The sequence below is a fragment of the Campylobacter ureolyticus genome (assembly GCF_013372225.1).
In the GTDB taxonomy this organism is placed as follows: Bacteria; Campylobacterota; Campylobacteria; order Campylobacterales; family Campylobacteraceae; genus Campylobacter_B; species Campylobacter_B ureolyticus.
Genome location: NZ_CP053832.1, coordinates 1 through 57,671 on the forward strand (window position 1 = coordinate 1; position 57,671 = coordinate 57,671).

At 28.6% G+C, this 57,671-nt stretch carries 47 protein-coding genes, 1 other RNA gene and 3 pseudogenes (1 of these 51 running past the window's edge); 33 read left to right on the top strand and 18 right to left on the bottom strand.

What is annotated here, in order from left to right; genetic code table 11:
• From dnaA to CURT_RS00030, 6 genes and pseudogenes are all read left to right on the top strand, one after another.
• Complete coding sequence (gene dnaA / locus CURT_RS00005; protein WP_018713447.1) at positions 1 to 1,332, top strand: chromosomal replication initiator protein DnaA; 1,332 nt, start codon at positions 1 to 3, stop codon at positions 1,330 to 1,332.
• 125 nt (positions 1,333 to 1,457) lie between these two features.
• Positions 1,458 to 2,528, top strand: a complete 1,071-nt coding sequence (gene dnaN, locus CURT_RS00010) for a DNA polymerase III subunit beta (protein ID WP_018713449.1) — start codon at positions 1,458 to 1,460, stop codon at positions 2,526 to 2,528.
• A gap of 18 nt (positions 2,529 to 2,546) precedes the next feature.
• Positions 2,547 to 4,856 (top strand): DNA topoisomerase (ATP-hydrolyzing) subunit B, encoded by a 2,310-nt coding sequence (gene gyrB, locus CURT_RS00015; RefSeq protein WP_018713450.1) that lies wholly within the window; start codon positions 2,547 to 2,549, stop codon positions 4,854 to 4,856.
• Positions 4,856 to 6,253, top strand: a complete 1,398-nt coding sequence (locus CURT_RS00020; RefSeq protein ID WP_018713451.1) for a bifunctional diguanylate cyclase/phosphodiesterase — start codon at positions 4,856 to 4,858, stop codon at positions 6,251 to 6,253. Before gyrB ends, CURT_RS00020 begins: the two co-directional genes overlap by 1 nt.
• Before the next feature lie 12 nt (positions 6,254 to 6,265).
• Positions 6,266 to 6,652 carry a preQ(1) synthase gene (gene queF / locus CURT_RS00025; protein WP_018713452.1) on the top strand — a complete coding sequence of 129 codons (387 nt, stop codon included), beginning with the start codon at positions 6,266 to 6,268 and terminating at the stop codon, positions 6,650 to 6,652.
• Positions 6,649 to 7,866, top strand: a pseudogene (locus tag CURT_RS00030) (HD domain-containing protein); the annotation flags it as partial. The gene queF and the pseudogene CURT_RS00030, both read left to right, overlap by 4 nt.
• A 6-nt stretch (positions 7,867 to 7,872) precedes the next feature.
• Here CURT_RS00030 and ffs read toward each other — a convergent pair.
• An RNA gene (ffs, locus tag CURT_RS00035) (signal recognition particle sRNA small type) lies at positions 7,873 to 7,970 on the bottom strand.
• A 45-nt stretch (positions 7,971 to 8,015) separates the two neighbouring features.
• Between ffs and CURT_RS00040 the strand changes: the two genes are divergently transcribed.
• From CURT_RS00040 to CURT_RS00110, 14 genes and pseudogenes are all read left to right on the top strand, one after another.
• Positions 8,016 to 8,441 (top strand): hypothetical protein, encoded by a 426-nt coding sequence (locus CURT_RS00040; protein WP_018713454.1) that lies wholly within the window; start codon positions 8,016 to 8,018, stop codon positions 8,439 to 8,441.
• 71 nt (positions 8,442 to 8,512) lie between these two features.
• The gene (gene typA / locus CURT_RS00045) at positions 8,513 to 10,324 is read left to right on the top strand and encodes a translational GTPase TypA (protein ID WP_039750100.1); all 1,812 of its coding nucleotides are present in this window, start codon (positions 8,513 to 8,515) and stop codon (positions 10,322 to 10,324) included.
• Positions 10,325 to 10,433: 109 nt separating this feature from the next.
• The gene (locus tag CURT_RS00050) at positions 10,434 to 10,997 is read left to right on the top strand and encodes a LemA family protein (protein ID WP_018713456.1); all 564 of its coding nucleotides are present in this window, start codon (positions 10,434 to 10,436) and stop codon (positions 10,995 to 10,997) included.
• 6 nt (positions 10,998 to 11,003) lie between these two features.
• A complete protein-coding gene (locus CURT_RS00055; protein WP_018713457.1) occupies positions 11,004 to 11,903 on the top strand; it encodes a DUF3137 domain-containing protein in 900 nt (299 codons plus the stop codon).
• Between the two features lie 97 nt (positions 11,904 to 12,000).
• Positions 12,001 to 12,849, top strand: coding sequence for a DUF3137 domain-containing protein (locus tag CURT_RS00060; protein WP_169478834.1), 849 nt, complete (start codon positions 12,001 to 12,003; stop codon positions 12,847 to 12,849).
• Complete coding sequence (locus CURT_RS00065; protein ID WP_018713459.1) at positions 12,827 to 13,819, top strand: DUF3137 domain-containing protein; 993 nt, start codon at positions 12,827 to 12,829, stop codon at positions 13,817 to 13,819. The genes CURT_RS00060 and CURT_RS00065 overlap by 23 nt, the downstream gene beginning before the upstream one ends.
• Positions 13,816 to 14,811, top strand: coding sequence for a DUF3137 domain-containing protein (locus tag CURT_RS00070; protein ID WP_018713460.1), 996 nt, complete (start codon positions 13,816 to 13,818; stop codon positions 14,809 to 14,811). Before CURT_RS00065 ends, CURT_RS00070 begins: the two co-directional genes overlap by 4 nt.
• A 98-nt stretch (positions 14,812 to 14,909) precedes the next feature.
• Positions 14,910 to 15,538: pseudogene (ureB, locus tag CURT_RS09640) on the top strand (urease subunit beta).
• 7 nt (positions 15,539 to 15,545) lie between these two features.
• Positions 15,546 to 17,261: an urease subunit alpha gene (gene ureC / locus CURT_RS00085; RefSeq protein WP_018713463.1), complete on the top strand. Its 1,716-nt coding sequence runs from the start codon at positions 15,546 to 15,548 to the stop codon at positions 17,259 to 17,261.
• Between the two features lie 9 nt (positions 17,262 to 17,270).
• Positions 17,271 to 17,708 (top strand): urease accessory protein UreE, encoded by a 438-nt coding sequence (locus tag CURT_RS00090; RefSeq protein WP_018713464.1) that lies wholly within the window; start codon positions 17,271 to 17,273, stop codon positions 17,706 to 17,708.
• A gap of 12 nt (positions 17,709 to 17,720) precedes the next feature.
• Positions 17,721 to 18,389: an urease accessory protein UreF gene (locus CURT_RS00095; protein ID WP_018713465.1), complete on the top strand. Its 669-nt coding sequence runs from the start codon at positions 17,721 to 17,723 to the stop codon at positions 18,387 to 18,389.
• 19 nt (positions 18,390 to 18,408) lie between these two features.
• A complete protein-coding gene (gene ureG / locus CURT_RS00100) occupies positions 18,409 to 19,023 on the top strand; it encodes an urease accessory protein UreG (protein ID WP_018713466.1) in 615 nt (204 codons plus the stop codon).
• Positions 19,020 to 19,757 (top strand): urease accessory protein UreD, encoded by a 738-nt coding sequence (locus CURT_RS00105; RefSeq protein ID WP_018713467.1) that lies wholly within the window; start codon positions 19,020 to 19,022, stop codon positions 19,755 to 19,757. The genes ureG and CURT_RS00105 overlap by 4 nt, the downstream gene beginning before the upstream one ends.
• Before the next feature lie 69 nt (positions 19,758 to 19,826).
• Entirely contained in the window at positions 19,827 to 20,630 is an 804-nt protein-coding gene (locus CURT_RS00110; protein WP_018713468.1) for a DUF3137 domain-containing protein, read from the top strand.
• Here the strand turns inward: CURT_RS00110 and CURT_RS09645 are convergent.
• The 4 genes from CURT_RS09645 to CURT_RS00125 all read right to left on the bottom strand — a co-directional run bounded on the left by CURT_RS09645 (position 20,623) and on the right by CURT_RS00125 (position 23,955).
• Positions 20,623 to 20,895 carry a DUF459 domain-containing protein gene (locus CURT_RS09645; protein ID WP_456298358.1) on the bottom strand — a complete coding sequence of 91 codons (273 nt, stop codon included), beginning with the start codon at positions 20,893 to 20,895 and terminating at the stop codon, positions 20,623 to 20,625. The two genes, CURT_RS00110 and CURT_RS09645, sit on opposite strands and share 8 nt — an antisense overlap.
• Positions 20,896 to 21,127: 232 nt before the next feature.
• A complete protein-coding gene (locus tag CURT_RS00115; RefSeq protein ID WP_018713470.1) occupies positions 21,128 to 22,222 on the bottom strand; it encodes a cytochrome d ubiquinol oxidase subunit II in 1,095 nt (364 codons plus the stop codon).
• A 1-nt stretch (position 22,223) separates the two neighbouring features.
• Positions 22,224 to 23,744 (bottom strand): cytochrome ubiquinol oxidase subunit I, encoded by a 1,521-nt coding sequence (locus tag CURT_RS00120; protein ID WP_018713471.1) that lies wholly within the window; start codon positions 23,742 to 23,744, stop codon positions 22,224 to 22,226.
• A gap of 1 nt (position 23,745) precedes the next feature.
• Complete coding sequence (locus CURT_RS00125; RefSeq protein ID WP_018713472.1) at positions 23,746 to 23,955, bottom strand: DUF4492 domain-containing protein; 210 nt, start codon at positions 23,953 to 23,955, stop codon at positions 23,746 to 23,748.
• A 187-nt stretch (positions 23,956 to 24,142) separates the two neighbouring features.
• On the opposite strand from CURT_RS00125, the gene CURT_RS00130 reads away from it, so the two are divergent.
• Together CURT_RS00130 and recJ are read left to right on the top strand one after the other, a co-directional pair.
• The gene (locus tag CURT_RS00130) at positions 24,143 to 25,780 is read left to right on the top strand and encodes a CTP synthase (RefSeq protein WP_018713473.1); all 1,638 of its coding nucleotides are present in this window, start codon (positions 24,143 to 24,145) and stop codon (positions 25,778 to 25,780) included.
• 29 nt (positions 25,781 to 25,809) lie between these two features.
• The gene (gene recJ / locus CURT_RS00135; protein WP_018713474.1) at positions 25,810 to 27,393 is read left to right on the top strand and encodes a single-stranded-DNA-specific exonuclease RecJ; all 1,584 of its coding nucleotides are present in this window, start codon (positions 25,810 to 25,812) and stop codon (positions 27,391 to 27,393) included.
• 16 nt (positions 27,394 to 27,409) lie between these two features.
• On the opposite strand, the gene CURT_RS00140 is transcribed toward recJ, so the two are convergent.
• From CURT_RS00140 to CURT_RS00165, 5 genes and pseudogenes are all read right to left on the bottom strand, one after another.
• Positions 27,410 to 29,194 carry a 5-methylcytosine-specific restriction endonuclease subunit McrB gene (locus tag CURT_RS00140; RefSeq protein WP_018713475.1) on the bottom strand — a complete coding sequence of 595 codons (1,785 nt, stop codon included), beginning with the start codon at positions 29,192 to 29,194 and terminating at the stop codon, positions 27,410 to 27,412.
• On the bottom strand, positions 29,185 to 29,826 hold the full coding sequence (locus CURT_RS00145; protein WP_018713476.1) for a protein-L-isoaspartate(D-aspartate) O-methyltransferase: 642 nt from the start codon (positions 29,824 to 29,826) through the stop codon (positions 29,185 to 29,187). Before CURT_RS00145 ends, CURT_RS00140 begins: the two co-directional genes overlap by 10 nt.
• Before the next feature lie 9 nt (positions 29,827 to 29,835).
• Positions 29,836 to 30,858 carry a ribonucleotide-diphosphate reductase subunit beta gene (locus CURT_RS00150; protein ID WP_026320341.1) on the bottom strand — a complete coding sequence of 341 codons (1,023 nt, stop codon included), beginning with the start codon at positions 30,856 to 30,858 and terminating at the stop codon, positions 29,836 to 29,838.
• Between the two features lie 86 nt (positions 30,859 to 30,944).
• On the bottom strand, positions 30,945 to 31,619 hold the full coding sequence (locus tag CURT_RS00155) for an anaerobic ribonucleoside-triphosphate reductase activating protein (RefSeq protein ID WP_018713478.1): 675 nt from the start codon (positions 31,617 to 31,619) through the stop codon (positions 30,945 to 30,947).
• Between the two features lie 2 nt (positions 31,620 to 31,621).
• Positions 31,622 to 33,904 (bottom strand): annotated as a pseudogene (locus tag CURT_RS00165) (ribonucleoside triphosphate reductase).
• A gap of 206 nt (positions 33,905 to 34,110) precedes the next feature.
• Here CURT_RS00165 and CURT_RS00170 point away from each other — a divergent pair.
• Positions 34,111 to 34,629 carry a pyridoxamine 5'-phosphate oxidase family protein gene (locus CURT_RS00170; protein ID WP_018713481.1) on the top strand — a complete coding sequence of 173 codons (519 nt, stop codon included), beginning with the start codon at positions 34,111 to 34,113 and terminating at the stop codon, positions 34,627 to 34,629.
• A gap of 17 nt (positions 34,630 to 34,646) precedes the next feature.
• Here CURT_RS00170 and CURT_RS00175 read toward each other — a convergent pair whose 3' ends face one another.
• From CURT_RS00175 to purB, 3 genes are read right to left on the bottom strand one after another with little or no spacing between them, the layout of a single operon-like run.
• Positions 34,647 to 36,020 (bottom strand): SEL1-like repeat protein, encoded by a 1,374-nt coding sequence (locus CURT_RS00175; protein ID WP_018713482.1) that lies wholly within the window; start codon positions 36,018 to 36,020, stop codon positions 34,647 to 34,649.
• A 40-nt stretch (positions 36,021 to 36,060) separates the two neighbouring features.
• Positions 36,061 to 38,436, bottom strand: coding sequence for a ribonucleoside-diphosphate reductase subunit alpha (locus CURT_RS00180; RefSeq protein WP_018713483.1), 2,376 nt, complete (start codon positions 38,434 to 38,436; stop codon positions 36,061 to 36,063).
• A gap of 60 nt (positions 38,437 to 38,496) precedes the next feature.
• Positions 38,497 to 39,828 (bottom strand): adenylosuccinate lyase, encoded by a 1,332-nt coding sequence (gene purB, locus CURT_RS00185; protein WP_018713484.1) that lies wholly within the window; start codon positions 39,826 to 39,828, stop codon positions 38,497 to 38,499.
• A gap of 82 nt (positions 39,829 to 39,910) precedes the next feature.
• Between purB and CURT_RS00190 the strand changes: the two genes are divergently transcribed.
• On the top strand, positions 39,911 to 40,819 hold the full coding sequence (locus CURT_RS00190; RefSeq protein WP_237721137.1) for an RluA family pseudouridine synthase: 909 nt from the start codon (positions 39,911 to 39,913) through the stop codon (positions 40,817 to 40,819).
• 1,234 nt (positions 40,820 to 42,053) lie between these two features.
• Here CURT_RS00190 and rlmN read toward each other — a convergent pair.
• Genes rlmN through hisF form a run of 3 tightly spaced genes read right to left on the bottom strand, consistent with a single transcriptional unit; the run spans position 42,054 to position 44,436 of the window.
• Positions 42,054 to 43,127, bottom strand: coding sequence for a 23S rRNA (adenine(2503)-C(2))-methyltransferase RlmN (gene rlmN, locus CURT_RS00195; RefSeq protein WP_018713579.1), 1,074 nt, complete (start codon positions 43,125 to 43,127; stop codon positions 42,054 to 42,056).
• Positions 43,124 to 43,687, bottom strand: coding sequence for a nucleoside phosphorylase-I family protein (locus CURT_RS00200; protein WP_026320347.1), 564 nt, complete (start codon positions 43,685 to 43,687; stop codon positions 43,124 to 43,126). The genes rlmN and CURT_RS00200 overlap by 4 nt, the downstream gene beginning before the upstream one ends.
• Positions 43,688 to 43,695: 8 nt before the next feature.
• The gene (gene hisF, locus CURT_RS00205; protein WP_018713577.1) at positions 43,696 to 44,436 is read right to left on the bottom strand and encodes an imidazole glycerol phosphate synthase subunit HisF; all 741 of its coding nucleotides are present in this window, start codon (positions 44,434 to 44,436) and stop codon (positions 43,696 to 43,698) included.
• An 89-nt stretch (positions 44,437 to 44,525) separates the two neighbouring features.
• Here hisF and rsmA point away from each other — a divergent pair, with 89 nt between their 5' ends.
• The 9 genes from rsmA (at position 44,526) to CURT_RS00250 (ending at position 52,133) form a co-directional block, all read left to right on the top strand.
• Positions 44,526 to 45,335, top strand: coding sequence for a 16S rRNA (adenine(1518)-N(6)/adenine(1519)-N(6))-dimethyltransferase RsmA (gene rsmA / locus CURT_RS00210; protein WP_026320346.1), 810 nt, complete (start codon positions 44,526 to 44,528; stop codon positions 45,333 to 45,335).
• Positions 45,316 to 47,310 carry a ribonuclease J gene (locus CURT_RS00215; protein WP_018713575.1) on the top strand — a complete coding sequence of 665 codons (1,995 nt, stop codon included), beginning with the start codon at positions 45,316 to 45,318 and terminating at the stop codon, positions 47,308 to 47,310. The genes rsmA and CURT_RS00215 overlap by 20 nt, the downstream gene beginning before the upstream one ends.
• 8 nt (positions 47,311 to 47,318) lie before the next feature.
• Positions 47,319 to 48,281: a KpsF/GutQ family sugar-phosphate isomerase gene (locus tag CURT_RS00220; protein ID WP_018713574.1), complete on the top strand. Its 963-nt coding sequence runs from the start codon at positions 47,319 to 47,321 to the stop codon at positions 48,279 to 48,281.
• Positions 48,282 to 48,290: 9 nt separating this feature from the next.
• A complete protein-coding gene (locus CURT_RS00225; RefSeq protein WP_026320345.1) occupies positions 48,291 to 49,052 on the top strand; it encodes a pseudouridine synthase in 762 nt (253 codons plus the stop codon).
• A 78-nt stretch (positions 49,053 to 49,130) separates the two neighbouring features.
• Positions 49,131 to 49,433, top strand: coding sequence for a DUF883 family protein (locus tag CURT_RS00230; RefSeq protein WP_018713572.1), 303 nt, complete (start codon positions 49,131 to 49,133; stop codon positions 49,431 to 49,433).
• Entirely contained in the window at positions 49,433 to 49,717 is a 285-nt protein-coding gene (locus tag CURT_RS00235; RefSeq protein ID WP_018713571.1) for a hypothetical protein, read from the top strand. The genes CURT_RS00230 and CURT_RS00235 overlap by 1 nt, the downstream gene beginning before the upstream one ends.
• Positions 49,699 to 50,016, top strand: coding sequence for a hypothetical protein (locus CURT_RS00240; RefSeq protein WP_018713570.1), 318 nt, complete (start codon positions 49,699 to 49,701; stop codon positions 50,014 to 50,016). Before CURT_RS00235 ends, CURT_RS00240 begins: the two co-directional genes overlap by 19 nt.
• Positions 50,017 to 50,237: 221 nt before the next feature.
• Positions 50,238 to 51,053: a transporter substrate-binding domain-containing protein gene (locus tag CURT_RS00245; RefSeq protein ID WP_018713569.1), complete on the top strand. Its 816-nt coding sequence runs from the start codon at positions 50,238 to 50,240 to the stop codon at positions 51,051 to 51,053.
• A gap of 33 nt (positions 51,054 to 51,086) precedes the next feature.
• Positions 51,087 to 52,133: a type II asparaginase gene (locus CURT_RS00250; protein ID WP_018713568.1), complete on the top strand. Its 1,047-nt coding sequence runs from the start codon at positions 51,087 to 51,089 to the stop codon at positions 52,131 to 52,133.
• Between the two features lie 477 nt (positions 52,134 to 52,610).
• Here CURT_RS00250 and CURT_RS00255 read toward each other — a convergent pair whose 3' ends face one another.
• Together CURT_RS00255 and CURT_RS00260 are read right to left on the bottom strand one after the other, a co-directional pair.
• Positions 52,611 to 57,320 (bottom strand): RecQ family ATP-dependent DNA helicase, encoded by a 4,710-nt coding sequence (locus CURT_RS00255; RefSeq protein ID WP_018713567.1) that lies wholly within the window; start codon positions 57,318 to 57,320, stop codon positions 52,611 to 52,613.
• Positions 57,321 to 57,671 carry the final stretch of a class I SAM-dependent methyltransferase gene (locus CURT_RS00260; RefSeq protein ID WP_018713566.1) on the bottom strand. It continues 405 nt past the right edge of the window, so 351 of the gene's 756 nt are visible here — the last part of the coding sequence; its start codon lies beyond the right edge, outside the window; its stop codon occupies positions 57,321 to 57,323. It lies immediately after the preceding gene.

Genomic DNA, 57,671 nt, shown 5'->3' on the forward strand with positions numbered 1-57,671 from the left:
TTGTTTTTTTTACAAAATGAAGTTTTTAATGAACTCCAAAAATATATTTTACCCAATGAGTTTAATAAATACATAAAAAATTTAACTATTAATGAAAAAAATTCAAAACCTGATTTTGTTGTTTTTAACACAACAAATGAATTTATTGCTAAATTTATTCAAACAAAATATGCCTCAAAAATAGAAGAAATTATTCTAGAAAAAACAGGAATAAAACCAAAAATTTTAATAACTTCAAAAAAGGATAATATCCAAAAAGAAAAAAATATAAAAAATAGTGTAAAAAATGATAAAAAATTATCAAGCACAATTTTAATAGAATCATATAAATTTGATAATTTTATAGTTGGTGAATCAAACCGTTTTGCTTATACTTGTTCAAAATTTGTAGCTCAAAATCCAGGAGCTGATTATAATCCGTTATTTATTTATGGACCAAGTGGACTTGGAAAAACACACCTTTTACAATCAATTGGAAATTATTGTATTGAAAATGGTAAAGTTGTTATTTGTATAACAAGCGAACAATTTAAAAATGATTTTACTTTTCATATAAGAAACTCTTCTATGGATAAATTTAGACAAAAATATAGAAAACCTGATGTTTTATTAGTAGATGATATTCAGTTTTTAGGAAATACTGATAAAATTCAAGAAGAATTTTTTAATACTTTTAATGAACTTAAACAAGCTGGTGGGCAAATAGTTATGATAAGCGATAAACCACCAAAATTTTTAAAAGGTTTTGAAGAAAGATTAATAAGTAGATTTATAAGTGGAATTATTGCTGATGTTGCACCACCTGAATTAGAAACCAAAATAGAAATTATTAGAAAAAAAAGTCAAGATAATAAAATAATTTTAGATAACAAAATAATAGAATATATCGCAACAAATATGGGTGATAATATCCGTGAAATAGAAAGTGCTATTAATAAATTAAATGCTTTTTCTACTTTGATGAGAACTGAAATAACACTTGATTTTACTAAAAATGTTTTACAAGATCAAATAAGAGAAAATAAAGAAAATATAAACTTAGAAGATGTTATAAAAACTCTATCAAAAGAGCTAAATATAAAACCAAGTGATATAAAAAGCAAAAGTAGAAAAAAAAATATTGTTGAAGCAAGAAGAATAGGAATATTTTTATCAAAAAAATTAACACTAAACTCAATGCCTGCAATTGCCGGATTTTTTGGATTAAAAGATCACAGTGCAGTTAGTCACAATATAAAAAAAATAAATGAACTTATTGAAAATGATGAGTTTTTAAAAATTCGCGTTGAAGAGCTTGAAAATAAAATTTTAAAAGGAAAAAATAGTGAATGAATGTGAAAAGAATCAAATTTTATTTTTTAACAAAAATACGATAAAATCAAACTTTAAAGCAGATATTCACATAAGTTGTAATCCTACTACGGCTGCTACTAAAATTTAAAAAAAAGGAAAAAAATATGAAAATAGGAATTCAAAAAAATTTACTCAATAATGCATTAATAAATCTTGTAGCTTTTACTGAAAAAAAAGATGCTTCTGCAGTTACTTCAAATATCTTAATTATTGCAAAAGAAAATATTTTAAATTTAAAAGCAACTGATTTTGAAATAGGACTTTGTATTAATATAAAAGAAGTAAATATCCAAGTTGAGGGAATTTCATGTGTAAATGGAAATCTTTTATTAAATATTTTAAAAGGATTAAAAGATGGAGAAATTATACTTGAAATTATGAATAATTTTTTATTTATAAGACAAAGTAGATCAAAATTTAAACTTCCTTTAAGTAATCATGAAAATTTTCCAAGCTTTGAAGGTATTGATAATAAAAAAAGTTTTAATATAAACTCACTAAATTTTGCAAGAAGTTTAAAAAAGATTTTTCCTACAATTGATATAAACAATCCTCAATATTCACTAAATGGAGCTTTGATAGATATAAAAGAAAATTATATAAATTTAGTAGGAACAGATACTAAAAGACTCGGTTTGTATAGAATAAATTTAAATCAAAGTTTAGAAAATAATCAAATAATAATTCCTAAAAAAGCTATTAATGAAATTCAAAAACTTTTTTTTGAAGATGTTCAAATTTATTATGATGAAAATATTTTAATAGCTAAAAATGAAAATTTTGAGTTTTTTACAAAATTAATTAATAAAAAATTTCCTAATTATGAAAAAGTTATTCCGACTGAATTTTCGCAAAGTATCATGCTTCCAAGAGATAAATTTTTAGAGGGTATGAAAACAATAGGTATAATTTGTGATAAAATGCAAATAACAATAAAAACTAATTCAATTTTATTTGAAAGTATTAGTGAAAATAACTCCGAAGCTAAAACAGAAATTGACTTTGAAAATAATTTAGACAAAGATATTATTTTAAGAGTTACAAATAAATTTATTTTTGATTTTCTAAACAATATTGAAGAAACAGAGTTTAAATTGGATTATAAATCAACAGAATCGGCATTTGTATTAAGCTCAAATGAGTTTATAAGTGTTATAATGCCTACAATTATATAAAAAAAGGAAAAATAATAAATGGTTGAACATTACGGTGCAGGTAATATAAAAGTTTTAAAAGGTCTTGAAGCAGTTAGAAAAAGACCTGGAATGTATATAGGAGATACAAATATTGGTGGTCTTCATCACTTAATTTATGAAGTTGTTGATAACTCAATTGATGAAGCAATGGCTGGTTTTTGTGATGATATAGAAGTTGAAATAACAAATGAAGGTTCAGTTATTATAAGTGATAACGGTAGAGGAATTCCTGTAGATATACACCCAACTGAAAAAATTCCAGCAGCAACTGTTGTTTTAACAGTTTTACACGCAGGTGGTAAATTTGATAAAGATAGTTATAAAGTAAGTGGTGGTCTTCATGGTGTTGGAATAAGCGTTGTTAATGCTTTGTCAAAAAAACTTATTTTAACAATTAAAAAAGATGGAAATGTTTATAGACAAGAGTTTGAAAAAGGCATCCCAACTACAAATTTAGAAATTGTAAAAACAACAAATAGAACTGGAACAACAATTGAGTTTTGGCCTGATGAAACTATTTTTGAAACAACAAATTTTGAAAAAAAGATTTTAATAACAAGATTTAAAGAACTTGCTTATTTAAATCCAAAAATTGTTATAAATTTAAAAGATCAAAGAGATGGAACAAAGGAAAAATTTCATTTTGAGGGTGGACTTGATCAGTTTGTAAATGATTTAAATAAAAAAGATGTTGTTACAAAAAGTGTATTTTTTAGTGAAAGTGTAGAAGATTTAGAAATTGATTTTGCACTTTTATATAATACAAGTTATGAAGAAAAAGTTTTTTCTTTTGTAAATAATATAAAAACTCCAGAAGGTGGAACTCATGAAGCTGGTTTTAGAGGAGGTTTAACAAGAGCTATTACGACCTATATAACTGAAAATGCATCTGCAAGAGAAAAAGATATGAAAATTTTAGGTGAAGATGTAAGGGAAGGTTTGATAGCTATAGTTAGTGTTAAAGTTCCTGAACCACAGTTTGAGGGTCAAACAAAAGGAAAACTTGGATCAAGTTATGTAAGACCGCTTGTTCAAAAAATGGTTTTTGAAAATTTAGCTAAATATTTTGAAGAAAATCCAAATGAAGCAAAAGCAATAATGGCAAAAGCTTTAATGGCTGCAAGAGGAAGAGAAGCTGCAAAAAGAGCTAGAGATTTAACTAGAAAAAAAGATAATTTTAGTGTTGGAACACTCCCTGGAAAATTAGCAGATTGTCAAAGTAAAGATCCTGAAATAAGTGAAATTTATTTAGTTGAGGGAGATAGTGCTGGTGGATCTGCAAAACAAGGAAGAGATAGAGTTTTTCAGGCTATTTTACCTCTTCGTGGTAAAATTTTAAATGTTGAAAAAGCTAGAATTGATAGAATTCTAAGTTCAGAAGAAATTAAAAATATGATAACTGCTTTTGGTTGTGGAATAGGTGAGGAATTTGATATAGAAAAACTAAGGTATCATAAAATTATTATTATGACCGATGCTGATGTTGATGGAAGTCATATCCAAACTCTGCTTTTAACATTTTTCTTTAGATTTTTAAAACCTTTAGTTGAGGGTGGATATATATATTTAGCTCAACCACCACTTTTTAGATATAAAAAAGGTAAAAAAGAAATTTATTTAAAAGATGAAAAAGCTTTAAATGAGTTTTTGATAGAAACAGGAATTGAGGGTGTAAATTTTGAAGGAATTGGAAATAAAGATTTAATTAATTACTTAAAACTTGTTGCTAGATATAGAAGTTTATTAAGTGAACTTCAAAAAAGATATAGTGTTATAACTGCTATTAGATATATGATTGAAAATGAAGATTTAGCTGGTTATGAAAACGATAAAATTTATGAAATCATTAAAAATTATCTTGAGTTAAAAGGTTATAATATTTTAAATGCATATGTTAATGAAAACAGCGTTAAAATTTATGTTCAAACTGAAAGTGGCTTGGAAGAAATAGTTATAGATGATAATTTGTTTGAAAATTATATTTTTGAAGAAGCTATTTATGTTTATAGGCAAATTAGTCAAAGAGAGTTTGATTTTGGAAGAGATTTTATTGAAGTACTTGATGAAATAGAAAAAAATGCAAAAAAAGGTGCTTATATACAAAGATATAAAGGTTTAGGTGAAATGAACCCAGAGCAACTTTGGGAAACAACAATGAGTCCTGAAAATAGAAATTTACTCCAAATTAAAATAGAAGATGCACAAAGTGCTAGTGATACATTTAATCTTTTTATGGGTGATGAAGTTGAACCAAGAAGAGAATATATTCAAAATCACGCAAAAGATGTTAAAAATTTGGATATTTAATGACAAAATTATTCAGTGAAGAAAAGGAAAGATCAAAAAGGTTTGTGCTATCTTTAAAGATAGCATTTCCACTTGTTTTAGTTTTAATTATTTTAATATTTTTGATGTTTTCAGAAAATAATTATGATTGGAAAGATACTATTTTATTTGTAATTTTAATAGTTTGCTATGTTTATTATGTAGTTTATTTTATTTATTTTGCTTTTCAAAATACAACTTTAGATCAAGTTTCAAATGTTTTTAATAGAAAAGAAATTCTAAAACTAATTTCAAAAGAATTAAAAGAAGAGAATCAAAAAAATATAGCGTTAGTAAATATAAATAATATCCAAGATATTAATTTTAGATATGGTTATAAAAATGGAGATAAACTTCTTAAAGAATTTGTGCTTGAACTTGCTGATTTTTTTAAAAAAAATGGTTATAAAGATATACCTATTGGAAGACATAGCGGTGGAAATTTTTTATTTGTAATTGATTGTAAAACTCCACAATTAAATTATTATTTAAAAACTTTTGAGAGAAAATTATCAAATCAAGGTATAAATAATATAGAAGTAAAAATCAAATTTGCAACCGTTGAAACAAATTATGATAAAGCTTGGGAAAATGTTATAAATTATTTATTTTCAAAAATTTTATATTCTCAAAATGAAGAAGGAATTGAAGTTATAAAACTTGATGCACTTGATGAGTTTGTATGCCATGCTATAGATAATTCTAAATTTGAGTTAAAAGCTCAAACTATAAAATCTATGAAAAACAACAAAGATCTTATAAATTTAAGTATTAATTTAGCTTTAAAAGATGTAGGAAATGTAACAAAACTTAAAGTTATGGAAATAGCTACAAGAAATAACTATGAAATAAAATATGACTTAAAAGTTATCGAATTTATAGCAAATAATTTTAATTTTAAAAAATTTAATAGTAAAGTTATGATTGAAATTTCACCAGTTAGTTTAAGAAATGCTGACTTTAAAAATGAAATTCATAGACTTATTACAAATAAAATAATAGATCCAAATAAGATAATCTTTGAAATTTATGAAAAAGATAGCTATAACGAAATGCTTAGATTTAGTGAAATTATTGAACAATTTAGAGGGTATGGTTTCGAAATAGCTATGAATCAATTTTTAGGAAATAATGCAAGTTTTGAGTATTTTAAATATTTAAATTTTGGTTATTTAATTTATGATTTAGAAGTAAATAAGAGATTTAATGAAGAGAGAATGAAAAATATTTTTGATATGATAAATGAAAATGCTTCTAAATTTAATCTCAAAACTATAATAAGATTTGTCGATAAAAACTCTTTTTATGAAAAATTAAAAAAGACAAAGATTGATTATATACAAGGATTTTGTATAGATAAACCAAAAGTTGTAAGTTAATAAAGGATAAAAATGCGTTATGGTGAAAAAATTTTAAATGAGTTTGATCCAGAAAAAGATCTTGAAATTTGGCCAAACAAACATAAAAAAGATTATGTTATAAAGATAACTTTACCCGAGTTTACATGCCTTTGTCCAAGGAGTGGATATCCAGATTTTGCAACGATTTATTTAGAATATATTCCAAATGAGTGGGTTGTTGAGCTAAAGGCAATTAAACTTTACATAAACTCATTTATGAATAAAAACATAAGCCATGAAGATAGTATAAATGAAATTTATGATTTGCTTGATAGAAAATTAAAGCCAAAATGGATGAAAATAGTTGGGGATTTTAACCCAAGAGGCAATGTCCACACAGTTATTGAGATTGATTCAAATTTGGTAAAAAAGCAGTGATAAAAGCAAGTTTAATAGAGCATATTTTCAAAGCAGCCTCCATTTCAAGGTGGAATGACTATCCTAAAATGGTAAATTTAGTTGAGCTTGATAAACAAGCTCATAAGTTTATCATCGCCTATTTTATAGCTAAATTTGAAGATGATGTGGATATGAACTATATCATCGAGGGTGGAATATTTGATTTTTTACTTAGAGTTATGGTTACAGATATCCGCCCAGATGTTTTTCACCAGATCCAAAAAACAAAATCAAAAAAGATAAATGAGTGGGTGATAGATAACTATGAAAATGAGTTAAAAGCTATAGAAGATGGCAAATTTTATGAAAGATTTAAAAATTACCTTCTTAAAAAAGATAGCTCTTATCAAAAAGAGCGAGTTATTTTAAAAGCAGCCTCCTATCTTGCGACAAAATGGGAATTTAACATCGTTTATCAAACAAGTCAATTTTTAAGTGATATTGAAGAGCTTAAAAACTCAGTTGATGCCGAGCTTGAGGATTATTATGAATTAACTGGTGTTAGAAAAATCATAATGAATAAAAAGCTCTCTCGTATTGTTGATTTGAGTGGGCGTCTTAGATTTCAAAAGCGTTGGGCACAAACTCCTAGAATTCCTGAGACTTCAGTTTTGGGACATATGTTGGTTGTTGCAATTTTGGGATATTTTTACTCACTTAAAATTAAAGCTTGTAAAAAAAGAGTTGAGTTTAACTTTTTTTGTGCTCTGTTTCACGATTTGCCAGAGAGTTTAACAAGAGATATAATAAGCCCTGTAAAATACGGCATTAAAGGTCTAAATGAGATATTAAACGAGTATGAAATGCGCCTAATTGATGATAAAATTTTACCTTTTGTTCCAGAAGTTGTAAAAGATGAGTTTAGTTATATTTTAGGAATTAGAAAAAGCGGAGAAAAATTTGTAAAAGATGAGTTTGAAGATAGGATTTACAAAACAGCTCCAAAACCTTTACCAAAAAATTTTAAAGAAATAAATTTAGACGAATATAGAACAATTGATGGAAAAGCTTTAAAATATTGCGATAAATTGGCAGCATTTTTTGAAGCAGGAATTTCTATAAGTTATGGTGTAAAAAGTAAAGAGCTAATAGGTGGATTTGAGTCAAGTCTTAAATTTTTTAAAGATAATCCGCTAAATGATGAAGTTGATTTTTATGAAATTTGCAAGGATTTTATGAGATTTTTTGATTTAAAAGACCCCTTCTCAGATGGCTGCGGCACATACCAAGCTTAGATGTTCTGCTGTATTCCTACCCTGAAACGGTGCCTAAAAATGACATTGCACAGGTCTAAGAAGAGGCAAGTTGAAATTATAGCAAAAAATTCTTAAAAAAGGTTTATATGAATTTTAAAATAAATTTTTTATCATTTTTTAGAGGTCTTTTTTTAAGATCTGCTTCGATTGAATTTAGAGCAAAGATTTTTGCTTCAATGCTTTTAGCTAAAAAAAAGATTGAAGATAAAGATTATGAACTTTTAAAAACCATTATTGAAGAAATTTATGCTAAAAACTCAATAAGAATAAATATATTACTTGCTATAATTAAAGAGTATATTTCAATGGTAAAAAACTATAAAAGTTATACACTAGATACTATTTTAAGGGATATTGATAGAGATTTAAAACTTCAACCAAGATATGTAAAAAAGATAAATTTTGAACATTTAAGACGCATTATTTCATCTTCAAATGAAGATGATGCTTTAATACAACAAAGAATTTATGAGTTTTTACTTAGTGAAGTTGAAATTTATTCAAAAAATTAGTTTAATTTTTTTATAAAAATTTTTTTATATAATACATTTTAATTTAAATTTGGAGAAAAATATTGCAAAAGATATTAAATGATATTAGAAATATAGCTGTGATTGCACACGTTGATCACGGCAAAACTACGATGGTAGATCAGCTTTTAAAACAATCAGGCACATTTGATGCTCACAAAGCAGTTGGCGATAGAGTTATGGATAGTGGTGATATTGAAAAAGAAAGAGGTATTACAATTTTAAGCAAAAATACCGCCATTATTTATAAAGATACAAAAATAAATATTATTGATACTCCAGGGCACGCCGATTTTGGTGGAGAGGTTGAGCGAGTTTTAAAGATGGTTGATGGAGTTTTGCTTTTAGTTGATGCACAAGAAGGTGTTATGCCACAGACTAAATTTGTTGTTAAAAAGGCACTTTCTTTTGGTCTTAAACCAATTGTTGTTATTAATAAAATAGATAAACCAGCAGCTGATCCAGATAGAGTAATAAATGAAATATTTGACCTTTTTGTAGCTCTTGATGCAAATGATGAACAATTAGAGTTTGTTACAGTTTATGCAGCTGCAAGAGATGGTTATGCAAAGTTAAATTTAGATGATGAAAACAAAGATATGACACCACTTTTTGAAACAATTTTACAAAATGTTCCAAAACCAAGTGGAAACAATGACAATCCTTTACAACTTCAAGTTTTTACTCTTGATTACGATAATTATGTTGGTAAAATTGGTATTGCAAGAATATTTAATGGTAAAATTAGCAAAAATCAAAATGTTATGCAAGTAAGAGCTGATGGCACAAAACTAACAGGTAGAATTTCAAAGTTAATTGGCTTTTTAGGACTTAATAGACTAGATATTGATGAAGCAAGCTGTGGTGATATTGTAGCAATTGCAGGATTTGAAGCTTTGGGAGTTGGAGATAGTATAGTTGATCCAAACAACCCTATGCCACTTGAAGAACTTCATATTGAAGAGCCAACACTTAGTGTTATTTTTAGTGTAAATGATGGACCACTTGCTGGAACTGAAGGCAAAAGTGTAACTTCAAACAAGATAGAAGAAAGACTTCAAAACGAGATGAAAACCAACATCGCTATGCGTTATGAAAACATTGGCGAGGGTAAATTTAGAGTTAGTGGAAGAGGCGAGTTACAGATTACAATTTTAGCTGAAAGTATGAGAAGAGAGGGGTTTGAGTTTTTACTAGGTCGCCCTGAGGTTATTGTAAAAGATATAAATGGTGTTAAATGTGAGCCTTTTGAAAATTTAGTTATTGATTGTCCTGATGAATTTACTGGTATTATTATCGAAAAACTTGGTAAAAAAAGAGCTGAGATGAAAGTTATGAGTCCAACAGGCGATGGACAGACAAGATTGGAGTTTGAAATTCCAGCTCGTGGATTGATTGGATTTAGAAGTCAGTTTTTAACAGATACTAAGGGTGAGGGTATAATGAACCATAGCTTTTTAGAGTTTCGCCCACTTTGTGGAAGTGTTGAAAGACGGGTAAATGGAGCTTTAGTAAGTATGGAAAATGGTGTTGCACTAGCTTATAGTTTGTGGAATTTACAAGAAAGAGGAGTTTTATTTATTGAACCTCAAGCCAAAGTTTATACAGGAATGATAATTGGCGAACACAGCCGTCCAAATGACCTTGATGTAAATCCTATAAAAGGTAAGAATTTAACCAACGTTAGAGCAAGTGGAAGTGATGATGCTATAAAACTAGTTCCTCCAAGAATTCTAACACTTGAAAGAGCATTGGAGTGGATAGAAGAAGATGAACTTGTTGAAGTAACCCCTAAAAATATCCGTGTTAGAAAACGCTATTTAGATCCAACTATTAGAAAAAGAATGGCTAAAAAATTAGGTTAAATTTAGTTTTTAAAACTTAGTCCAAATTTAGGGGCTAAGTTTATTACATTTTTATATGTAATAAAGTGAATTTTTTGTAAAATAGACCAAATTTTACAAAGGATTTATGATGAATACAACTTTGATATTTGTAGCGATTTTAGTTGTTTTACTTTTTTGGTTAATTAGCGTTTATAACGACTTGATAGCCAAAAGAAACCAAGTTAAAAATATCCGTGCAGGTGTTTTTACTCAGCTTAAAAAAAGATACGATCTTATACCAAATTTAGTTTCAACTGTAAAAGAGTATTTAACACATGAAAAAGAGGTCTTAACTAAGGTTACTGAACTTAGAAGTAGGGCTATAAATTCAAACAACAACAAAGAAACTTTTGATTTAAATTCCCAAATTTCAAAACTTTTAGGAAATATCCAAGTTGCGATTGAAGCCTATCCAGATTTAAAAGCAAATGAAAATGTTATGCATTTACAAGCCACTTTAACTGAGATTGAAGAGCAAATTTCAGCTGCAAGAAGAGCATACAACTCAAGTGTAATGGTTTATAACAATACAATTGAGATGTTTCCAAGTAATATAATTGCAAATTTCTTTAAATTTGAAAAAGATGCATTTTTTGAAATTGAAAAAGATGAAAAAATAAGTCCAAATGTTAGTGAGCTTTTTAAAAAATAACAGTAAATGAATGATATAAAAAACCTTGAAAATAAAAGATTAGCCATTTTAAGTAATCTTAAAATGGTACTTTTGTTTTTAAGTGGTTTGGCTGTTTTAGCTTTTACTTATCTTTATTTTTCATCAGATGATTTTTTATTTTCACTTTTTATTCCTAGCTTTTGTGTTATTTTTTTATATCAAACATATAGAAATTTCATTGTAAAAAATTTTAATTACGAGTTTAAAAACAAACTTTTAAGAGAAATTATCACTAATATAAGCCCAAATTTAGATTATTTTCCAAATAAATTTATAGATAAAAAAGAGTTTTACTATCCAAATATTTATAAAATTGCTGATTTTTATGGTGGAAATGACTTGATAGAGGGTAAATTTAAAGGTGTAAATATAAAATTAAGTGATCTGTTTTTACAAGAAGAGATCATAACCTATGATGAAAAAGGAAATCAAAAAGTTCGCTATGAAACTATATTTAAAGGGATATTTTTTATAGCCGATTTTAATAAATTTTTTACTTCCAAAACCTATGTTTTATCAAATAAAATTGCTTTTTTAAATAAATTTGGAAATAGGGCATATATGGATGATGTGGAGTTTGAAAAATGCTTTAAAACATTTACAAATGATCAAATAAATGCAAGATATGTTTTAACGCCAAATTTTATGGAAAGAGTTTTAAAAATCAAAAATTATTTTAAAAAAGAGCTTAATTTTGCCTTTTTGGATAGTAAAATTTATATTTATCTGGAGTTTAATTATGATAGTTTTGAGCCAAAACTTCATAACTCTTTAATTGGTGAAAATTCAATTTTAGAAATTTATGAAAAAAATATTTTAGAAATTTTAAATTTAGTTGAAGAACTGAATTTAAATAATAAAATTTGGAAAAACTATGGAATATAAGTATAAAACACTTTTAGAGTTGGAAAAAAAACGCCAATTTTTAAATAATTCCTCGTTTATAAATTCTTTATTGTCATTTATTTTTATAATTTTATTTTTGGTATTAATAGTGATATTTTATGGACAATATTTTATAAATTTAAATTATAAAGATAAAATTTTTCTTTTTATTTTAATAATTTTAGCTATAAAACTACTTTTTTCTACTTCAAAAGATTTAAGAACAAATAAATCAAAAGAATTTAATAAAGAGTTTAAAAACTATTTTTTAAAACCATATTTAGAAAAAAAAGGTTTTATATACAAACCTTATTATAGTGTTGAAAAAATTGATTTGATTCGTTCAAGACTTTTTAGAGAATTTGACTATGAAAATGGCGATGATACAGTAAGCGGCGAGATAAACGGCGTTAAGTTTTATTTTGGTGATATCGTTTTAAAAAATTTAAAACAAGAGAAAGATAGCTATTCATTTTTAGCAGAAACTTTAATTCCAGCATATCGCAGTCGAAAGAGAACTGATATTATTTTTAAAGGGATATTTTTTAAGGCTGATTTTAATAAATTTATTGATTCAAGCACCTTTATAATGAGTTTTGGAACTCCAAAAGGAAATTTAAAAGAAATTAAAGTTGATAATGCTCTGTTCAATGAGAAATTTAGAGTCTTTAGCGATGATATTCAAAATGCATTTTATATCTTAACGCCGGCATTTATGGAGCGAGTTTTAGAGCTTTACAACCATTTTAAAACAGATATTAACATCAGTTTTTTAAAAGGTGTTATTTATATTGCAATTGAAACCGGGATTAATAGTTTTGAACCAGATATTACAAAAAGTTTAATCACTCAAAATCCAGCCAAAAACATCATAAAAGATATTGAAAAAATTCTAAAAATAGTTGAAATTCTAAGGATAAATAGTGAAAATTATAACTCTAAATGAACTTGAAAGAGAGCGAAAAAAAGTAGTTTCGAAGTTTTTTATGCTTCAAATTTATGCATTTTTAAAGGTATTTTTTGTTTTATCTTTTGCATTTTTGATAGTTTTAACTCAGTTTTTAGACCTTACAAGACTAAATTTTATAACTAAATTATTTATACTTATCCCATTTTTAATATTTTTAATTTATGGATTTAAAAGAGAATATTTAAATTTAATGGATAAAAGAGCAAAAGTTTTTAGAAGTTTATATAAAGAAAAATATCTTTTTCCATATCTAAAAAATAAAAATATAAATTATAAAATGAACGCTTATATAAACACTACAGATATTGTTAGAAGTAGGCTTTTTAAATCATTTACTCACCAAAGAGGAAATGATATGATAACAGGAGAAATAGAAGATGTTAGATTTAGTTTTAGTGATTTGATTTTAGAAAAGAAAAAGGATATTACTTTTGAAAATGACATGCGCCTTTGGGCAATTAATTTTTTGATAAATTATTTTTCTTACCGTTATGAAAGAGATAAAACTCACCTTTTTACAGGCATTTTATTTATCGCTGATTTTAACAAAAACATCAAGTCAAACACCTTTATTATGTCTCATTATACTCCAAGAGATAAAAAAGGGCTTAGTTTAATAACTCTTGACAATCCAATATTTAACGATAAATTCAAAGTCTTTAGCGATGATATTCAAAATGCGTTTTACCTTTTAACTCCGGCATTTATGGAGCGGGTTTTAAACTTGCAAAGTGTCTTTAACTGCGAGATTAACATTAGCTTTATAAAAACTAAAATTTATATCGCCATAAACAAAGGCTTTGATAGTTTTGAGGCTGATATCAACAAGCCCATTGTAAAGCAAGACCCGGCAAAGGTTATTTTAGATGATTTAAACGCACTTTTTGGTATTGTTAAGGTTTTGGCACTTGATAAAAATTTATGGGCAAATTTGGATGATTTATGAAATTAATTGAGCTAGAAAAACAGCGAAAAAAACTGCTTGAAAAAGAGCTTTTTACTAAAATTTACATTTTTTTTCTAACTTTTTTGATAGTTGGAGTGACATATTTTAGCTTTGTTAGTGGTGCTATGTTTTTTACGCTTAAAGAGTGGGAAAAAATTTCACAAAATTCTAAATTTATAACATTTTTTATCTTTTTTGTGATTTTGATTTTATTTTATTTAAGATATTTGAAAAATTATAAAAGGCTAGTTTCATTAGAATTTAGACAAAATTTTAAAGAATTTTATCTTAAGCCTTTTATCGAAAAAAAAGGTTTTAAATATGAGATGAAAAGACATATTAAAGCTGATATTATTGAACATTGTGGGCTTTTTCCAATGTTTAACGATGAGGGTGGAAATGATTTAATAAGTGGTGAAATAAATGGAGTTAAGTTTAAATTTAGTGATATTATTTTGCAAGATTATATAGAACCGCCAGAAGTTGAAGGTAAAATTTCTATGTTTTATTATAGTTTAAGTTATTTGTTTTATTCTAAAAATTTTCGCTATGAAGACTGGAGGCTTCATAAATATACAGGACTTTTTTTCGTGGCTGATTTTAATAAAACAATAACTTCAAAAACTTTTATAATGTCAAACAGAAAACCAAAGTCAAGCATAAAACTTAAAAAAGTATTAACTGATAATTATGAATTTAATAAAAATTTTAAAATTTATACTGATGATATTATAAATGCGATGTATATCTTAAGTCCTGCGTTAATGGAAAGTATAATAAAAATTAAAAACCGTTTTAAAGTTCCTTTAAATTTAAGTTTTTTGGAAACTAAAATTTATATTACAATAGATACTAATAAAGATAATTTTGAACCAAATTTAGATGAAAATCTAATCACGAAAAACCCAGCTAAAAAAATACTAAATGACTTAAATGCAATTCTGCAAATAGTTGAAATTTTATCTTTAAATAAAAATATATTTAAAATTTGATTTATATTTAATAAAGCTTATATAAAACTAGTTTTTTATTTTATTTGTGATATAATAATCTTATATTATTTTTTAATCACATTTTTTAAAGGACAAATATGATTTTTACTCCAAGAGAGCATGAAAAACTGCTCATAAGTTACGCAGCATGTGTAGCTAGAAAGAGAAAAGACAAAGGACTAAAACTAAACTACCCAGAAGCAATGGCGATATTAAGTGATTTTATCCTTGAAGGTGCAAGAGAGGGTAAAAGCGTTGTAGAATTAATGCAAAGTGGAAGAGAAGTTTTAAAAAGTGAAGATTTAATGGATGGTGTAGCTGAAATGATAGAAGAAGTTCAGGTTGAAGCTACTTTTAACGATGGCACAAAGCTTGTAACACTTCATAAGCCAGTTATTTAAAAGGATAAATTTTGAAAATAGGTGAGTATATTTTTGCAGATGGTGATATTACTTGCAATGAAGGTAAAAATGCTATAACTTTAGTTGTTAAAAACACAGGCGATAGAGCTATTCAAGTTGGATCTCACTATCACTTTTTTGAAGTAAATGAATATTTAGAATTTGATAGAGAAAAATCTTTTGGAAAAAGGCTTGATATCGCTTCAGGCACAGCTGTTAGGTTTGAGCCAGGAGTTGAAAAAGAAGTTAGTTTAATAGATATTGGTGGAAAAAGAGAAGTTTATGGATTAAACAATCTAGTTGATGGTTTTTTAGATAAGAAGTGAGGAAAAAATGAGTTTTAAAATTTCAAGAAAAAGATATGCCTCAATGTTTGGTATAACAACAGGTGATAGTGTAAGACTTGCAGATACTAATCTTTTTGCAAAGGTTGAAAAAAATTTAATTCCTTATGGAGAAGAGTCAAAATTTGGTGGCGGAAAAACTTTAAGAGATGGTATGGGACAAAACGCTATTTTGCTTCGAGGTGAACCAAAAGTTGTGGATTTAATTATTACAAATGCTTTAATAATCGATTATACAGGAATTTATAAAGCTGATATTGGCATAAAAGATGGCAAAATTGCCTATATTGGAAATGGTGGAAACGATAGCACAATGGATGATGTTGATTTTATTGTTGGAGTTAGCACAGAAGTAATTAGTGCTGAGGGATTAATTTTAACAGCTGGTGGAATTGATACCCACATACACCTTATAAATCCAGAACAAGTAAAAGAAGCACTTTGTAATGGTGTAACAACTTTATTTGGTGGTGGAACTGGTCCTGCTGATGGAAGTAAGGCAACAACAGTAACTCCAGGAGCTTTCAACATAGAAAGAATGCTTCAAGGAATCGATAGTTTGCCAATTAATGTTGGAATTTATGGAAAAGGAAGTGGTGCAAATTTAGGTGTAAATGAAGCCCAAATTTTAGCTGGAGCAGCAGGACTTAAAGTTCATGAAGATTGGGGTGCTACAAAATCAGCTTTAAATTTTTCCCTAGAAGCCTCACAAAAATTTGATGTAAGTGTCGGGCTTCATACAGATACTTTAAACGAGTTTGGTTTTGTGGAAGATACTGTAAAAGCAATAGATGGCAGAACCATTCATACTTTTCACACAGAAGGAGCAGGTGGAGGACATGCACCAGATATTATAAAATTAGCTGGTCTTAAAAATGTACTTCCTGCAAGTACAAATCCAACTATGCCTTTTACAAAAAATACAATTGAAGAACATCTTGATATGCTTATGGTATGTCATCATTTAGATAAAAATGTTCCTGAAGATGTTGCTTTTGCTGATAGTAGAATTAGAGCTGAAACAATAGGAGCAGAAGATGCACTCCATGATATGGGAGTAATATCTATTATGAGCAGTGATTCTCAGGCAATGGGACGAATTGGCGAAACGATACTTAGAACCTGGCAATGTGCTCATAAAATGAAAGCTCAAAGAGGAATTATGCAAGGAGATAGTGAATTTTGTGATAATGAAAGAATTAAAAGATACGTTGCAAAATACACCATAAATCCAGCAATCGCAGCAGGAATAAGTCGATATGTTGGAAGCATAGAAGTTGGTAAATTTGCTGATTTAGTTATTTGGGATCCTAAATTTTTTGGTGTAAAACCAAAAATGGTATTAAAAGGTGGCATGATAGTTTTAGCTCAAATGGGCGATAGTAACGCAAGCATCCCAACTCCTCAACCAAATGAGTTTAGATATATGTTTGGTGCCATTGGCGAGGCTGTTCATAAGACTTGTTTTAGTTTTGTAAGTAAAAATGCATATGAACTTGATATCGGTAAAAAATATGGGCTTAAAAAGATAATTTTACCTGTATCAAACTGTAATAATGTCTTAAAAAAAGACTTAAAACTAAATAATTTAACCCCAGAAATTAATGTCGATCCTCAAACTTATAAAGTTTATGTAGATGGTGAGTTTGTATATACCGAGCCTTTTGATACATTGCCAATGACGCAAAGATATTTTTTATTTTAAGGGAAAAAATTGATAGTAAATAAAATTTTAGGAAATTTAGATAATTTTGATTTAAAAGATAAAAAAGTTGATTTTGCAAATATTTCAAATGACGATAGAGTTAAAAAAGTTTTAAGAGTTAAAAGTAATAACGGCGTTGAAATTGGAATAAATGTTGAAGATGAGCTAAAAGATGGCGATATATTGGCTATTTTAGAAGATAGTATTGTAGTGATTAAAATTTTACCAACTGATGTTTTAGAAATTAGCCCAAAAAATTTGAAAGAAATGGGAATTATCGCTCATAATATTGGAAATCGCCACACTCCAGCAATTTTTGAAGAAAATTTAATGATAATAGAACCAGATAGCCTAATAGAAGAGTTTTTAAAAAACCAAAATGTAGATTTTAAAAAGACCAAAAGAGTTTTAAAAACAGCATTAAGGCATGCAAGTCACAGTCATTAAAAAAGTAAAATTATGGATAAAGTTCTCTTAATTTCTCAAATTTTTGATAATACTTTTCCAAATGGTGCATACTCTCATAGTTTCGGCTTTGAGAGTTTTCTAAGATTAAATTTGATAAATGATGAAAAAAGCTTTTTAAAATGGCTTGAGGTTTACTTAGAAAAAAGCTTTTTATATAACGATGCTTTGGGCTTTTGTCTTACATACGATGGTTTTGATATTATAAATTTAGATGAAATTTTAAATGCAAGTTCGCAAAGCCTAGAAATTAAAAATGCAAATAAATTTATGGCTCAAAATTCCCTTAAAACATTGGAAATTTTTAACTCCAATTTACTTTTAGATTATCAAAATTTGATTAAATCAAAAAAATGCCATGGGCATAATGCCATAGTTTTTGGGCTATTTTGTAAAGAATTTGAACTTAGCAAAGAAGTTTTAAAAAATTATATTTTTTCAAGTATTAAAAATCTTGCCGCAAATGCCACAAGAGCAATTCCTCTTGGACAAAGAAACACACAAAATATTTTAAAAAATAGCTATTTTTTAGTTAATGAAATTTATGAAAACGCTTTAAATTTAAGCAGTTTTGGTAGTGAGTTTTTAGGCGCTGGATTTTGTGCTTTAGAAGTTGGAAATTTAATGCATGAAAGCTTAAATTTTCGTTTATTTATGTCATAGTTTTTAAAAAGGAATAATAATGAAAAAACCTGTAATTATAGGTGTTGGTGGTCCTGTTGGAGCAGGAAAAACACTGCTTGTTGAAAGACTTAGTAGAGTTTTAAGTAAAACTTATGAGATAGGTGTCATAACAAACGATATTTATACAAAAGAAGATGCTAAATTTTTAGCTAAAAATAGTGTTTTAGATGAAAGTAGAATAATTGGCGTTGAAACAGGTGGATGCCCTCATACTGCAATTAGAGAAGATGCATCGATGAATTACTCAGCAATTGAGGAGTTAAAACAAAGATTTCCAAATTTAGATCTTATTTTTCTAGAAAGTGGTGGTGATAATTTAGCTGCAACTTTTAGCCCTGATTTAGTTGATTTTAGTATTTATATAATAGATGTTGCGCAAGGTGAAAAAATCCCTAGAAAAGCCGGTGCTGGTATGATAAAATCAGACTTATTTGTTATAAACAAAACCGATCTTGCACCATTTGTTGGGGCAAATTTAGATGTGATGAGAAATGATACTTTAAATTTTAGAGGAAATAAGCCATTTTTCTTTACAAATTTGAAAAAAGATGAAGGCTTAAATGATGTTATTAACTGGGTTAAAAAAGAGTGTTTATTTGAAGATTTAAGATGAATGATTTAAGTTTAGTTTTTGCTAAAAAAGGCGATAAAACTGTTTTAAAAGAGTATAAAAACAAAGGCTGCATGAAAGCAAGTCGAATTTTAGATGATGAGTTTATCTATCTTGTAACTTTGGGCGGCGGGCTTGTAAGTGGTGAAACATACAACCAAAAAATCATCCTTGAAAATGATGTAAAGATAAGCATCTTGCCCCAATCAAATCAAAAAGTCTATAAAACCCAAGATGATAAATACTCTGTTTTTAGCTCTAAAATAATTTTAGGTGAAAATGCCTTTTTAGACTATGATAATTTAAGCCTAATCGCGTATGAAAATGCTAAATTTAAGCAAATTATGGATTTTTATTTGAAAAAAAACTCAAAGCTTGTTTATATTGATGGTGTAAGTAGTGGATATAGTAAAAGCGGCGATGATTTTAAATTTAATAAACTTTTTTTAGCAAATAACTTTTTTGTTGATGATAAGCTAATTTTTAGCGATAAAACAATCTTAGATGATAAAGTTAAAAGTTTTGGACTTTATAAAGAGTTTAAATTTAACTTTTTTATGTTGATTTATGGCTTTAAAACTCCTAAATTTGATGATATTATAAGTGATGATTTTATTATGGCAAGTTCGCGTATTAATGATGAAATTTTAGTTTTTAGAGTGCTTTGCAATAGCGAATTTAAAGCATTAAAAGAGCTTAAAAAGGTAAAAGAGCAAATAAACAGTTACTCTAAATAGTTATAATTTAAAAACTAAAAATATGGTAACAAAGAAAAATTTAAGTTTTAGAAACGGATTTTATAAAAGATGATAAATGAGCTTGAAAATAAAAGAAAAAAGTTATTAAATAAGCTTTTTATAACTGGTGGGAGTTTTAGCTTAGTTTTTTTATTTGGCGTTTTTAAGCTTGTTGAAAATCCTACGATAAGCTCAAGAGTAACGCCGCTTTTATTTTTATTTTTTATCTACATTTTTGTTATTTTTAGTCTTAAATTTGGCATTAAAAATTCTTTTATAAAAGAGCTTAACGAAACTATTTTTAAAGCTATTGGCATAAAAGATATAAAATTTTCAAGAAATTCGCGAAAATTAAAAAAAGTCGTTTTAAACTTTTCAAAACCAAATAGTGGCTTTTTAATAACAAATGATGAGTTTAGCGGGATTTTAAGCAGTGTTGAGTTTAAAATTTGCGATGGAGAGCTTTGGTTTGGGACAGTAAAATTTAAAGGCAAAATTTTTAACGCAAGACTTAAAAAAGAGTTTGATTCTAAAGTTTTAATAACAAATTTAGGGATAATTTCAGCTAAAAATTTGGAAGAAATAAAGCTTGATAGTGTTAAATTTAGCCAAAATTTCAAAGTTTTTAGCTCTGATTTGACAAAAGCTTTTTATATTTTAAATCCTGTTTTTATAGAAAGGCTTGAAAGCTTAGTTGGTGATAAAAAGGCTGATATTTTACTTTATAAAGATGAGATTTTAATCATTCTAGATAATAAAATTGATTCTTTAGAGCCAAATTTATTTAAAAAAATTACCTCTTTAGATACGCAAGAATTTACAGATCAAATACAAAGTTTTGAAAAGCTTATTAAATTTTTAAGGCTTAGTTAAAAGGATTTTTTTCAATCTCTTCTATGATAAATTCAACCACAACTTTTGCTCCAAATGTGCTTAGATGAATTCCATCATCAGATCTTAAAATTCGCTTTTTATTATTGATTATCTTGCTTTGTAGGTACTCATCGTTTTTACAAATAGCTTCATTTATTTCTATAAATTTAGCGTGATTTTCTTTAGCTGAGGCTTTTAAAATTTTATTTATGATTGAAAAAACTTGTATTTGTTTTTTACATAAAATAAAAGTAGCATTTAGTATTTAATGTGGGTAAAAAATTCTAAAAACGGTAAGATTTTTAAATAAATCAAGTGTGTTTGTAGATAAAAACTTAAATTAAGGGCTTAAATAAAACCCTTAAAATCAGTTTTTAAAATATCTCTCTTCGTTTTCCTCAACTTGATTTATATTTAGTTTTATAAATTTATAACTTGCAAAGATTAAAATAAACCAAATAATTATAAATATAATTGACTTTATCATTTTATTTTCCTTATTCTATCTCATCTTTTGTGAGTTTTTTAGCATCCATAAGTCTCCAAACATAAGCAATATAACCTAATAAAACAGGTGCCCAAAGTGAAACTACTGCCATGACTTTTAAAGTATAAAAACTAGAACTAGCGTTTTTTATAGTAAGTGAACTTTGTAAGTCAAAGTGCGATGGATAAAATGCTGTGGAGTTTAGTCCAGCTACTAAAAACACGCTCATTACAACTAAGACAACACCAAGTCCGTATGGGAAAATTCCTTTTATGCTAGATGTAAAGATAGCTTTATAAAGTCCAAAAAGAGCCAAAATTAGCCCGGTTAAAAGCATAATTAAAACAATTGGCATCTCTAAGTAGTTTAAACCATATTTAAATCTAACCATTTCTACAACACCGTTTTCATTAACACCATATCCGCTTTTTAAAACTAAAAATAGTAAAAATGCTACTAGAAAAGCAACAAATATCAAAGCATCAAATTTTAGATTTTTCTTTAAATTTTCTCTTATTTTATCATCGTTTATATTATTTATAAGATACATCGCCCCGCCAACTCTTGCTTGGAAAAAAAGAGCAATTCCAAGAATATAGTTAAATGGATTTTTTAAAGCCTCAAGTCCTCTAAATTTGCTTTGCCAATCAACAAAATTATTGCTATCTAAAGCAAAACTACTTCCACTAAAAAAAGTTGACACTGCAATGCCTATTAAAATAACCCCTAAAGAGCCATTTATATAAAGGAAATTTTCATAAGTTTTTTGCCCTAAAAAGTTATTAGGTTTTTTTCTATACTCATAAGCAACTGCTTGGATAATAAAACAAAAAAGTATTCCAAGCCAAACCCAGTAAGCTCCACCAAAGCTAGTTGCATAAAACAATGGAAAAGCTGCAAAACAAGCTCCTCCAAACATAACTAAAGTTGTAAAAGTAAGCTCCCATTTTTTTCCAACTGAGTTTAAAAAAAGATCTTTTTGTGCCTCATCTTTGGCTATTTTTTTAACCAAAGTTTGTCCACCTTGAACAAACATCATAAAAACAAAAAGCCCACCAATTAGCGAAACTACAATCCACCAATAAATTTGTAAATATTCATACATCTTAAAATCCTATCTTAATTTGCTTAAGCATGATTTTTATCTCAGCTATAAATAAAGCTGTAAATAAAACCACAAATAGTAAAAATGATAATTTAACATTTACACTTGCTAAATTTGTAGCAGCAATTCCAACAGGCATTAAATCTTGTATCGCCCAAGGTTGTCGCCCAACTTCTGCTACTATCCACCCAGCCTCACACGCTACATATCCAAGTGGTATGCTAAACACGCACGCCCAAAGAAGTTTTTTATATTTTTCAATTCTATTTGCCATGCTTAAATAAAGAGTTGTCAAAAATAGCACTATAAAATAACTTCCAAGTGCGACCATTACGTGAAAACTATAAAATGTAAGCCCAACAGGTGGAACAATATCTTCTGGCTTATCTAAATATCCATATCCAAAATTATGCATATTTTCATCTAAAATTTTTCTATTTTCTAAAATGCTTTTTTCATCATTTTTCTCACTTGCTAATTTAATATTTTCCAGTGCATTTAAGGCAATTTTTCCACTATCAATTTTGCTTTGAGCAGATGGGATATTAAATTTTTCATTTCCATAAACTAAATCATCAATTCCAGGGGTAAAATTATTTATTCCTCTTGTTGCCATAAGTCCTAGCAAATAAGGTGCTTGAATTTCTACAATAAAAGGCTCTTTTTCATCGCCTGGTTTTTTATCTGGTGTTAAAATTCCCATTGCAACGATTCCAGCATTTACTTCACCCTTGTAAAGCCCTTCCATTGCAGCAAGTTTCATGGGTTGCTTTTGTGCTACTTGGTATGCACTTTCATCGCCGCTAAATAGAACAAAAATTGAACTTAAAAAGCCAAAACTTGCAGCAACTATAAAGCTTTTTTTAGCCATTTGAAAATGTTTGTTTTTAAGCATAAAATATGCTGAAATTCCCAAAACAAATAAGGCTGATGTTATATATCCGCCACCAACTGTGTGCAAGAATTTACTTATTCCAACTGGTGAAAGTGCAACTTGTGCGAAATTTATCATCTCATTTCTTAAGGTTTCGTGGTTAAAAACTGTGCCAACGGGATGCTGCATCCAGCCATTTGCAACTAAAATCCAAAAAGCGCTTAAATTTGAACCAAGTGCTACCATCCAAGTTGAGAAAAGGTGAAATTTTTTGCTAACTCTATCCCAGCCAAAAAACATAACAGCGAAAAATGTAGCTTCTAGAAAAAATGCAAAAAGCCCTTCAATTGCCAAAGGAGCTCCAAAAATATCTCCAACAAACCATGAGTAATTTGCCCAATTCGTTCCAAACTCAAATTCCATTATTATGCCAGTTGCAACACCAATTGCAAAATTTACAGCAAAAAGTCTAAGCCAAAATTTAGTTATTCTTTTCCATTCTGGATTACCAGTTTTTACATATAAAGTCTCCATAAATGCAAGCATAAATGATAGCCCCAAAGTAAGTGGAACAAATAAAAAATGGTAAAGTGCAGTTAAGGCAAATTGTGCTCTTGACCAATCTACCGTACTTATTAAATCCTCCATTTTAATCCTTTTTTAAATTTTGATATATAAAATTTATTTTTTCTTCATCGGTTTGAAATTCAGTATGAATATTTTTGTCAAAAATAAACATTTTCAATATAAAAATCATTATAAAAAGTTTTACAAAAACTACAAGCCAAAGAGTTTTTCCAAGTTTCATATTTTTAAAACCATCTATATAAAAATTAAATATATTTTTTAAAGTTTTCATAAATTTAATTTTAACACAAAAATAGTTAAAACAACTTTATAATAACTTAAATTTATTAAAAGAATTTTATTATTAAATTTTAAAAAATATTTTGTAGTTTTATTAAAAACACTTTAAATTTTATAAATTTTACCAAGTATAAAAGTTAAAAAGGTATAATTGTAAAATTATAAATTTAAGGAAAAATATGTCAGCAAAAAAAGATACTAAATATATCTTTGTTACAGGTGGAGTTTTAAGTTCACTTGGCAAAGGAATAGCTTCAGCAAGTATAGCCACGCTTTTAAAAAAAGCAGGTCTTAAAGTAAGCATTTTAAAAGCAGATCCATATATAAATGTTGATCCTGGAACCATGAGTCCTTTAGAACATGGAGAAGTTTTTGTAACTGATGATGGAGCTGAGACTGATCTTGATCTTGGTCATTATGAGCGCTTTTTAGATGAGAATTTAAGTCAAAATAATAACTTCACAACAGGCAGAGTATATAGTGCGGTTATTGAAAAAGAAAGACGAGGGGATTATTTAGGAAAAACTATTCAAGTAATTCCTCATATTGTAAATGAGATAACAGATAGATTTAAAAAAGCAGGTGAGGGTAAAGATGTTTTAATAATTGAAATTGGTGGAACTGTTGGAGATATCGAGGGTCAGCCATTTTTAGAGGCAATTAGAGCGATGCGCATAGAGCTTGGCAAAAAAAGATCTATGAATGTGCATCTAACTTTGGTGCCATTTATAAGTGTAGCTGGAGAACTAAAAACTAAACCAACACAGCACAGCGTTGGTGAACTTAGAAGAATAGGCATAACTCCAGATATGATAATTTGCAGAAGTGAAAAGCCACTAAATAGAGAGTTAAAAGATAAAATTGCAGTAAGCTGCGGGGTTGAAAAAAACTGCGTTATTGAAAGCCCTGATTGTAAAAGTATATATCAAATTCCAATTGTTTTTTTACAACAAGATATTTTAACTCCAATTAGCGAATGTTTGGATTTAGGCGAGCTAAAAGTAGATATGAACGAGTGGAATGAGCTAGTTAGAAGAGTAAATGAGCCTACAAATAAAGTAAGAATTGCTTTTGTTGGAAAATATTTAGAACTTAAAGAAAGTTATAAAAGTTTAACCGAAGCCTTAATTCACTCAGGTGCAAATTTAGATACAAAAGTTGATATAAAATGGTGCGATAGCGAAAGAATTGACTTTGAAAACGTAGATGGAATATTAAAAGATGTTGATGGTGTTTTAGTTGCTGGTGGTTTTGGAAAAAGAGGTATTAATGGCAAAATGGAAGCTATAAAATACGCTAGAACTCATAAAATTCCTTATCTTGGAATTTGTCTTGGTATGCAGCTTGCTTTAATTGAGTTTGCAAGAGATGTTTTAGGCATAAAAGATGCAAATTCAGTTGAGTTTGATGAAAATACAAAAGAGCCAATTATCTATCTAATTGATGAGTTTATAGATAGTCATGGTAAAAAGCAGCTTAGAACTCACAAAAGCCCACTTGGTGGCACTATGAGACTTGGCGGATATGAGTATAATATCAAATCAAACTCGCTTTTAAGTAAAATTTATAATGGAGTAAAAACAGCCAAAGAAAGACATCGTCACCGCTTTGAAGCAAACCCAAAATATAAAGAAAAATTTGAAAAGTCAGGACTTATAGTAAGCGGTGAAAGTGATGGATTAATTGAAGCAGTTGAATTAAAAGATCATCCATTTTTTATAGGGGTTCAGTTTCATCCTGAATTCACATCACGCCTTACAAAGCCAAATCCTGTTATAACTGGGTTTTTGAGTGCCGCATTGAAAAATAGCAAATAAAATGCTTGGTAAAATATGTTAGGCAAAAAATGTTAGATAAAAAAAAGATAAAGGAAATTTTAGAAACTAGATTTCAAAAAGATATTCACACCAAAGTTTCAGAAATTCCACTTCCATCAAGTCTAAAAGATAGCTACAAAGCAGCAAGTCGTATAAAAACTGCAATTGAAAATAATGAAAAAATTGCAATTGTGGGAGATTACGATGTTGATGGTATTGTAAGTAGTGTGATTTTAGCTGATTTTTTTGATCTTTTGGGTGTTGATTTTTTTGTAAAAATTCCAAATAGATTTAGTGATGGATATGGATTAAATCCTAAAATTTTAGAAGAAATTAGCGGTGTAAAACTTATAATTACAGTCGATAATGGAATTAGTGCAGTTGAAGCGGCTGAAATTTGTAAAAAAAAGGGAATTGATTTAATTATAACAGATCACCATATGCCACCGCCAGTTTTACCAAAAGCATACGCGATAATTAACCCAAAACAAAGTGATTGCTCATTTCCAAATGTTGAAATTTGTGGAGCTGAGGTTGCGTGGTATTTAGTTGGTGCTTTAAAAGATGTTTGTGGCGTTGAATACAATATGTCAAATGATCTTGACTTATTAGTAATTGCTATAATTGCTGATATGATGGAGTTAAGAGATATGAATAGAGTGCTTGTAAAACTTGGAATAAAAAAACTTAACTCATCAAAAAGACCAGCATTTTTTGCGATAAAAAATTTATACTCAAAAGATAAATTTGAATTTGATGATATTAGTTTTTTAATAGCTCCACTTATAAACTCAACTGGTAGAATGGATGATGCAAGTCTTTCATATAAGTTTTTAAGAGCAAAGAATTATAAAAATGCAAAATATTTTTTAGATAAAATCGTTGATTTAAACGAATCACGAAAAGATGAAGAAAAAACGCTTTATGAAAGCTCTAAGGCTCTTGTAAGTCAAGATGATGAAATAATTGTAGCTTGGGGAAAAAATTGGCATGAAGGTGTTATTGGTATAGTCGCATCAAGGCTTTGCAAACACTATAAAAAACCAGCAATTGTTTTTAGTGTAGATGAGCACCGTGCAAAAGGAAGTGCAAGAAGTGTTAATAAATTTGATATTTTAAGGCTAATTGCATCTCAAAAAGAGCTTTTACTTAGCTTTGGCGGACATAAAGGCGCAGCTGGAATTGTTATAGAAAGTAAAAATTTACCTAAATTCAAAGAAGCAATTAACTCAAGTTGTTTTTTGCAAGATTTGGATGGAATTTCGCCTTATGCTGATGAAATTTTAGGTGAAATTGATATAAAAGAGCTTGATTTAGAGCTTTTAGACATTTTGGAATTTTTTGAACCTTATGGGCAAAAAAACCCAAAACCAATTTTTGAAATAAAAAATGCAGTAGTAAGTAATGTTAGAACGATTGGAAAAGATAAAAATCATATAAAAATCACAATTGAAAAAAACAATATCTATAAAGAAGCCCTTTATTTCAATTATGATTTTATGCCAAAAGAGGGCGATAGGGTGGATTTGATAGCCTCTGTTATAAAAAACTCTTTTAAAAATACTATAACACCTGAGTTTGTTATAAAAGAACTTTGTTTAGCCAAAAATTAATTTTGGCTAAACTTAATTAATAACCTTGTCTTAAAGCATTTTTTATAGTACTTAGTGCATCATCTGCTTCTTTTGGAGAAAGTGTTTTTGTAAATATACTTTTTAGGATGGATTTTAACTCATTTTCATAAAAATCTTTTAATGAGTTTTGAGAGATTTCACCATCTTTTATATAATTTTTTATGTCGATAAACACAAAATGCCCAATTTCTATCTCATCATCAAGCGTTTTATCTGCTAAAATTTCATTTATTCTCTCACAGGTTTTTATGTAGCTATTTACATTTTCTATGCCTTCAAGAGCCGAAACTATAGCTTGATAGTTGCATTTTATATAGTTTTTCTTAAATCTCTTCAAAAAGCTTGGAGGAGTGTTTTTATATCCTAAATTTGTATCAAGTGTAGCTATAATAAATAAATTTTCAGGTATTGCAAAATAAGATTTTCCTTCTTTTTTAACTACACTAAAATCATTAATATTATCAAATTTATCAATTATTCTTGAGTTTTTAGTTCTTATAAATGCAGGATTTTTGTCTGAATATCTATTTTCAAGAAGTTCTGCACTTTCGCCAAATATAGAGGCTATATCACAACTATTTATATCATTTATAATCATATAGTAGTCGTTTTCTTTATCATTGATTGCTTTTTTGCAAATTTCTTTAAACTCACCATTTACAAACTCACCATTTACAAAACCATCCATGAAATCTTCATATTTGTAGTTTTCATGCATTGAGATAACACAATATCTATTTATAGGGATATTTTTTATATTTAAAATTTCTCTTGCGGTTTTATTTTTTTCAACACCAAAAGAGCCAATAAATAGTGTATTTTTTGATACTGAACTACTTCCATAACTAAAAATAAATTTAAAAAATAGCTCATAATAAATACATTGTTTATTAAATTCTGCCACATCTACAGGGTATGGTTTAAATTTAGAAGCAAATTCAGTGCAAAGTTTTGTAAAGTCATCTAAATTTTCAATTTTTTTAGCAAAAGTGCTTGATAGAATTTTAAGATTGTTTTGATTATAGATAAAAGAGTGTAAATTGTTATTTTCTATAAAAATAATAGATATAAACTCAGTTAAACTGTTTTGATCAAGTATGTGAAACTCATTTTTATCTTTAAAGCCAGCATTTATTTTATTTTCTTCGCTAAAAGTAGTTACAACACTTTGAATAGAGTTTGATGAAAGAGAGTTTTTAATAAGTTCTATTAACATCATCGGATGATTATGAAAAACTATATCAAAATACTTTTGCGCTAAATTTGGACTTAAAATTTCAAAAATTTTATAAAGATAATTATAAAAATTTATAATTTTTTTCTTGAATTCTATTTTAAGTTCTCTATCTTCGGTATATTTTTCATATTTTCTAGCGATATTTTCCATAAAAATATATAAAGAAACGCAATTTGCACTTTCGCCTTTGACGACATCTTCAACTGCTGAGTTTTGATTATTTTCAAAAACTTCTTTGCAAGATTCTAATTTATCTTTTAGTGCAAAATCTCTATAAAAATTTTCCATATTGTTTTCAAAAAATCTATTTATGAAAAAATATCCCGCTTTTGGATACCTGTAACTTAAATTTAATATATCAATTTCATCGCTTCCACAAAACTCAATATATGAATTTTGTAAAAAGTCATTTTCATTTTGACTAAAACTTAAAACATTTGCTTTAAGATTTTGAAGTAGGTCAACTACTTTTGTAACCTCTTTTTTTAAATTTATAGGACTACTTTTTTCTAAAAAAAGATCTATCGCAACTTCTATTTGCATTGTTCAACTCCTTTTAAAAGTGGGACAAACTCACACTCATCAATTATTTCTTGGTTAAAATCTAATTCACTAATTTTTTTTATTTTTACTATTTTTTGGCAGCCGTCTTTATAAAGTGGTGCAACTAAAATTCCTCCAACTTCAAGCTGATCTAAAAGTCTTTTATCTATCTCTTTTGCTGCAGCTGAGAGTAAAATTCTCTCATAAGGAGCATACTTTTTCCAACCAGCATTTCCATCATCATATCTTAAATGAACATTTGTAATATTTAGACTTTCAAAGTTTTTTTTAGCTTCATTTACAAGTTTTTCAATTCTTTCAATTGTAAAAACTCGCCTTATGATTTTACTTAAAATAGCTGCTTGATATCCACTTCCACAGCCAATCTCTAAGACTTTATCAACCCCATCAAGCTCTAAGGTTAAACTCATCTTAGCAACTGTCAAAGGTGAGCTTATCCATTGGCCGCCTAAAATAGGCTGAGGGTTTAGCTCATAAGCGTAAGCACTTATTGGCACAAAAATACTTCTTGGCACCTTGCAAAACGCCTCATATAAAGCTGGTGTTAGATTTAATGAATTTGCTATCTCATCAGCTAGTTTTTGGCATTTTAAAATTTCAAAATTTTCCATAATCCTACTTTAAAAATCATCAAAGCTAAGACTTCCTTTGCTGTAATTTGTAACTTTACTTTCAAAGAAATTTGATTTTTGATCGTTAAATTTAGCAAAGTCATCAACCCATTTTATTGGATGTTTTACACCATATTTTTTCTTTAAGCCAATTGCAGTTAGTCGCTGATCGACTAAGTAATGAATATAATCAGTTATAATATCATCTGTAAAGCCCATAATTTGGTTTTGGGTGATGTATTTTCCCCACTCTATTTCAAGCTCTCCAGCTTTTTCAAACATTTCGTAAATTTTATTTATAATTTTTTCATTAAACAGATCGGGTCTTTCTTTTTTTACTGTATTTATCATATTTTGAAAAAGTAAAAGATGAGTTATTTCATCTCTTTGGATAAATCTTATCATTTGAGCTGATCCTAGCATCTTTCCAGCCCTTGCTAATGCGTAAATTGCAGTAAAGCCACTATAAAAATAGATTCCTTCTAAAATTTGATTTGCAACCATTGCTAAAACTAACTTTTCTTCTGTTACATCACCAGCAAGATCCTCATAAACGCTTGAAATATAATCATTCTTTTTTTTCAAAACTGCGTCATGTTTTTCCATTTCATATATTAAATCTGTATTTTCGCATATTGCCTCAACCATTACAGCGTAACTTTTAGAGTGATTTGCCTCTTCATAGGCTTGACGAACTAAAATAGCATTTATTTCAGGAGCGGTGATATAAGGATTGATATTATCAGCTAAGTTGTTTGTTTGAAAGCTGTCCATCGAGATAAGTTGGCTCCAAACTAGATCATACATTCTTTTTTCAGCCCCAGTTAGGTTAAAGTTGTAGTCTCTTACATCATCAGTTGTATCGACTTCTTTAGGAAACCAAGTATTTGCTTCCATTAAATCCCAAAGTTTTAAAGCCCATTGATATTTAGCTTTTGTGAAATTTAAAATTCCGTGCGGATTTCCACCAAAAACTTTTCTATCGCCAAGTGTTTCATTTGACTCTGGGTTATAAATTTTTTTCTTATCAATTATCATTTTAATTTGTTCCTTGAACTTGTAATAGCTAAATGATTTTATCTAAATAAGGCTTTAAAGAAAATGAAAATGACAAGTAATCAAAAATTTCTTAACTCTATCTTCAAATTAGATTTAATTTTTTTTGGATCAAAGCTATTTGTTGGGTTTTGTAAAAGTCCGAAATTCTCACCAGTTTCTAGAAAATTTTGCAAATAATAAACTCCTTTATAGCCAAATTTTTCTAGCATTTTGGCCATTTTTGAAATATCATTTTCTGTAAAAATATCGGCGTGAATTGTAGTTCTTACTTCAAAAGGAAAGTTTAAACTTATTAGATATTTTAAAGTTTTTATAAATTTTTCATATAAATTAGAATTTGTTACTAAAAAATAGTTTTCTTTTAATGCTTTAAAATCAAGTGCAATATAATCAATTAAATTTAGTTTTATAGCTTTTTTTAAAATTTCTAAATTTGAACCATTTGTGTCTATTTTAAGGCTAAAATCTCTTTTTTTAACCTCTTTTGCTAGATATAAAAAATCTTTATTCAATGTGCATTCTCCGCCGCTAAAAACAACAGCTTCGAGCTTATCTATGCGTTCATCTAAAAAGCGTAAAAACTCACTATTTTCTATAGCGCCACTGCTTTTTACAATTTCAGTGTTATAGCAGTAAATACAACGCATATTGCACCCTGAAAACCAAACAATACACGCTAGTTTATCAGGATAATCAAGCATTGTAAATGGCGTTATAGAATAAATTAGTGCCATTTTTAGGCCGATTTTACTTTTTTGGGATTCTCACAAAATTTAACTCTTTCATTATGTTCGCCAATTTTACCAATATTAAAACTCTCTACTGGTCTGTGATAACCCATAACTCTTGTATAAACAACGCATTTTGTTCTTTTGTCTTTGTTTGCATTTAAAATTTCATTTCTACTCATTTTTTTCTCCTTTTAATTTGCTTGTTTTAAAATTTCCTCATCACAATATGGGCAAAACTCATGCTCACCTGCTATATATCCGTGAATTTTACATACACTAAAAACAGGTGTGATTGTAATATAAGGAAGCTTGTAGTTTGTAACTATATTTTTAACTAGGTTTTTGCACGCCTCTTTTGAGCTAATTTTTTCTTTCATATAAAGGTGAAACACTGTTCCTCCTGTATAGTTGCTTTGCAACTCATCTTGTAAATCAAGTGCTTCAAACGGATCATCTCCAAAATTTGCAGGAAGTTGTGTTGAGTTTGTGTAGTAATTATTTTCTTTAGTTCCTGCTTGGATTATATCTGGGTATCTTTTTATATCTTCTTTTGCGAAGCGGTATGTTGTGCCTTCAGCTGGCGTTGCTTCAAGATTATATAAATTTCCAGTAATTTGTTGAAAGGTTTTAATTTTTTCTCTTAGATGCTCTATTATTTCAAGTGAAAATTCCCTTCCAAATTTAGTTGTAATGTTTTCTTTATTGTTTGTGAAATTTCTTATCATCTCATTTGCACCGTTTATGCCAATAGTTGAGAAGTGATTTTTAAATCCAGGTAGATATCTTGCGGTGTATGGATAAAGTCCGCGATTATACATTTCTTGGATAAATTTTCTCTTTTTTTCAAGTGTGCTTTTTGCTAGTTCGCAAAGATAGTCAAGCCTTTGAAAAAGTGCTTTTTTGTCATTTTTATATAAATATCCAAGACGAGCCAAATTTATAGTTACAACGCCGATGCTTCCAGTCATTTCAGCACTTCCAAAAAGTCCACCACCTCTTTTTAAAAGTTCTCTTAAGTCAAGTTGCAATCTACAACACATACTTCTTACATGTCCTGGCTTGTAAGCTTTTGGGTTTTCAACTAAATTTCCATTTTCATCTTTTATATATTGGCTTCCTATGAAATTTTGAAAATAGCTTGAGCCTATTTTTGCTGTATTTTCAAATAATGCATCAGCTACTTCACTATCCCAATTAAAATCTTCAGTTATATTTACAGTAGGAATTGGAAAAGTAAAAGGCTGTCCTAGGCGATCACCTTTTGTCATTACCTCATAAAATGCTTTATTTATTGCGTCCATTTCAGGCTGAAAATCGCCATAAGTCATGTCGATTAAATGCTTTTTACCTCGTTTGTTTGCCAGTTCTAAAAGCTCTTTATCGTCTTCTAAGTCTCTAAAAAGATGTTTATCATCATGAGTTGGAATTTGATCTTTTAAATCACTTGGAGGAGTTAAGTCGATGGTTATATTTGTAAAAGGGCTTTGACCCCATCTTGCAGGCACATTTAGGTTAAATATAAAATTTGTAATGGCCTTTTTCATCTCAGAGTAGCTTAGTTTATCTCTAAAAACATAAGGTGCTAAATATGTATCAAAACTTGAAAAAGCCTGTGCTCCAGCCCATTCGCTCTGAAGTATTCCTAAGAAATTTGCCATTTGATAAAGAGCTTCACGAAAATGCTTTGGTGGGCGGCTTTCAACTCTGCCTCTAACTCCGTTAAATCCCTCATTTAAAAGTACTCTTAAGCTCCAGCCAGCACAATATCCAGTTAAGCAATCCAAATCGTGAATGTGATAATCGCCATTTCTATGTGCTAAACCCTCTTCTTTGCTATAAACAGCATCTAGCCAATAGTTTGCGATAACTTTTCCTGCTGTGTTGTTTATAAGACCAGCGTTTGAATAACTTGTATTTGAGTTTGCACTTATTCGCCAATCAGTTCCATTGATATACTCATTTATTGTTTGTGTTGAGTTAATGTATGTTGTATCATCATTTAACCCTAGAATCTGTTCTCTTTGCATTTTATGAGTGTGGCGATAAAGCATAAAACTTTTTAACTCATCAAAATAGCCTGCCTTAAAAAGCGCTTTTTCAATAATATCTTGAATGTCTTCAACAGCAACTATTTTTTTAAAAGTTATTTCATCCATAACTGCATCAAAAATACTTTTATCATAAGGCTTATTTTCACTTTTAAATGCTTTTTTTATAGCATCTTCAATTTTATATGGAAAAAACTCCTCTTTACTTCCATCTCTTTTTAGAATCTCTTTTTGTGCCAATTTTTATCCTGAATTTTTTGAAATTTGATAAAATATTATAACTAAGCACTCTTAAAAACAGCATAAATTTTTGCTGTTATTTTTGATATCAAATATCATAAATTAAGTTTATAAATTTGTTGTTTAAAAATAACTCCAAGTTCCATTTAAAGTCTATTTTAAGCCAATCATTATATAATAAATTAAACAACTTTTTAGGAAAAAATATGCGTAGAATTGATAGAAAACTAAGCGATGAAAGCGCTTATGAAATAGTAGATAACTGTGAGTATGCGACATTTTCTACAATAGATAAAAATGAAGTTTTTAGTATCCCTTTATCTGTTGTTAGGAGTGGAAATTTTATCTATATTCACGGAGCACCTGCTGGAAGTAAAAAAAGACTTTTCCAAAATGCAAAAGAGGTTACGATAGTTTGTGTAAGTTATGTAAAAGTACCAAATTTAGGCGATGATGAACTTAATAAATTTATGCAAAATCCAAAAAGCTTAGGAAGTAATGTTTTTACAACAGAGTATAAAAGTGCAGTTTTAAAAACATTAGCTTATGAGGTTTTAGACAGTGATGAAAAGGTTAGGGCGTTAAGGTTGTTATGTGAAAAATATACTCCAAGATATATGAAAGCATTTGACTTGGCTGTAAGTGCAAGCCTAAAAAGAACAAACATCTATAAATTTGAAATAATTTCTATGAGTGCAAAAGCAAAAATTATAAAGAAAATTTAAAAAATAGGGCAGTAAATTTAGTCTTTTTTTAATTTTGTATTAAATAAAATTTCGTTTAAATTTTCATCGTTTATTAGATTTGCAAAATTTGTGATTACATTTACAAATCTTTCATTAAAGCTATTTAATTCTCTTTTTTCTAAGATGAGTTTTAAATAAAAAAGTTCTCGTTTTAAAATTTCTTGATATTTTTTGCTTTTTAAAATCTCTTTATCATGGTCGCCAAGTTTTCCAGCTTTTAAAAAATGAACTTCTCCATCTCTATCAAAAGGCGAAGCTAATTTGCGAATAACACTAAAAAGCAAAACATCATCTATATTTGCATCATTTTCTATTAAAAATTTAAAACTTTGTTTTTTATCAAAATCTTTTGCCTGTCTTAAAAGAATAGGTGAGTTTAAATCAATTTTTGGAAGTATATTTTTAAAAATTTCTACTAAAATTTCATCTTTCGTGTAGTAAATTGTAAATTCCATCACATTTATAGTGTCAATTTCTTTGTTAAAATCAAAGCCATTTTTTGCAAGAAGTCCATAATATTTTGGTAAATCACTGTCTTTTATAAGATTGTATTCTTCATTTGTACCAAATAAAGCTAAAAAAATATCTAAATTTTCATTTAAAAACTTTACAAATTTTTTATCATTAAGTGCTTTTTCAAACAAATTCTCACCTAAGTTTATGCCACTATTTTCGTATAAATTTAAAAGTCTGTTTTGAGCAAGTATCGCATAAGGAATTTGATACGTTTCTTCAAAGGCTGGAAACAGTAAAATACAAGCTTTAATGCTTCTTTTATCACAAAAAGCAGAAAATATATTTAAAATTCCAGTATCATATTTGCTACAAAAGAAACCAACTTCATCCTTGCAGGCTTTTTCTTTTAAAATTTTAGCCTTTTCTTCATCTTTTTTAACAAAAATTCCATATTTTTGCATTATGCTTAGATATTCACAGCTTTTGTAGCCATTTTGGCAAGAATTTATGATATTTTCAAAATTTTGATTATCTAGCAAGTCTATTAAATGTATATTCTCGCTTTTTAAAGCAAATTCTTTTGCATCATCTAAACTTTTGTCACTATAAAATGCCATTCCAAGTGATAAAAATATACATATACCTTTGTCGCCATTTTCGCAAAGCTTAATAGTATCTTTATTTATAAGAAATTCTGCCATTTTTTGCGGACTTATATTAGTTCCATCTATATCTTCACTATCGTTATTGTTTGTCATTATAGCTATTAAATCACAAATTTCATCATCGCCATTTTTGCATTTTTCTAAATTTGTATTTGTTATTTTTTTAATAGCTTCTTCACCAAACTCTTCAAAGACATTTGAAAAAGCCAAATTCAAGGCTAAAATCAAAAATATAAAAATTTTTTTCAAAATAAATTCCTTAAATTTGAGCTTTTAAAAACGCATATTTTTACTGACAACCCTCGCACTCTATACTTCTATCCATTGCGGCTTTTTCAGCAGCTACAGTATCAGGGCTTTGGCTCCTTAGATAATAAGTTGATTTTACACCAAGTTTCCAAGCAAGTGTGTAAATGCTGTTTAGTAACCCGCCAGAAGCCTTATCAAGACTTATAAATATATTTAAACTTTGTCCTTGATCTATCCATTTTTGTCTAACGGCTGCTGCTTTTACAAGTAGAGTTTGGTCTAAGTCATACGCTGAGGTATAAAAATTCCATGTATCAAGCGTTAGGTTTGGAACAACAACTGGGATCATTCCACTAAGATTGTGCTCAAACCATTTTTTCTTATAAACTGGTTCAATTGTTTGCGTTGTCCCAACCAAAATGCTTATGCTTGAAGTTGGTGCTATTGCCATTAAATATCCGTTTCTCATACCGTCTTGTTGAACTTTCTGTCTTAAACTTTCCCAATCGCAAGAATTTTCATCAAAAAGCCCACCTCTTTTTACAAGTTTTTTAGCTTCCTCGCTTGCATTATCAATTGGCATTATGCCTTTGCTCCAGTTTGAGCCTTCAAAATCAGCATATTTTCCCTTTTCAACGGCTAAATTTGATGAGCTTAATATGGCATTGTAGCTTATGTTTTCCATAATTTCATCTATTTTTTCAAAATGTTCGTAGCTTCCCCACGGTATTTTTTTTGTTGCAAGCATCTGTGCTTCACCCATAACACCAAGTCCAATTGCCCTTGAGTGAATATTTGTATGCTTTACTTTTTCATGTGGATAGAAATTTAGATCAATCACATTATCAAGCATTCTAACGGCTATTGGAACAACTCTTTGAATATCTTCTTTGGTGTTTATTTTGCTTAAGTTTATACTTGCAAGGTTGCAAACCGCAGTTTTTCCTTGAATATTTTCCTTTTCAACAATAAAGATATTTTTATTATTTATAGAATCAAGTGAAGTTATTTTTTTTGCTCGTTTTGTTACGCCATTATCGACTGTTACAATATCATCTTCATCAAAAAACATAACACTTTCATCTTCGAAAATGACTTTTATTTTATAATAATCAGGCTCTGTATTTTGAAAAATTTCAGTACATAAATTTGAGCTTCTTATTATGCCTGAGTGAGAATTTGGATTTCTCTTATTTGCATTATCTTTAAAGGCTAAAAATGGCATTCCAGTCTCAAAATATGAAGTTAAAATCTTTTTCCAAAGCTCTTTTGCAAGCATAACTGTTTTTGGAATATTTGGATCATTTTCATATTTTTCATACTCTTTTTCAAATTCTTCGCTATATAAATTTGTTAAATTTTGCGTATCAGCCGGATCAAAAAGTGTCCATTTTTCATTATTTTGAACTCTTTTCATAAACAGATCATTTATCCACAGTGCTGGGAAAATTTCATGAGCTCTGCGTCTTTCTTCACCTGAGTTTTTTCTAAGATCTAAAAAATCACCAACATCCATATGCCAAGGCTCGATATAAACAGCAATTGCTCCTTTTCTAGTTCCTAGCTGATCAACCGCAACAGCAATATCATTCGTTATTTTTAAAAATGGTATTATTCCGCCAGCTGCGTTTTTGTGTCCATCTATACTGCCACCCATAGCTCTTACTTTACTCCAGTCCCAGCCGATCCCGCCGCCAAATTTAGAAAGTAGCGCCATCTCTTTGTAGCTATCAAAAATTCCCTCAATATTATCAGGTGTAGAGCCAATATAACAAGATGAAAGTTGGTGGCGTGTTGTTCTTGCGTTAGATAGGGTAGGGGTTGCTGGCATAACTTCAAATTTGGATATTAAATCATAAAATTTCTTAGCCCAACTTTGGCAGTCAAACTCATTTTGAGCTAAAAACATAGCTATTGCCATGAACATATGTTGTGGAAGCTCAATTGGATTGGCGTTTTTATCTTTTAATAGATATCTATCATAAAGTGTTTTTATACCAAGATAAGTAAATTGTAAGTCACGTTTCGAATCAATATAGCTATTTAAATCATCCAAATCATATTTTTCTTTTAAGCCAAGTAAAATTCGTCCAACCTCTTCGCCTCTTTCAAAATACTCACGTAAATGTGGATATCCAGTATATCCTGTAACTTTGTGATAAAGATCATATAAAAACAGTCTCGCCGCTACAAAAGTCCAGTTTGGGCGGTCGATATCTATCTTATCAACAGCTGTTTTTATAAGAGTTTGTTGAATTTCTTCTGTTGTTATCATATCTCTAAATTGAATTTTTGCATCAACTTCAAGCTCGCTTAAATTTACATTTTCAAGCCCTTCAACAGACTCTTTTGTATATTTTTTGATTTTGCTTATATCAAGTTCTTCGGTTCTGCCGTTTCTTTTTATTACTTTCATCTGCTCTCTTTTACCTTTCTATTTCTACTGTAATCTAACAATTTAATTTAAATATATTATTTACTCGCCAAAGACTCTTTTAAAAATTCTATCTACATTTTTTGTGTAATATGAGTAGTCAAAACACTGCTTTATCTCTTCATCGCTTAAATTTGCTTTTAAGTCTTCATCTTTTAATAAGTTTTGTAAAAATAGGCTGTGGTTGTTTTCATCGATTGCTTTTTTGCCATTTTGCAAGTCAGCCCAAACTTTCATTGCATTTCTTTGAACTATTTTATAAGCATCTTCTCTTGAAATTCCTTTTTTTGGAAGTTCGAGTAAAATTCTTTGTGAAAAGACAAGTCCGCCTGTTAAATTTAGGTTTTTCATCATATTTTCAGGATAAACAACTAAATTTTTAATTAAATTTGTAAGGCGGTTTAGCATAAAATCAGCTGTTATAAAGGCATCTGGAAGTATAAATCTCTCAACTGAACTATGGCTTATATCTCTTTCGTGCCACAAAGCGACATTTTCCATTGCAGGAATTGTATAGCTTCGTAAAACTCTGCAAAGCCCTGTTACATTTTCACTCAAAACAGGGTTTCTTTTATGAGGCATTGCAGAACTTCCTTTTTGCCCAGGACTAAAATATTCCTCGCACTCATAAACCTCTGTTCTTTGGTAGTGGCGAACGGCAACGGCTATTTTTTCACAACTTGAAGCTAGAATCGCAATAGCTGAAATAACTTGTGCGTAGCGATCTCTTTGTATTACTTGGTTGCTAGCTGGCGCTGGACTTAAGCCTAAATGCTCACAAACCAACTCCTCAAGCTCAAGTGGAGCGTGAGCAAAATTTCCCATGGCTCCACTTATTTTTCCAACACTAATTACTTTTTTAGCATGATTTAAAAGCTCTAAGCTTCTATTTATCTCATCATACCAAATCGCCAAAACAAGTCCAAAAGTTATTGGCTCGCCATGAATTCCATGACTTCTGCCAACCATTAGTGTATTTTTGTGTTCAAACGCACGTGTTTTTATCGCCTCTTTTAAGTTTTTGACATCTTCTATGATTAGTTCTAAGCTCTCTTTTATCTGAAGCCCAACGGCTGTATCTATGCAGTCACTTGAAGTCATGCCGTAGTGTAAAAATCTACTTTCTTTTCCTAAATTTTCGCTAACGCTTGTTAAAAATGCTATGACATCATGCTTTGTTACTTTTTCTATCTCATCTATTCTATCTATGTCGAATTTTGCATTTTCACAAATTTTTTTGCATGACTCGTCATCTATAAACCCGAGTTTATTCCAGGCCTTTACAGCTGCTAACTCAACTTTTAACCAAGCATTGTATTTTGCTTTTATCGTCCATTTGTCGCTCATCTGTTTTCTAGCATATCTTTCTACCATCTTTTACCTTCTTTTAAACAAATTTTTTATAAAGTTATAATCTATCATTTTAGCAAAAAGAGGGTAAAAATTGCCTTATATTATGAAAAAAATAGCTTTTGTAAATGGAGAAAAAGCTTATCAAATTTTACTAAATTTAGGTTATAAGATGAGTCAAGCTCAAAAACTTATAGATAAAAAGCGACTTTTTAACCTTGATGAAATTGTTATATCTAAAAATCAAATTTTAAATGGAGATGTTTTTTTAATTGATTATGAGTGTGAGCCAAAGGGTTTAGAGCCTATTTTTGAAGATGAAATTTTGGCAACATTTGATAAGCCAAGTGGAGTTTTAACTCATCCAAATGGAAGAAACTCAAACTACTCTATGAATGATGAAATTTGGTCAAAATTTGGGCGAGATGCAAGTGTGGCACATAGGCTCGATAAAGAAACAAGTGGAGTTTTACTCGTGGCTAAAAATAAAACTGTTGAAAAAGAATTGAAACTAAAATTTCAAAATTTAGAAGTCAAAAAGACTTATTTTGCTATGGTAAAAGGCATTGTTGAAAAAAATTTTACAGTAGAAAATTTTTTAAATACTGATAAAACAGCTACGAGTTTAAAAAATAAAGTTTTTGTCCAAACAAGTGGAAAATTTGCAAAGACCGAGTTTGAAATAGTCCAAATTTATGAAAAAATAGGTTTTACACTTTTAAAATGTATACCAAAAACAGGGCGCCAGCACCAGATACGAGTGCAATTGTTTCACGTGAAACATCCAATAGTTGGAGATACGCTTTACGGAATTAGTGATAAGTTTGCTAGTGATTTTTTAGATGAAAAAGTAAGTGTTGAAAGTAGGGTAAAAATCACTGGAGCTAAAAGACTTTTACTTCATTCGCAAAGTTTGGAATTTGAGTTTAATGGAAAAACTTATAACATCAAAAGTAATTTCGATGCAAAAAATGAATTTGAAAAATTAATAGGATTTTATGAAATTTGGAAATGAAATTTGGAAATGAAATTTGGAAATGAAATTTGGAAATGAAATTTGGAAATGAAATTTGGAAATGAAATTTGGAAATGAAATTTGGAAATGAAATTTGGAAATGAAATTTGGAAATGAAATTTGGAAATGAAATTTGGAAATGAAATTTGGAAATGAAATTTGGAAATGAAATTTGGAAATGAAATTTGGAAATGAAATTTGGAAATGAAATTTGGAAATGAAATTTGGAAATGAAATTTGGAAATGAAATTTGGAAATGAAATTTGGAAATGAAATTTGGAAATGAAATTTGGAAATGAAATTTGGAAATGAAATTTGGAAATGAAATTTGGAAATGAAATTTGGAAATGAAATTTGGAAATGAAATTTGGAAATGAAATTTGGAAATGAAATTTGGAAATGAAATTTGGAAATGAAATTTGGAAATGAAATTTGGAAATGGCAAAATGATAATAACTATTTATTTTGTTAGAATGCTTTGTTAGAATGCTTTGTTAGAATGCTTTGTTAGAATGCTTTGTTAGAATGCTTTGTTAGAATGCTTTGTTAGAATGCTTTGTTAGAATGCTTTGTTAGAATGCTTTGTTAGAATGCTTTGTTAGAATGCTTTGTTAGAATGCTTTGTTAGAATGCTTTGTTAGAATGCTTTGTTAGAATGCTTTGTTAGAATGCTTTGTTAGAATGCTTTGTTAGAATGCTTTGTTAGAATGCTTTGTTAGAATGCTTTGTTAGAATGCTTTGTTAGAATGCTTTGTTAGAATGCTTTGTTAGAATGCTTTGTTAGAATGCTTTGTTAGAATGCTTTGTTAGAATGCTTTGTTAGAATGCTTTGTTAGAATGCTTTGTTAGAATGCTTTGTTAGAATGCTTTGTTAGAATGCTTTGTTAGAATGCTTTGTTAGAATGCTTTGTTAGAATGCTTTGTTAGAATGCTTTGTTAGAATGCTTTGTTAGAATGCTTTGTTAGAATGCTTTGTTAGAATGCTTTGTTAGAATGCTTTGTTAGAATGCTTTGTTAGAATGCTTTGTTAGAATGCTTTGTTAGAATGCTTTGGGTAATATTTATCAAAATAAATTAATATTTTTATAATGGTTTTACTAACAAAAAGTTAGTAAAATTTACTCATCTTTGTTTTCAGATAATATTACTTTAATCATAAGACCAAAGCCTAAAATTAAAACAATAGTTATAAAAATAATTTCTATTAAATCTAATTTTGTCAATTTTTTCCCTTTTATTTTTTTAATATTTTATTTTCACTTCGTTCTTTTAGTTGTCCACAAGCTGCACTTATGTCAATTCCTTTTGATTCTCTTATAGTGCAAGTTACACTTTTACTTTGCAAAAAATCACGGAATTTTTCCATATTTTCTTTTAACGGACGTTTATAAATGCTGCCTTCGTTTGGGTTAAAATAGATTAAATTTACCTTTGCCTTTATACCATGAAGCAGTTTTACTAAAGTTTTTGCATCTTTTAGATTATCATTTACGCCGTGCATCATTAGATATTCAAACATTACTCTTTTTCTCATGTCAATAGGAAACTCTCTCACAGCATCCATTATAGAAGCTATATTATAAGCTTTATTTATTGGCATAAGTTCTTGTCTTAACTCATCATTTACTGCATGAAGTGATATCGCCAATAAAACTCCTAAATTCATCTCTCCAAGCTTTTTTATTTGTGAGCTAAGTCCGCTTGTACTTACTGTTTGTCTTCTTGGTGAAATTGCAAGCCCGTCATTATCAGTAAAAATTTTGATAGCTTTTGCAACATTTTCAAGATTGTTAAGAGGTTCGCCCATACCCATATAGACAACATTTACACGTCTTTCATATGGAATTTTATTAATCTTTTTTATAAAATGAACTTGTTCTACAATTTCACCAGCAGTCAAGTTTCTAACAAACCCACCTTTGGCCGTTAGGCAAAAACTACAACCCATTTTACATCCGACTTGTGAACTGACACAGATAGTGTATCGAGCATGTTTTATAAGGTTTCCATTTTCATCAAATTCATCGTCCTTCATTGGAAGCAAAACGCTTTCTATAGTTTTTCCATCTTTTAATACAAAAAGATATTTAATACTTCCATCTTTGCTTTTTTCAGATTTTACAACTTTTAGTGGATCAAAATAAAAATTTTGGCTTAAGTCTTGCCTTAAATCTTTTGGTAAGTTTAGCATTTCATCAAAGCTATCAACATTTTTTTTATAAATCCATTCATAAATTTGTTTAGCTCTAAAAGCTGGTTTTACGAATTCACCTAGTTCATCTTTCGTAAAATCAAGTAAATTTTTCAAATCAACCCTTTTTCTTTCATATATATTTTTAATTTTTCTTTTGCTGCAGCGTGATTTTTTATAAATATTTCATGAGCACTTTCATCACAAAAATTTGTAGCACAAACTACTGCTTTGCATTTAATTTTAAAAAAATTTGCTACACTTAAAATAGAATAAAACTCCATATTTTCTAAATCAAACCCATTTTCATAAAATTTTGCTGCTAAATTTTTATCTTGTGTTATGAAATTTGATGAGTTTATAACAATATTTGAATTGTTTGTTAGTGATGTTTCACGTGAAACATTTAGCGGATTTTCTAAATTTAAAGGAGAATATGATAAATTTAAAAGTTTTGAAATTTCTAAATTTGAAGCTTTAGAACTTTCATATATTTCTAAAATTTCACCTTTTTTATAAATTCCAGCAGTTCCAACGAAGATGATTTGTTTTGGTAAATCATCTTCTAGGGCTTTTTTTGTTAGTATGTTGGTTAGTGTTATTGCAGTTTCTATTAGTCCAATTCCAATACTCTGGGCAAATTCAAAACTCTCACTTTTTCCAGCACAAACTAACAAATTAGTCATTAAATTCTAACCTTTATACCATTTTCTAAAAGATATTTTTTTAATTCATTTATGCGAATTGTTCCAAAGTGAAATACTGAAGCTGCTAAAGCTGAACTAACTCCGGCCCTAAAAGCATCTAAAAAGTCACTCATTTTTCCAGCACCACCGCTTGCAATAACTGGGATATTTAACTCTTTTGCTAACAAACCTGTTATTTCTAAATCATATCCGTTAGTTACACCATCTCTATCCATAGATGTTGGAAGAATTTCTGCAGCGCCTCTATCTTGAACCTCTAAAGCCCATTTTAAAGCTTCTTTGCCGCTATCAACTTCGCCACCATTTATAAAAACATTATAATTATTATTTACTTTTTTTACATCTATTGCTACAATTAGTGAGTTAAATTCCTTAGCTGCTTCATTGATTAAATTAGGTGTTTTGATGGCTGCTGAATTTATGCTAATTTTGCTTACGCCAGCATCTAAAAGTGCTTTTATGTCATCAATTGTCTTTATTCCACCGCCAACAATTAGTGGAATTTTTATAGAATTTGCTACTTTTTTAGCAAGTTCGACTGTTGTTTTTCTATTTTCATTAGTTGCAGTTATATCTAAAAAACAAAGCTCATCAGCACCTTCTTTCTCATAAAACTGAGCTATTTCTACAGGATCTCCGACATCGACTAAATTTACAAAATTTACACCTTTTACAACTCTGCCTTTGTTCGTGTCAAGACAAGGAATTATCTTTTTCATCTTTTGCCTTTGTATTAAAATAGAGTATTATTTTATCAAAATTTTTCTAATGTGTAGCTTTGTTAGTTTTTTTTAGTTATAATCTTTTGATGATAAGGGCAAAAAAGAAATTCGGACAAAATTTTCTAAAAGATAGTGTGCTTCTTGATAAGATCATCCAAGCGATTCCCAAAGAGATTTTTAGCGATAAAGATTGTGATTTAGTCGAAATTGGGGCTGGCTTAGGTGATTTAACTAAGAAATTACTAGAAATTTCAAAAGTTAAAAGTTATGAAATTGATGAAGATCTTTTTATATTTTTAAATCAAACTTTTAAAAAAGAAATTGATGAAAAAAAACTGATCTTAACACTTGGTGATGCTTTAAAAATTTGGGACAAAATTAGTCAAAAGAACTATTTTTTAGTTGCGAATTTACCATATTATGTGGCAACAAATATCATGCTAAAAGCAGTAGATGATCCAAATTGCTTAGGATTTATAGTCATGATTCAGCGTGAAGTTGCATTGAAATTTTGTGGCTTTAGCGGTTCAAATTCGCTTAGTTTAATAACTAGCTTAAACGGAGAGATAAAAGCTTTATTTGACGTACCTCCAAGCAGCTTTGAACCAGAACCAAAGGTTATGTCAAGCGTTGTAAAATTTAGTAAATTTGATAATTTTAATGAACTTGATAAAATCAACCATGAATCTTATAAAGATTTTTTAAAAACCTGTTTTTTAAGTCCTAGAAAAACGCTTTTTAAGAACTTAAGCTCTAAGATTGATAAAGAGATTTTAAAAAAATGCTTTGAAGAGTTAAACTTAGATCAAAATTTAAGAGCTCATCAATTAAATAACACCTTAATAGTAAAAATTTTTAATTATTTAAAGGTGAGAAATGGAAAAAAATCAAAATAGTAATGGTGAAAACAAGCAAAATAATCAGAATAACACAAATAATAAAAACGATATAAACAATCAAAAATCAAATACTAGTAGGCAAAATGGTTTTAAAAAGACAAATCGTTATGCAAACCGAAAGAAAAACCTTCAAAAAGAATCAGGTATAGGCGAAAAAGAAACTCCTAAAAAAACTCAGTCAAAAAGAAGAAAAAAATCAAATGTTTCTAAATGCTTAAATGGTAATGAAAATTGGCAAAAAGAGATGGAAAAAGCAATCATCGCAAACAAAAAAGTTCACGATGAAAGACTAAATCCTTTAAAATTCTTTAAATCAAATTCTAAGATCCACATAACCCCACTTGGTGGTCTTGGTGAAATCGGTGGAAATATAACTGTTTTTGAGACAAATACAAGTGCGATTATAGTTGATGTTGGTATGAGTTTTCCAAATGAAAGTATGCTTGGAGTTGATATTTTAATACCTGATTTTGACTACATAAGAAAGATAAAAGACAAAATTAAGGCTGTAATTATAACTCACGCACACGAAGATCATATCGGTGCAATGCCATATTTTTATAAAGAATTTGATTATCCAATTTATGCTACGCCACTTTGTCTTGGAATGATATCAAATAAATTTGAAGAGCATGGCTTAAAGGCAAAAAGAGCGCTTTTTAGACCAGTAGAAAAAAGAAAAGTCTATAAAATAGGTGATTTTGATATCGAATGGATACATATCACTCACTCCATAATTGATGCTTCAGCCCTTGCCATAAAAACAGAAGCAGGCACTATTATCCACACAGGGGATTTTAAGATAGATCACACGCCAATAGATGGCTATCCGACTGATTTAGGACGCTTAGCAGAATATGGAGAAAAAGGGGTGCTCCTTTTAATGAGCGATAGCACAAACTCTCATAGAGAAGGCATTACAAAAAGTGAAAAAACAGTTGGAAAGACCTTTGATGAAATATTTTCCAAATCAAAAGGAAGAGTTATTATGAGCACATTTAGCTCAAATGTTCATAGAATTTATCAGGCTATTGAACATGGATTAAAACACAATAGAAAAATTTGTGTTATCGGAAGATCAATGGAGAGAAATTTATTTACTGCTATGGAACTTGGATATATTGATCTTTCAAAGGAAATTTTTATAGATGCTAACGAGGTTGGAAAATACCCTGATAACGAGGTTTTGATAGTAACAACAGGAAGTCAGGGTGAAACTATGAGCGCACTATATAGAATGGCAACGGATGAGCATAAATATATCAAGATAAAGCCAAGCGATCAAATTATTATCTCAGCCAAAGCAATCCCTGGAAATGAGGCAAGTGTTTCAAATATCTTAAACTATCTTTTAAAAAGTGGTGCACGTGTTGCATATCAAGACTTTAGTGAGATTCATGTCTCAGGTCATGCTGCACAAGAAGAGCAAAAGCTCATGCTTCGTCTTACAAAGCCTAAGTTTTTCTTGCCTGTTCATGGGGAGTATAACCATATAGAAAAGCATGCTTCAACTGCAATTAGCTGTGGGGTTGATTCAAGAAACATCTACTTGATGAGCGATGGTGATCAAGTTGAGGTTACGAGCGGATATATAAAAAGAGTAAAAACTGTAAAAACTGGCAAAATTTTTGTCGATAATCAGATAAACAAAGAAATCTCAGATGATATGGTAAAACATCGTCAAAATTTAGCGGATGCTGGTGTTGTAATGGTTATCGCTCAAGTTGATCAAGCAAATAAAAAGCTTGTAAAAACAAGAGTTATAACTTATGGAGTTGTTAACGCAAAAGAACAAAGAGCCTTTGCAAAAGATATGGAACTTGTTTTAACACAGTTTCTAAGTAATTTAAAAAATGAGCTTTTAGGAGATCAAAGAGCTTTAGAAAATCAAATAAGACAAGCCATAAGAAAGCATATCTTTAGACGTCTTAAAAAGTATCCTACAATTGTTCCTGTAATTTACCTAGTGTGAGGCATAAAATGAGTGAAATTTTAGAAGTTGGTAAAAGAGTTTTAGAGCTTGAGGGAAATGAGCTTTTAAGGCACTCAAATTTACTTGATGATAAATTTGAGAATGCTTTAAAATTGCTCTATTCTTGTAAAGGAAAAGTTATCGTAACAGGAGTTGGAAAAAGTGGCCATATAGGCGCAAAAATAGCAGCTACAATGGCTAGTACTGGCACTCCTAGCTTTTTTTTACATCCAACAGAGGCTTTGCACGGAGATCTTGGAATGGTACAAAAAAGCGATGTGATACTAGCGATAAGTTTTAGTGGTGAAAGTGATGAGCTTATAAAAATAATGCCTCACCTTAAAAGATTTGGTGTTCAAATTATATCAATGACTGCTAAATTCAGCAGTTCCTTAGCTAAATTTAGCGATGAAATAATAAGTCTTGATATAATAAAAGAGGCTTGTCCATTAGGTGCTGCGCCAACAGTTTCTACTACGTTAACTTTAGCTTTGGGCGATGCCTTGGCAATTTGTCTTATGAAGATGAGAAATTTCAAAGTTGAAGATTTTGCAAATTTTCATCCAGGTGGTAGTCTTGGAAAAAGACTGTTTTTAAAAGTAAAAGATGTTATGAAAACTAATGAATTGCCAGTTGTTAGTTATGATGTTAGTCTTAAAGTCGCTATAGATACGATGACCCATGGAAAACTTGGAGCCGTTTTACTAACAGATAAAAATGGTAAGTTAGTGGCCATTTTAAGTGATGGGGATTTAAGAAGAGCACTACAAAGAGATGATTTTGATATAAATGACAAGGCTCTAAACTATGCAACAAAAGAGCCAAAAATTATAGATGATGATGAAATTTTAGCATCAACTGCCCTTAAAATAATAGAAAAATATAAAATTCAACTACTTGTAATTGTCAATGATAAAAAAATTCCAATTGGAGCTTTACACATTCATGATTTGACAAATTTAGGATTATAAATGGAAAAAATGAGAATTAATAAATTTATTTCACACAACACTAACTATTCACGTCGTGAAGCAGATGAGCTTATAAAAAGTGGGAAAGTTAGTGTAAATGGAAGAGTTGTTAGTGATTTTGTAGAAGCTAGTTATGAAGATAAAATCAAGATAAATGGGCGTTTAGTTAAGAAAAAAACTGAGTTTTCAGTTATTGTTTATAACAAACAAAAAGGTGAGTTAGTTACAAAGCGTGATGATAGGGGTAGAAAAACGATATTTGACACCTTGCCAAAAGGCTTTAGTAAGTTTATAAGTATTGGAAGACTTGACTTTGCTAGTGAGGGACTTTTGCTACTTACTGACGCACCTGCTATTGCTGAAGCTTTAATGAAAAGTGATATCGAAAGAATGTATTATCTAAAGGTAAGAGGCGAGGTAACTGATGATGTTATAACAGCGATGAGAGAGGGCTTTTTTGCCAAAGATGCTACAAAGGGAGCACATGAAAAAACGCAGATTAAATCAATGGAATTCAAGCCTTTCTTAGCCTACTCGGTGCTTGGATCAAGTGGTGGTTATACAAAACTAAAAGTCATTATAAATGAGGGACAAAATAGAGAGCTAAGGCGCTTTTTTGGCTGTTTTGATCTAGAAGTTGTGGAGCTAAAAAGAGTTAGTTTTGGAAGGGTTGATTTGGGAATGTTAAAGCCTGGAAAATGGAGATATTTAACAAACTCAGAATATGATGATTTAAGAGATTTTCTAAAACAAAATGGTGTTAGATACTAATATTTTTGTTTTATAAATTTACTATTAAGTCCTATAATGTCAAGTAATTCAATAGATATATTTTATAAGGAGTAAAAGATGGCAGCACAAGAAACAGTAGATGTTAATGCTATGAAAAAAGAAATTGATAGTTTAAAACAAGAGCTAAAAGACATGGCAAAATCAATAAAAGACTCTGGCAAAGAAGCACTTAAAGATGCAAAAAATAAAATTGACGGCAGTATGTCAATCGAAGATATTGAAAAAGCAATTGATGAGCTAAAGAGCAAGGGAAAAGATGGGATTGATTATGTTAGTAAAAATATTAAAGATGAGCCTTTAAAGAGCGTTGGTATTACCCTTGCTGTTGGTTTTGTACTTGGTTGGTTGCTTAGGAAATAATGGCTAGTTTTAGTATTTCTGAGTTTTTAATCTCAGTTGTAGAGCTAGTAGAAGCACAAGCCGATGATATAAAAGCTTCTTTTGTAAAAAGTGCTGGAAATATCATAGCCTTGTGCGTCGTTGCAATCATTGCAGTTGTGGGTTTTATTTTCTTACTTCTTGGTTTAAATTTAGTTTTTCAAATATGGGTTGGCAAACTTGGAGCTTATTTTTTAACATCCGGAGTGGCTTTTTTATTGTCATTTATTATTTACATGGTGTATTTATGGAAAACAAAAAAGTAAGAAAAAAACTAAATGAAGTAGTTGCTATGCTTGATGGGAAAAGCTATGTAGTAGATAAAAAAGATACTAAGCTAAGAGTTGAGATGGCAAAATTAAAACTTTTAAAATCTGATCCAGGCTTGGAAATTTCTGAAGAGCTACAGCTCATAAACAGAGGTAGAATTACACTGGCACTAGTAAATTTGATTGACAAAAAATTTATTATGCCTAAACTTTTAAGTATATTTTCAAAAAAATCAAATAGTAAATCTTATCAAAACATTCAATATTTTAATCTAGCAAATTTCGTATATTTTTAATAGTTTAAAAATTTTAAGTATAGCTAAATCTCTAATATTTTAATAATTATTTTTATTAGTCAAAACAAATATAAAATTATTTTTTTAATTAGTCACTTATAATCTTGCTAAATTCTTAAAAAATTAGTATAATTCGATTCGAAATAGTTTATTAGTCCTAGCATATTATATATATGGTTTTATTAATATTTATTTAAATAAATAAAAAAAGAAAGAGGAATATGAAAAAGATAGCGTTTTTATTTTTACTTGCAGCAACGTTTGCTTTTGGTAGTAGCTTAGATGAGATTCGCAAAAATGGCGAAATAAAAATTGGGGTTTGGACAAGTCAGCCTCCTTATTCAAATTTGGAAAATGGAGAATTTGAAGGATTTGAAGTTGATATGGCAAAAGCCATAGGTTCAAACATCGTTGGAAATAGTGGAAAGGTGACTTTGGTTGGCATTGAGAGTGGAAACGAAAGAATTAAATTCTTACAAAACAACCAAGTTGATGTTGTAATAGCAAGCTTTACTGAAACTGATGAAAGAAAGAAGAAAGTTGATTTTTCACTTCCATATTTTGCTGTAGCAATGGGTGCAATAAGCAGTAAAGATAAGCCTTTGAATTTTGAAAAAGATTTAAATTATAAAACCATTGCTATTCAAGAGGGAACTACAATGGAGGATTATGTTAAAACAATTCCTGGAACAAAAGTTATAAAGACAAAAGGATCTATGGAGGCATTTAGAAAATTAAGAGATAATAAGGCTGATGCGTATATAGATGATAATTTAGTCGTTATGGCTTATGCTATAGTTGATAGAGATTACATTGTTCCAAAAAATATGAGGAATTTGGGATTTAACAGCTTTTTAGGTGCAGCGGTTAAAAAGGGAAATAATGAGCTTTTAGATGCCGTAAATAATGAAATGGTAAAACTTAGCAAACAAGGATTTTTTAGAAAGATATTTAATGAAACCTTTGTTCCATTTTATAAAAATGAGGTTGAAGCAAAATATTTCTTATTGGAAGACATTTATAAAATTTTTGGATAAAATTCACGAAGAAATCTTTATAAGGAGGTAAAAATGAAGATTTTAAAAAAATTAGCATTTTTTATGCTGTTAGGAACAACTATGCTTTTTGCAAAGCCAACTATTTACATTTTAGCAACAGGTGGAACTATCGCTGGAGCTGGTGATAGTGCGTTAAGTGGAAGTTATACTTCAGGAACAGTTACAGTTGATAAGTTAATTGCTGCAGTTCCACAAATTAATGAAATTGCTACTATTAAAGGCGAGCAAATTTCAAATATTGGTTCACAAGAGATGAATAATGAAGTTTGGTTAAAACTTGCTAATAGAGTAAATGAGCTTTTAGCAGATAAGAGCGTTGACGGTATAGTTATAACTCACGGAACTGACACAATGGAGGAAAGTTCTTATTTCCTAAACCTAGTTACAAAAAGTAAAAAACCAGTTGTTTTTGTAGGTGCTATGAGAAGTGGAACTTCAATGAGTGCAGACGGTCCTTTAAACATCTATAATGCTGTAAATGTTGCTATGGATAAAAACAGTGTTGGAAAAGGTGTTTTAGTTGTAATGAACGATAAAATTCATGCTGCTAGAGAAGTTACTAAAACAAACACAACTGCAGTTGATACTTTTAAATCAGTAAATACAGGAAATATCGGAACTGTAAATTATGGTATAGTAAATTACTATCTTGCTCCAGTTAGAAAACACACTGTAAATTCAGAATTTAGTGTAAAAGGTCTTGAAAGTCTACCAAGAGTTGACATAGTATATGGACATACACAAGATACTCCTGATTTTGTAGAAACTGCTGTTAAAAACGGTGCAAAAGGTATAATTCTAGCTGGTATGGGAAATGGAAACCCTTATCCAAGTGTTGAAAAAGCTTTAGCAGATGCTGTAAAACAAGGCGTTGTAGTTGTTAGAGGAAGCAGAGTAGGAAGTGGTTCAACTAGCGTTGGTGCTGAGGTTGATGATGCTAAATATGGCTTTTTAACAGCTGATAACTTAAATGTTGCAAAAGCTAGAGTTTTATTAATGGTTGCTTTAACAAAAACAAGCGATAAAGATAAAATTCAAAAATACTTCAAAGAGTACTAAGATAAAAAGGCGGAATTTTCCGCCTTTAATTTCCAGTAATAATAAAAAATATTATAAAAAAAACAATTATACTTAAAAATTATTTTACCACTTTTTTAAAAAAGAGTTTCATCATTTTCTTTATCAAGCGCTTTTGTAAATTTTTAAGATAATATTGTGCTCTATAGCATATGCAAGATATAAATTAAAATAGAACAAAAATTATAGTATTATAGGACTAGATTAGAATATAGGTTCAGGAAAATCTAGGTCAAGGCTAACTAAAATGATTTTACAACATCTTCTCTATTAAAAAACGTCCCATCAGCTTTTGTATGGCTTTCTATGCTATTATAGCTTTATTACAATTAAAAAAATAGCAAGTTTTCTTAAGCTTGATCAGGTTTGAAAACATCTTTTTAGAATAACTAGGCAATTTAAAATCCTTTCAATAGAATAATTAATACTTTATTCCACCCGTAAAAATTCGTTAAAATTTTATAAATTCATTTTTATTTCACATAAAGCTATTCTAAATTCGCTATTTTTTTCTTTACTATACCAAACTACAATATATTTTAGTTTAGATTTTTGATTTAATTTATATCCTTGAGTTTCATATTTTTCTATCTCTTTTTTAAATTTTTTTGAAAACTTTCCAATACAAAAATTTTCACTAAAAATTCCTTGAGTATTTACTCTAACTTCTTGACCAGCTTGTAAATTTAATTTTTTGGTTGTTAAGAATAAATCATATTGTGATAGATTAACATCACTTAACCCCATTGTTAAAGTTATATTTTTAGGAGTATAAAAGCTATTTTTAAAATCTAATATTTTAGTAAAATAGCTTTTGTATTTTAGAAAAATTTCATTTTTAGAATAGATAAAAAGTGATTTTTTTGCTCTTGTTATTGCAACATACAAAAGCCTTTTATCGTATTCATTGTCTATTTTATCTTTAAAACAAAGATGAACATTATCAAATTCTTTACCTTTGGCCTTATGCATAGTAGAGATTATCACATTTGATTTTGTATTTTCAAACTCATCAAAATCGATAATTTCTATAAATTCTTTAAAAGCTTTTTTAAGATATTTTTCATTTTCACTCATATCATATTCATTTTGAAACTTTTCTATTACTTCAAGTGCAAGTGCTAGATTTGAAGAATTATTAAAATTTTTTATAAATCTGTCAAGAGCAGTATTGAAACTGGATTCATAAAAATACTCTAAAAAAGCTCTCAATTCTATCAAATTTCCGAGTCTAAAGCCATTTTTATCTGTTAAAAGTTTTGCTTTTATATTTTTTTGGAGTAAAAAAGAGTAAATATCAAGCACTTCTTTATTTGTTTTTGCTATGATTGCATTTTGTTTGTTAGTATCCAAATTAGTTAGTATATTAGTTATATAATCATTTGTTTGTAATAATACAATATCTCCCATATTATTAGAGTTTGAGATTAAATTTTCATATTTTAATTTTTCTTTAAACTCGTTTCTGAAAGCATTAAAAAAACTAACTAAATTATAACAACTTCGATAATTTGTTAGTAGATTGTAAGCTTTATAATTTATAGAAAAATCATTTTTGAACTCTTTAATAAATTTAATATCAGCTTTATTATCACCAAAATCCATAATACATTGATCATCATCTCCAACTGCAATTATTTTTTTATCATTTGGCATGTTTTTATAAATTTCTTTTATGAACTCATAACTTTTAAGCCCTATGTCTTGATACTCATCAAGAACCAACATCTGGATTAAAGGAAGCTCTACATCTCCATTTTGTAGGGCTTTTGTAGCGTTAGGAATGGCATTTTTTAATTCATCCTCACTGCTGTATTTGCAAGATAATAAATTTAAGGCAAACGCATGAAAAGTATAAATTTTAACCTTGTAAATTTGATTGCCAATTAGATTTTTAAGCCTAGTTTTAAATTCACTAACAGCAGTTCTTGAGTGTGCAAGCATTAAAAAATATTCTGCCTTAAAGCCTTCCTTTGTTATTAATGAAGCAATTTTATGAACCAATGTTTTAGTCTTTCCACTTCCAGGGCCTGCCAAAACCATAATAGAATTGTTTTTATCATCTTCAAATACTGCTTTTTGTTCAGTGCTTAAAGATGATAAAATTTTATTTAACTTAGTTTTGGTAATTGGAAGTTTTATATTTTTATCAAAATTATATATTTTTTTAAATTTTTCATACTCTAGGCTAAAATAATCTTTTATAAATTTGCTAACATTTTTATCTTTGTTAGTTAAAAGCTCTAAAAATTTAGCCTGTATGTGCACAGCTTCTATTTTTCTTTCATAATATTTTGCTAAAGTTTGATTATAATCTCTTCTTTTTTGATATGGTGTATTTTCATTTATTTTGTCTAAAAGCTCTATTTTATAAGCCTTATAATAAATTAATCTTCCTTTTCTAAGTTCGAAATTTTTTAAAATCTGATGTAAATAAACAAGACAGTGATGGAAAAATTCAGTTCTTATACCGAGTTTGCTTTGAAGCTTCATAGATGCAAACTCTATCTCTTTTTCATCTTCGTTTAAGAGATTTAAAATTTCAAAAAGTATAGTTTTACAAATTTCTTGTCTTTGTTTTAATAAAATTTTAAAAGATTTTTCATCTTTTAGTTCTATAGTAGTAAAAAAGTTATAAAAATAAACATTTAGAGTTTGGTTATGAATTTTTGATAAAGATGAAAAACTTTGGATAATTTTTTTGATTTTTGTAATTTTTTTGGTATCTTTATTTTCAATGTCTCGAATATCAAATTTTTTCTTTTCCAGTATGTAATCAAGAATTTTATTTTCAAGATTTAAATGATTGAAAAATTCATTTTTTACTTTTTTATTTATTAATACTGAAATATCGTTATCATAATTTATTAAATTCTCTTTTTGAAGTGCATAAATTGCTTCAAAAGTATCTTTATTGCTAATTCCAATATTGCTTGACAATGTGTCTATTTCTACTGGCTCGGTCTTGCTTTTTTGGATGATATTTTGCATTATCATAATCATATAATTAAAAATTGTTAAATATTTTTCTTTTTTGCTTTCTAGTAAATTTCTTATATAATTCATGTTTCTTTTTTCTTTATCTATTAAAGATGAACCACAAATTGTATATTTATCCCTGTCTCGTTTTAAAATTTCACATCTTTCAAGCTCTAAAAGTGCAGTTTTTACAATATTTTCATAATCAAGTTCTAAATTTATTCCTGAGTTTTTAGCAAGTGTTTTTGGTGATATGTAAACCGGATTTATTTTTTTATTTTTTAGAGTTTTAACTATTGATTGAATTTCTTCAGCATCAATTTTATTTGAATTTAATTTTTGAAAAATTTTATCAAAATCATCTCTTTGATATAGGATTATGCATTTGGCTACAATATCACTACTTCTTGCACCACGACCTGATTCTTGTAAATATGCTTCAAGGCTATCTGATTGACTATAATGAATTACAGCTTTTATATTCGGTTTATCAATCCCCATTCCAAAAGCTGTTGTTGCAACCACTATGTCTATTTTATCATCTATAAAATCCTTTAAAATTTCGCTTTTGTTTCTTCCCTTTCTGGTTTTTAGTTCTATTTCTTCATTAATTTTTGCATAAAATGGTTCAATGCTTAAATTTAAATACTCAAGTCTTGCATCTTCTGTTAGTTTTTGACTTAACTCTTTGCAGCCTTTTGCATTTTGTGGGAGATAGATTATTGTTGGTATTTTCCCTAAATTTTGAATTGTTTTTATTAATTTTTCATATTTTTCATTCTCATCTTTTACTTCTATTGCCTCATATTCTAAATTCTCTCTTTTTGAAGAAGCTAAAAACTCATCAAATTCTATTTTCATATTTTTAAAAAAATATTCTTTTATATCATTTATAACCTCTGGTTTAGCGGTGGCTGTAAAACAAGAAACGGGTATATTTTCTTGCATATTTGAGCTTTGATTTAATTCATTTATGAAAGTTGCGATATAGTGATAATCGTGTCTAAAATCGTGCCCCCAAGATGAAAAGCAGTGTGCCTCATCAATAACAAATCTATCTATCATTCTACACTTTAATGCATTGAAAATAGAATTTGATCTTAATGCTTCTGGTGCTAAATACAAAATATCAACTGTGCCGTTTGAAATTTGAGTTATTATATCAGATCTTTCAACCGGGCTTAAATAGCCACTTATTGCTTTTACGCTAAAGTTTTGATTTTTTTCTTTAAAGCTATCAACATGATTCTTCATCAAAGCCTGAAGTGGTGAAATAACAACAGTTAAGGCATTGTAAGCTTGTGCTTTAATAAGAGCTGGAAGTTGAAAAGTAAAAGTTTTTCCACCACCTGTTGGAAGAATTGCAAGAATAGAATTGTCATTTAAAGCAGAATTTATAATGTCTTTTTGTGAAATTTTAAATAATCCTTCATTAATATTTTCAAACTCTTTAAAAGTATTAAAACCAAACTCATTGAGTGCAAATTTAGAAATATTTGTGCTTTTTAAATCAAAACATATATTTTTTATGATCCAAGAAATGTTTGGAAATTTATTTATTATGATATGTGAAATTGCAGCTTTTCTATCCGTATATAAAAATGAAATTATAAAAGCAAGCTCAATAGGCATTGTGTTTGCAAGAAGTAAAATATCATCTTCTTCGTATTTTATATCATTTGGTATAATTTTAGAGAAGTCATTCTTTTTAGGCTTTAAATTTTTATATACAAAATATCCATTAAAATATTTATTTTCATAGAGCAAGTCTACAAAAGCTTGTTTTATTTCATTGTTTAGACTATTGAATTTGGCATCTAATAGTTCAAAAAGAGCCTTTGTTTGAAAAGCATCTCCAAGTGGGTTATTTTGTATGTTTAATGTGGTTTTGTACGGCTTTAATAATTTATGAGTTTTTTTATTTGGAAAAAGAAGCATGGAAAGAAAAAGTGTATCAATGATATTTTTATCTTTTAAATTATCATTTAAAATAGTTGATGATAAATAAATTCCATCATGATCTATAAAATTATGCCCACAAATAAAATTAAAACTATGCTTTTTTAAGAAAAAATCAGCTTCTAAAATTTCATTTGTTTTTATAGAATCATCTTTAAAGACAGCACCAAATTCATACAGCTTCTTGTCATTTTTACCAATTTCTGTGTCTATAAAGATTATTTCGTTCATTTAAAACACTAAAACCCTCATTTTGCTTTTTATCACATCTTCTATAAAGCCATCTTTTTGCATTTTTAAAAGAGTGTTTTTTATCTCACCCTCATCATACTTTATACCATTTATTTCTAGATGCCAGATTGTATTTTCAAAAGCTTCATTAAAACTTCTATTAGCTGATCTTATTTCTCTCAAAACTTCTGTTTTATAAGAAATATTATTTTTTATAAGAAAATTTTGTAAATTTGAAGCGGTGTTTTTATTTTTATCATTTCTTTTATAAATTTTATAAAATGGATCAAGCATAGATGAGTTTTTTGGCTCTTCCCAATTTAGATAAATTCTTAAATTCCCTAGATCCAT

Coding starts and splice junctions, on each gene's coding strand:
- CURT_RS00215 (WP_018713575.1), top strand. CDS start 45,316: ATGGAAAAAAATCAAAATAGTAATGGTGAAAACAAGCAAAATAATCAG.
- CURT_RS00120 (WP_018713471.1), bottom strand. CDS start 23,744: ATGGAGGATTTAATAAGTACGGTAGATTGGTCAAGAGCACAATTTGCC.
- recJ (WP_018713474.1), top strand. CDS start 25,810: ATGTTAGATAAAAAAAAGATAAAGGAAATTTTAGAAACTAGATTTCAA.
- CURT_RS00140 (WP_018713475.1), bottom strand. CDS start 29,194: ATGCAAATAGAAGTTGCGATAGATCTTTTTTTAGAAAAAAGTAGTCCT.
- hisF (WP_018713577.1), bottom strand. CDS start 44,436: ATGAAAAAGATAATTCCTTGTCTTGACACGAACAAAGGCAGAGTTGTA.
- CURT_RS00220 (WP_018713574.1), top strand. CDS start 47,319: ATGAGTGAAATTTTAGAAGTTGGTAAAAGAGTTTTAGAGCTTGAGGGA.
- CURT_RS00070 (WP_018713460.1), top strand. CDS start 13,816: ATGAAATTAATTGAGCTAGAAAAACAGCGAAAAAAACTGCTTGAAAAA.
- ureC (WP_018713463.1), top strand. CDS start 15,546: ATGAGTTTTAAAATTTCAAGAAAAAGATATGCCTCAATGTTTGGTATA.
- CURT_RS00190 (WP_237721137.1), top strand. CDS start 39,911: ATGAAAAAAATAGCTTTTGTAAATGGAGAAAAAGCTTATCAAATTTTA.
- CURT_RS00235 (WP_018713571.1), top strand. CDS start 49,433: ATGGCTAGTTTTAGTATTTCTGAGTTTTTAATCTCAGTTGTAGAGCTA.
- CURT_RS00055 (WP_018713457.1), top strand. CDS start 11,004: ATGAATGATATAAAAAACCTTGAAAATAAAAGATTAGCCATTTTAAGT.
- CURT_RS00155 (WP_018713478.1), bottom strand. CDS start 31,619: ATGGCACTAATTTATTCTATAACGCCATTTACAATGCTTGATTATCCT.
- CURT_RS00125 (WP_018713472.1), bottom strand. CDS start 23,955: ATGAAAACTTTAAAAAATATATTTAATTTTTATATAGATGGTTTTAAA.
- CURT_RS00040 (WP_018713454.1), top strand. CDS start 8,016: ATGAATTTTAAAATAAATTTTTTATCATTTTTTAGAGGTCTTTTTTTA.
- CURT_RS00095 (WP_018713465.1), top strand. CDS start 17,721: ATGGATAAAGTTCTCTTAATTTCTCAAATTTTTGATAATACTTTTCCA.
- rsmA (WP_026320346.1), top strand. CDS start 44,526: ATGATAAGGGCAAAAAAGAAATTCGGACAAAATTTTCTAAAAGATAGT.
- CURT_RS00115 (WP_018713470.1), bottom strand. CDS start 22,222: ATGTATGAATATTTACAAATTTATTGGTGGATTGTAGTTTCGCTAATT.
- CURT_RS00180 (WP_018713483.1), bottom strand. CDS start 38,436: ATGAAAGTAATAAAAAGAAACGGCAGAACCGAAGAACTTGATATAAGC.
- CURT_RS00145 (WP_018713476.1), bottom strand. CDS start 29,826: ATGGAAAATTTTGAAATTTTAAAATGCCAAAAACTAGCTGATGAGATA.
- ureG (WP_018713466.1), top strand. CDS start 18,409: ATGAAAAAACCTGTAATTATAGGTGTTGGTGGTCCTGTTGGAGCAGGA.
- queF (WP_018713452.1), top strand. CDS start 6,266: ATGCGTTATGGTGAAAAAATTTTAAATGAGTTTGATCCAGAAAAAGAT.
- CURT_RS00105 (WP_018713467.1), top strand. CDS start 19,020: ATGAATGATTTAAGTTTAGTTTTTGCTAAAAAAGGCGATAAAACTGTT.
- CURT_RS00050 (WP_018713456.1), top strand. CDS start 10,434: ATGAATACAACTTTGATATTTGTAGCGATTTTAGTTGTTTTACTTTTT.
- dnaN (WP_018713449.1), top strand. CDS start 1,458: ATGAAAATAGGAATTCAAAAAAATTTACTCAATAATGCATTAATAAAT.
- CURT_RS00225 (WP_026320345.1), top strand. CDS start 48,291: ATGAGAATTAATAAATTTATTTCACACAACACTAACTATTCACGTCGT.
- CURT_RS00110 (WP_018713468.1), top strand. CDS start 19,827: ATGATAAATGAGCTTGAAAATAAAAGAAAAAAGTTATTAAATAAGCTT.
- CURT_RS00255 (WP_018713567.1), bottom strand. CDS start 57,320: ATGAACGAAATAATCTTTATAGACACAGAAATTGGTAAAAATGACAAG.
- CURT_RS00170 (WP_018713481.1), top strand. CDS start 34,111: ATGCGTAGAATTGATAGAAAACTAAGCGATGAAAGCGCTTATGAAATA.
- CURT_RS00130 (WP_018713473.1), top strand. CDS start 24,143: ATGTCAGCAAAAAAAGATACTAAATATATCTTTGTTACAGGTGGAGTT.
- gyrB (WP_018713450.1), top strand. CDS start 2,547: ATGGTTGAACATTACGGTGCAGGTAATATAAAAGTTTTAAAAGGTCTT.
- CURT_RS00230 (WP_018713572.1), top strand. CDS start 49,131: ATGGCAGCACAAGAAACAGTAGATGTTAATGCTATGAAAAAAGAAATT.
- purB (WP_018713484.1), bottom strand. CDS start 39,828: ATGGTAGAAAGATATGCTAGAAAACAGATGAGCGACAAATGGACGATA.
- CURT_RS00245 (WP_018713569.1), top strand. CDS start 50,238: ATGAAAAAGATAGCGTTTTTATTTTTACTTGCAGCAACGTTTGCTTTT.
- CURT_RS00240 (WP_018713570.1), top strand. CDS start 49,699: ATGGAAAACAAAAAAGTAAGAAAAAAACTAAATGAAGTAGTTGCTATG.
- CURT_RS00250 (WP_018713568.1), top strand. CDS start 51,087: ATGAAGATTTTAAAAAAATTAGCATTTTTTATGCTGTTAGGAACAACT.
- CURT_RS00020 (WP_018713451.1), top strand. CDS start 4,856: ATGACAAAATTATTCAGTGAAGAAAAGGAAAGATCAAAAAGGTTTGTG.